General features: G+C 61.0%; 47 protein-coding genes and 1 riboswitch (1 of these 48 running past the window's edge). Of the genes, 20 read left to right on the top strand and 27 right to left on the bottom strand.

Annotated elements, in window-relative coordinates; all coding sequences use genetic code 11:
• The 5 genes in view from HMPREF3175_RS03480 to HMPREF3175_RS03460 are tightly spaced (at most 23 nt apart) and all read right to left on the bottom strand, a layout consistent with a single transcriptional unit that may run on beyond the window.
• A protein-coding gene (locus tag HMPREF3175_RS03480) for a deoxyguanosinetriphosphate triphosphohydrolase (protein WP_370977531.1) crosses the window boundary here: on the bottom strand, positions 1-972 show its 5' portion. Its footprint begins 489 nt before the window's first position; the window shows 972 of its 1461 coding nt (coding positions 1-972); its start codon is at positions 970-972; its stop codon lies beyond the left edge, outside the window.
• On the bottom strand, positions 965-2143 hold the full coding sequence (dusB, locus tag HMPREF3175_RS03475) for a tRNA dihydrouridine synthase DusB (RefSeq protein WP_070490749.1): 1179 nt from the start codon (positions 2141-2143) through the stop codon (positions 965-967). The genes HMPREF3175_RS03480 and dusB overlap by 8 nt, the downstream gene beginning before the upstream one ends.
• A gap of 23 nt (positions 2144-2166) precedes the next feature.
• On the bottom strand, positions 2167-3654 hold the full coding sequence (locus HMPREF3175_RS03470) for a YibE/F family protein (protein ID WP_256174152.1): 1488 nt from the start codon (positions 3652-3654) through the stop codon (positions 2167-2169).
• The gene (locus HMPREF3175_RS03465) at positions 3647-4585 is read right to left on the bottom strand and encodes a GNAT family N-acetyltransferase (RefSeq protein ID WP_070490694.1); all 939 of its coding nucleotides are present in this window, start codon (positions 4583-4585) and stop codon (positions 3647-3649) included. The genes HMPREF3175_RS03470 and HMPREF3175_RS03465 overlap by 8 nt, the downstream gene beginning before the upstream one ends.
• The gene (locus HMPREF3175_RS03460) at positions 4582-5970 is read right to left on the bottom strand and encodes a glycine--tRNA ligase (RefSeq protein WP_070490693.1); all 1389 of its coding nucleotides are present in this window, start codon (positions 5968-5970) and stop codon (positions 4582-4584) included. The genes HMPREF3175_RS03465 and HMPREF3175_RS03460 overlap by 4 nt, the downstream gene beginning before the upstream one ends.
• A 200-nt stretch (positions 5971-6170) precedes the next feature.
• Between HMPREF3175_RS03460 and HMPREF3175_RS03455 the strand changes: the two genes are divergently transcribed.
• Positions 6171-6407: an RNA-binding S4 domain-containing protein gene (locus HMPREF3175_RS03455; RefSeq protein WP_070490692.1), complete on the top strand. Its 237-nt coding sequence runs from the start codon at positions 6171-6173 to the stop codon at positions 6405-6407.
• Positions 6408-6443: 36 nt separating this feature from the next.
• Here the strand turns inward: HMPREF3175_RS03455 and HMPREF3175_RS03450 are convergent, their stop codons facing one another.
• The 3 genes from HMPREF3175_RS03450 to HMPREF3175_RS03440 form a co-directional block, all read right to left on the bottom strand.
• A complete protein-coding gene (locus tag HMPREF3175_RS03450; protein ID WP_070490691.1) occupies positions 6444-7118 on the bottom strand; it encodes an alpha/beta hydrolase in 675 nt (224 codons plus the stop codon).
• A 12-nt stretch (positions 7119-7130) separates the two neighbouring features.
• On the bottom strand, positions 7131-8327 hold the full coding sequence (locus tag HMPREF3175_RS03445) for a homoserine O-acetyltransferase MetX (RefSeq protein WP_070490690.1): 1197 nt from the start codon (positions 8325-8327) through the stop codon (positions 7131-7133).
• Between the two features lie 65 nt (positions 8328-8392).
• Positions 8393-9724 (bottom strand): O-acetylhomoserine aminocarboxypropyltransferase/cysteine synthase family protein, encoded by a 1332-nt coding sequence (locus HMPREF3175_RS03440; protein WP_070490689.1) that lies wholly within the window; start codon positions 9722-9724, stop codon positions 8393-8395.
• Between the two features lie 88 nt (positions 9725-9812).
• Positions 9813-9928, bottom strand: a riboswitch (SAM riboswitch).
• 135 nt (positions 9929-10063) lie between these two features.
• On the opposite strand from HMPREF3175_RS03440, the gene HMPREF3175_RS03435 reads away from it, so the two are divergent.
• A complete protein-coding gene (locus HMPREF3175_RS03435) occupies positions 10064-10705 on the top strand; it encodes a VOC family protein (RefSeq protein ID WP_035756861.1) in 642 nt (213 codons plus the stop codon).
• A 42-nt stretch (positions 10706-10747) separates the two neighbouring features.
• Here the strand turns inward: HMPREF3175_RS03435 and HMPREF3175_RS03430 are convergent, their stop codons facing one another.
• A complete protein-coding gene (locus HMPREF3175_RS03430) occupies positions 10748-11575 on the bottom strand; it encodes a CPBP family intramembrane glutamic endopeptidase (RefSeq protein WP_083285534.1) in 828 nt (275 codons plus the stop codon).
• A 30-nt stretch (positions 11576-11605) separates the two neighbouring features.
• Between HMPREF3175_RS03430 and HMPREF3175_RS03425 the strand changes: the two genes are divergently transcribed.
• Positions 11606-12514, top strand: a complete 909-nt coding sequence (locus HMPREF3175_RS03425) for a phosphotransferase family protein (RefSeq protein WP_070490688.1) — start codon at positions 11606-11608, stop codon at positions 12512-12514.
• 54 nt (positions 12515-12568) lie between these two features.
• On the opposite strand, the gene HMPREF3175_RS03420 is transcribed toward HMPREF3175_RS03425, so the two are convergent.
• From HMPREF3175_RS03420 to HMPREF3175_RS03365, 12 genes are all read right to left on the bottom strand, one after another.
• Positions 12569-12760 carry a hypothetical protein gene (locus HMPREF3175_RS03420; RefSeq protein ID WP_035756855.1) on the bottom strand — a complete coding sequence of 64 codons (192 nt, stop codon included), beginning with the start codon at positions 12758-12760 and terminating at the stop codon, positions 12569-12571.
• Between the two features lie 150 nt (positions 12761-12910).
• A complete protein-coding gene (gene tpx, locus HMPREF3175_RS03415) occupies positions 12911-13405 on the bottom strand; it encodes a thiol peroxidase (protein ID WP_070490687.1) in 495 nt (164 codons plus the stop codon).
• A 153-nt stretch (positions 13406-13558) separates the two neighbouring features.
• Complete coding sequence (locus HMPREF3175_RS03410; RefSeq protein WP_070490686.1) at positions 13559-14452, bottom strand: ribokinase; 894 nt, start codon at positions 14450-14452, stop codon at positions 13559-13561.
• A gap of 210 nt (positions 14453-14662) precedes the next feature.
• Positions 14663-16156 carry an Asp-tRNA(Asn)/Glu-tRNA(Gln) amidotransferase subunit GatB gene (gene gatB / locus HMPREF3175_RS03405; protein ID WP_070490685.1) on the bottom strand — a complete coding sequence of 498 codons (1494 nt, stop codon included), beginning with the start codon at positions 16154-16156 and terminating at the stop codon, positions 14663-14665.
• Between the two features lie 2 nt (positions 16157-16158).
• On the bottom strand, positions 16159-17709 hold the full coding sequence (gene gatA, locus HMPREF3175_RS03400) for an Asp-tRNA(Asn)/Glu-tRNA(Gln) amidotransferase subunit GatA (RefSeq protein WP_070490684.1): 1551 nt from the start codon (positions 17707-17709) through the stop codon (positions 16159-16161).
• 6 nt (positions 17710-17715) lie between these two features.
• Positions 17716-18012 carry an Asp-tRNA(Asn)/Glu-tRNA(Gln) amidotransferase subunit GatC gene (gatC, locus tag HMPREF3175_RS03395; RefSeq protein ID WP_035756845.1) on the bottom strand — a complete coding sequence of 99 codons (297 nt, stop codon included), beginning with the start codon at positions 18010-18012 and terminating at the stop codon, positions 17716-17718.
• A gap of 122 nt (positions 18013-18134) precedes the next feature.
• Entirely contained in the window at positions 18135-19667 is a 1533-nt protein-coding gene (locus HMPREF3175_RS03390) for an inositol monophosphatase family protein (RefSeq protein WP_070490683.1), read from the bottom strand.
• Complete coding sequence (gene ligA, locus HMPREF3175_RS03385; protein WP_370991814.1) at positions 19664-22045, bottom strand: NAD-dependent DNA ligase LigA; 2382 nt, start codon at positions 22043-22045, stop codon at positions 19664-19666. The genes HMPREF3175_RS03390 and ligA overlap by 4 nt, the downstream gene beginning before the upstream one ends.
• A 56-nt stretch (positions 22046-22101) precedes the next feature.
• Complete coding sequence (locus HMPREF3175_RS03380) at positions 22102-23877, bottom strand: adenylate/guanylate cyclase domain-containing protein (protein WP_052048552.1); 1776 nt, start codon at positions 23875-23877, stop codon at positions 22102-22104.
• Positions 23878-24046: 169 nt separating this feature from the next.
• A complete protein-coding gene (locus tag HMPREF3175_RS03375; protein ID WP_141739870.1) occupies positions 24047-24529 on the bottom strand; it encodes a YdbT family protein in 483 nt (160 codons plus the stop codon).
• 152 nt (positions 24530-24681) lie between these two features.
• Positions 24682-25749 (bottom strand): biotin--[acetyl-CoA-carboxylase] ligase, encoded by a 1068-nt coding sequence (locus tag HMPREF3175_RS03370; RefSeq protein WP_035756841.1) that lies wholly within the window; start codon positions 25747-25749, stop codon positions 24682-24684.
• Between the two features lie 120 nt (positions 25750-25869).
• Positions 25870-26709 (bottom strand): SDR family oxidoreductase, encoded by an 840-nt coding sequence (locus tag HMPREF3175_RS03365; protein WP_370977550.1) that lies wholly within the window; start codon positions 26707-26709, stop codon positions 25870-25872.
• Between the two features lie 355 nt (positions 26710-27064).
• Here HMPREF3175_RS03365 and HMPREF3175_RS03360 point away from each other — a divergent pair, with 355 nt between their 5' ends.
• From HMPREF3175_RS03360 to HMPREF3175_RS03335, 6 genes are all read left to right on the top strand, one after another.
• Positions 27065-28678: an acyl-CoA carboxylase subunit beta gene (locus tag HMPREF3175_RS03360; protein WP_035756838.1), complete on the top strand. Its 1614-nt coding sequence runs from the start codon at positions 27065-27067 to the stop codon at positions 28676-28678.
• The gene (locus HMPREF3175_RS03355; RefSeq protein ID WP_035756836.1) at positions 28675-28926 is read left to right on the top strand and encodes an acyl-CoA carboxylase subunit epsilon; all 252 of its coding nucleotides are present in this window, start codon (positions 28675-28677) and stop codon (positions 28924-28926) included. Before HMPREF3175_RS03360 ends, HMPREF3175_RS03355 begins: the two co-directional genes overlap by 4 nt.
• Positions 28927-29071: 145 nt before the next feature.
• Entirely contained in the window at positions 29072-30940 is a 1869-nt protein-coding gene (locus tag HMPREF3175_RS03350; protein ID WP_070490746.1) for an ABC transporter ATP-binding protein, read from the top strand.
• A 360-nt stretch (positions 30941-31300) separates the two neighbouring features.
• Positions 31301-32275: a methionine ABC transporter ATP-binding protein gene (locus tag HMPREF3175_RS03345; protein ID WP_070490681.1), complete on the top strand. Its 975-nt coding sequence runs from the start codon at positions 31301-31303 to the stop codon at positions 32273-32275.
• Positions 32272-33027 carry a methionine ABC transporter permease gene (locus tag HMPREF3175_RS03340; protein WP_239446321.1) on the top strand — a complete coding sequence of 252 codons (756 nt, stop codon included), beginning with the start codon at positions 32272-32274 and terminating at the stop codon, positions 33025-33027. The genes HMPREF3175_RS03345 and HMPREF3175_RS03340 overlap by 4 nt, the downstream gene beginning before the upstream one ends.
• A 57-nt stretch (positions 33028-33084) precedes the next feature.
• On the top strand, positions 33085-33936 hold the full coding sequence (locus tag HMPREF3175_RS03335) for a MetQ/NlpA family ABC transporter substrate-binding protein (RefSeq protein ID WP_070490680.1): 852 nt from the start codon (positions 33085-33087) through the stop codon (positions 33934-33936).
• 117 nt (positions 33937-34053) lie between these two features.
• Here the strand turns inward: HMPREF3175_RS03335 and catC are convergent, their stop codons facing one another.
• Positions 34054-34362 (bottom strand): muconolactone Delta-isomerase, encoded by a 309-nt coding sequence (gene catC / locus HMPREF3175_RS03330; protein ID WP_070490679.1) that lies wholly within the window; start codon positions 34360-34362, stop codon positions 34054-34056.
• Between the two features lie 333 nt (positions 34363-34695).
• Here catC and HMPREF3175_RS03325 point away from each other — a divergent pair, with 333 nt between their 5' ends.
• Together HMPREF3175_RS03325 and HMPREF3175_RS03320 are read left to right on the top strand one after the other, a co-directional pair.
• The gene (locus HMPREF3175_RS03325; protein ID WP_070490678.1) at positions 34696-35652 is read left to right on the top strand and encodes a LysR family transcriptional regulator; all 957 of its coding nucleotides are present in this window, start codon (positions 34696-34698) and stop codon (positions 35650-35652) included.
• Positions 35649-36752 carry a mandelate racemase/muconate lactonizing enzyme family protein gene (locus HMPREF3175_RS03320; protein WP_070490677.1) on the top strand — a complete coding sequence of 368 codons (1104 nt, stop codon included), beginning with the start codon at positions 35649-35651 and terminating at the stop codon, positions 36750-36752. The genes HMPREF3175_RS03325 and HMPREF3175_RS03320 overlap by 4 nt, the downstream gene beginning before the upstream one ends.
• 95 nt (positions 36753-36847) lie before the next feature.
• Here the strand turns inward: HMPREF3175_RS03320 and HMPREF3175_RS03315 are convergent, their stop codons facing one another.
• The 3 genes from HMPREF3175_RS03315 to HMPREF3175_RS03305 form a co-directional block, all read right to left on the bottom strand.
• Positions 36848-38734, bottom strand: coding sequence for an FAD-dependent monooxygenase (locus tag HMPREF3175_RS03315; protein WP_070490676.1), 1887 nt, complete (start codon positions 38732-38734; stop codon positions 36848-36850).
• A gap of 402 nt (positions 38735-39136) precedes the next feature.
• Entirely contained in the window at positions 39137-40006 is an 870-nt protein-coding gene (catA, locus tag HMPREF3175_RS03310) for a catechol 1,2-dioxygenase (RefSeq protein ID WP_070490675.1), read from the bottom strand.
• Positions 40007-40122: 116 nt separating this feature from the next.
• Entirely contained in the window at positions 40123-41697 is a 1575-nt protein-coding gene (locus HMPREF3175_RS03305; protein WP_070490674.1) for an AAA family ATPase, read from the bottom strand.
• 274 nt (positions 41698-41971) lie between these two features.
• Between HMPREF3175_RS03305 and HMPREF3175_RS03300 the strand changes: the two genes are divergently transcribed.
• From HMPREF3175_RS03300 to HMPREF3175_RS03275, 6 genes are all read left to right on the top strand, one after another.
• Complete coding sequence (locus HMPREF3175_RS03300; protein WP_070490673.1) at positions 41972-43921, top strand: heavy metal translocating P-type ATPase; 1950 nt, start codon at positions 41972-41974, stop codon at positions 43919-43921.
• A gap of 25 nt (positions 43922-43946) precedes the next feature.
• Positions 43947-45617: a DUF885 domain-containing protein gene (locus tag HMPREF3175_RS03295; protein ID WP_070490672.1), complete on the top strand. Its 1671-nt coding sequence runs from the start codon at positions 43947-43949 to the stop codon at positions 45615-45617.
• A 99-nt stretch (positions 45618-45716) separates the two neighbouring features.
• Positions 45717-47078 carry a Mur ligase family protein gene (locus HMPREF3175_RS03290; RefSeq protein ID WP_218078872.1) on the top strand — a complete coding sequence of 454 codons (1362 nt, stop codon included), beginning with the start codon at positions 45717-45719 and terminating at the stop codon, positions 47076-47078.
• Positions 47079-47110: 32 nt separating this feature from the next.
• A complete protein-coding gene (locus tag HMPREF3175_RS03285; RefSeq protein ID WP_083285508.1) occupies positions 47111-47884 on the top strand; it encodes a type 1 glutamine amidotransferase in 774 nt (257 codons plus the stop codon).
• Positions 47874-48575 carry a Maf family protein gene (locus HMPREF3175_RS03280; RefSeq protein ID WP_070490671.1) on the top strand — a complete coding sequence of 234 codons (702 nt, stop codon included), beginning with the start codon at positions 47874-47876 and terminating at the stop codon, positions 48573-48575. Before HMPREF3175_RS03285 ends, HMPREF3175_RS03280 begins: the two co-directional genes overlap by 11 nt.
• 217 nt (positions 48576-48792) lie before the next feature.
• Positions 48793-50565 (top strand): acetyl/propionyl/methylcrotonyl-CoA carboxylase subunit alpha, encoded by a 1773-nt coding sequence (locus HMPREF3175_RS03275; RefSeq protein ID WP_070490670.1) that lies wholly within the window; start codon positions 48793-48795, stop codon positions 50563-50565.
• A gap of 148 nt (positions 50566-50713) precedes the next feature.
• Here HMPREF3175_RS03275 and HMPREF3175_RS03270 read toward each other — a convergent pair whose 3' ends face one another.
• Positions 50714-52126: an NAD(P)H-quinone dehydrogenase gene (locus HMPREF3175_RS03270; protein WP_176744711.1), complete on the bottom strand. Its 1413-nt coding sequence runs from the start codon at positions 52124-52126 to the stop codon at positions 50714-50716.
• A 175-nt stretch (positions 52127-52301) separates the two neighbouring features.
• Between HMPREF3175_RS03270 and HMPREF3175_RS03265 the strand changes: the two genes are divergently transcribed.
• On the top strand, positions 52302-52607 hold the full coding sequence (locus HMPREF3175_RS03265) for a hypothetical protein (RefSeq protein ID WP_070490669.1): 306 nt from the start codon (positions 52302-52304) through the stop codon (positions 52605-52607).
• Positions 52608-52747: 140 nt separating this feature from the next.
• On the opposite strand, the gene mfd is transcribed toward HMPREF3175_RS03265, so the two are convergent.
• Positions 52748-56344, bottom strand: a complete 3597-nt coding sequence (gene mfd / locus HMPREF3175_RS03260) for a transcription-repair coupling factor (protein WP_070490668.1) — start codon at positions 56342-56344, stop codon at positions 52748-52750.
• Positions 56345-56497: 153 nt separating this feature from the next.
• Between mfd and HMPREF3175_RS03255 the strand changes: the two genes are divergently transcribed.
• Together HMPREF3175_RS03255 and HMPREF3175_RS03250 are read left to right on the top strand one after the other, a co-directional pair.
• The gene (locus HMPREF3175_RS03255) at positions 56498-56989 is read left to right on the top strand and encodes a DUF2505 domain-containing protein (RefSeq protein WP_052048548.1); all 492 of its coding nucleotides are present in this window, start codon (positions 56498-56500) and stop codon (positions 56987-56989) included.
• Positions 56990-57188: 199 nt separating this feature from the next.
• A partial coding sequence (locus HMPREF3175_RS03250) for a Na+/H+ antiporter NhaA (protein ID WP_176745120.1) occupies positions 57189-57671 on the top strand: 483 nt, incomplete at its 3' end.

The raw sequence follows: 57671 nt of genomic DNA, 5'->3' as shown, positions 1-57671 counted from the left end.
ACAGAAACGGCCAATGAACTGGCTCGTCATATCCTTCAACGCAGCCAGCGAACGGCGGCCGCCATCGACCACCGGAACCCACTCTTCAGAACGCTCCAAACGCTTCAGCGCCTCATCGATCTCATCCTCAGGCGTCTGCGGGAGATACCAACGCCGCGTGTAATCGATCACCCGCGCCCGCCGTGCCTTCTCCTGAACCCACCGCAACTGAAAACGATGCGCGTTCACCGCGTCCTCAACATCGTGCACCGAATACGCGACGTCATCGGCCAAATCCATAACTTGGGCCTCAAGCGGGGTCGCTGAATCCTCGCGGCCATCACGAACCCACCGGTACACCGGCTCATCATCGGCATACACGCCGAACTTACGGGTGGGACGGCCCTCACGCGTCAGCGGAGCCTCTTGCCGCGTCCACGGATACTTGATCGTCGCATCCAGGGTCGCCCGCGTCAGGTTCAAACCAGCCGAGGCGCCATTGGCGCGAAACGTCTTAGTCTCCAACCGGGTCAACAACCGCAAGGTCTGGGCGTTACCTTCAAAACCGCCGCACGCATCAGCCAGTTGGTCCAGGACCTTCTCCCCGTTGTGACCAAACGGCGGATGCCCCAAATCATGCGACAAACACGCGGTATCCACGACGTTGGGGTCACAGCCTAACGCGGCGCCGAGTTCGCGGCCCACCTGCGCGACCTCAAGCGAATGCGTCAAACGGGTACGCACAAAGTCATCAGAAAACGGCGCAACAACCTGGGTTTTGGCACCCAGCCGGCGTAGCGCCGAGGAATGCAGAACACGGGCACGGTCGCGTTCAAACGCCGAACGGTAGGCCTTCTTAGGCGGCTCGGGAACCCAACGCTCCATATCGTGGGTCTCATAACCGGCGATGGAGGCGAGCGCTTCACCTGCAACGCCCACATGCGAACGTGGATGCACCGAATTCTGTTCTTGCTTTGAACGCTGCTCAGCCACCGGAAATATCCAATTCAGCGTGGGAAATCATGGCCTTATGCTCATCGTTGAGGTAGCGGGAATCCAGCCAGTTCTGCGGCAGGTGCGGCCGTTTAGGGCTGCCAGCTCTCCCGCGTGTTCCTTCCGCGGCTCTCCCCGGATAAGGCGCGTCCCAATCCAGCTTGGCGAGTAGATCGTCCAACTCATCGAGTGCCGAAACCCTCGCAAGCCCAGAACGGACTTCCCCTCCGACCTCATAGCCTTTGAAATACCACGCGACATGCTTGCGCAGATCCTGCAAGCCACGGAACTCATCCTCGAAATGCTCGATGAGCAGGTCAGCATGGCGGCGGAACACACCGGCCACATCGCCCAGTGTTGGCCTGTAGCGCACCGGCGAACCGTTCAAAGCGGCCTCAAGATCACCGAAAAGCCACGGCTTGCCCTGAACGCCGCGGCCGATCTGGACGCCGTCAACCCCGGTTTGCTCAACCATCTCCACGGCGTCTTCGGCACTGAAAATATCGCCGTTACCGATCACCGGGATGTCAGGGAGCGCCTCGCGGAAACGCGCAAGCGCCTTCCAGTCCGCGTGCCCCGAATAATGCTGGTTCATGGTGCGGGCATGCAGTGCGATCGCGTCCACACCCACATCGCGGGCCATCTTGCCCGTCTCGATATAGGTCAAGTGATCGTCATCGATGCCTTTGCGCACCTTGACCGTCAGCGGAACGTTGCCCGCGTGCGCTTCCTCTACTGCGCCTGTGAGCAGACGCTGGAACAGATCGATCTTCCACGGCAAGGCAGAACCTCCGCCTTTACGCGTGACTTTGGGTGCCGGGCAACCAAAGTTGAGGTCGATGTGGTCGGCGCGCCCCTCCTCAACCAACATACGGACCGCCGCGCGCACCGTATTAGGCTCCACACCATACAGCTGAACCGAACGGACCCGTTCAGCCGGATGATGCTTGATGATGCGCATCGACTCCCGGGTACGTTCAACCAAGGCGCGCGAGGTCACCATCTCGCACACAAACAAGCCATCACCGTATTCAGCGCACAAACGGCGGAACGCCGAGTTCGTGATCCCCGCCATCGGCGAAAGCACCACTGGCGAGGCGAACCTGAGGTCCCGAAGACGCAACTCAGGCAACGTGAGCTTGACCGGATGATCAGTCTCACCGGTGCTCAACGAGGCGATAGGGCTTGCAATAGTCACGATTCTATGGTGCCACGACCCTCCGTCAGCCGGCCACGCAAACCGCCACCGCGCCGCACATCGGCCCGCCGTGTTGGCTCGGTGCCTTGGAGCGAGGCTTTGACCACGATCACACCGATCAGCGTTGTCACCGGGATCGCGATGACCAGTCCGATTGAAGCCACGAGTGTTCGCACGACCTCTTCGGCGAGGTGACCGGTGGTGAGGAACTTCAGCATCGAATAGTCATACAGGCTCATCATGAGCAGGGTCGCGATCGCCCCGCCCGCGTAGGCGAACACGATTGTGTACACAGTGGATGCGATGTGGTCGCGGCCGATGCGCATCGCGGACCTGAATAGCTCCCGCACTGTGGCATCCGGTTTAGCGTCGGCAAGCTCCCACACGGCCGAAGCCTGGGTGATCGTCACGTCATTGAGCACGCCAAGGCCAGCGATGAACAAGCCGCACAACACGATGCCTGATAAAGAAACGTTTGGAACTACCTGATTCAGCGTATAGGTGGAGTCCTCCCCCTGGCCTAACAGGGATGCGCTGTCGGTGGCCCACACCGCGATGCCGGCGGTCACGAAAAGCCCCACGATAGTACCGAGCAACGCTGTTGTAGTTCGAGCTGAGAGCCCGTGGGCGAAATACAAGACCACGAACATGATCGCGATCGCGCCCACCAGCCCGACCCATAAAGCGGGCTTACCCGCGAGCAGGGCCGGGAACATGAACCAACCGAAAATCAGGAATGAGAACGCGAGCCCGATCAGTGCACGGAAACCACGCCAGCCAGCAACCACGATCACCAACAGCGCGTACACGATCGAGAGCAACGCGACAGGAAAATCACGGTTGTAGTCGATGAACGTCGCAGTCGTTTCCGCACCGGCTTCCGCACCGGATTCAGCGCCCGGCTCCACGCCTGCTTCTCCACCCGGTTCCGCGCCAGCGTTGCCCTCGCCTGCGTTTCCCTCACCAGCGGAGGTGTTGATGAGCATGACCCGCAGCTTGTCCCCGACCTCAGGCGGGTCGTGATTCTCAACCTCTGGTGGGATCTGCACCGGAACCAGCTGATCCGTTTCCGGGTCTGTGACGTATGGGACTCGACACGTCGCATCCGACTCGATCTCGACCTGGCCGGCGTGGGTTTCTGTGGCTGCGCAACTGCCCTCGGAATCGACCTTGTCCACCGGCAACGTCACGATGCTGACGCCTGGAGCCGCAGAATACGGTTGCCCCAAAGACTCAGGGCGGTCATTCGGGCTCGGCCACAACCACACAAGGCCGGCGATCGTGAGCAATGCGAGCGGAATCAGGATCGAGGTCAGAACGATCGTTGCACGGCGCCGCAAACGCGGATCAGCGATCGGCGCATCATGGCTATGCCCGTGCACCTCAAGAGGGGCATGGTTCTCAGCACGATGCGGGCTACCTTCAGCCTGATGCGGGCTGCGGTGACGCCCGCCAGCACCACCCTGGTGACGTGCTCTACGCATCCGTGGCAACGATGTGAGTCGTCGTGACGATCGTGGCCAGACCCTTCGGGCCAAGCTCATCGATCACACGGCCCAACGGGACCATCGCGGTATCCACCTCAAGCTGGACCGGGTACTGATGCACCAGCATCGCCAAGAGGTCGCGGCACGCTTGGGATGCCCGAGCCTCATCAAGCTCAGGGTTCCACCCCAGAAGCACCTCGGTCGGAGCATCCGGGCGGGCCGGCTCATACGAGACCGCGAACGCGAGAATCGGCGCACCCTCACCCATCGCACGGTCACGAACCACAACGGCGCCCTTCGCGCCGGTGTGAGGCCCCAACAACATGGTCTGTGTGAGCCCGACCGTCATCGTTGAAGGATCCCATTCATGTGTGGCGTTATAGAACTCGGCGACAGTGGTTGAAAGCTCAACCGAACCGGTCGCCGCCTCTTCAAGCACAAGCCCGTCTTCAGCGAACTCCGGCAAAGGCAACGCGGACGGCTCAACGACCACCAGCATCGACTTATTGACCAGCCCGAAGCCCTCAGCTGCGAGAAATCCAGCCGCACCATCGGCATCCGGGTTCTCCCCCGCATCGGCCGATGTGTAACGCGACTTCAACTGAGCCCCCGCTGGAAGCTCCGCTTTCAAAAGCGCAAGCAGCTGATGCCCGATCCCCTGCCGACGTTCAGCCGAAGCCACCTCAACATAGAACCAATACCGTTGCGGGTGCAGGCTCGAGGAATACACCACGCCAGCCGCGATCGGGACGCCATCCAGTTCAGCGACAATGCAGCGAGCGAACGGCTCATCGCTCGAGGGCCGCAACATGGCTCGGTCTTCGTGCGCCTGCGGGGTGCGGGGCCCACCCCACACTTCAAGCAGACGCAGATCGTCACCTTCCGCCCACGGGCGAAACGTTAGGCCCTCAAGCTCAGCCGCACTCATACAGCTCCCATCAGTTGGGTTGCCAGGTAGGCAGGCAACTCATCGATCGCGACGCGTTCTTGCTGCATCGTGTCACGCTCGCGCACGGTCACTGCGTTGTCATCAAGCGAATCGAAGTCCACCGTGATGCAGAACGGCGTACCGATCTCGTCCTGGCGGCGGTAACGGCGGCCAATAGCGCCCGCGTCATCGAAGTCAACGTTCCACTGCGCACCGAGCTTGCGAGCCAGCTCACGCGCCAGCGGGGACAGCTTCTCGTTACGTGAAAGCGGTAGAACCGCGGCCTTCACGGGCGCCAGGCGACGGTCAAGTTTCAACACGGTGCGCACATCGGTTCCGCCCTTCGTGTTCGGCGCCTCGTCCTCATGATAGGCATCAACCAGGAACGCCATCATCGAACGGGTCAAACCGAAGGACGGCTCAACTACGTACGGCACGTAACGCTCGCCCTTGGCCTGATCGAAGTATGACAAGTCCGTCTTGGAGTGTTCGATGTGCTGCTTGAGGTCGTAATCGGTGCGGTTGGCGATACCCATAAGCTCGCCCCACTCCGAACCCTGGAAACCGAAACGGTATTCGAGGTCGATCGTGCGCTCAGAATAGTGGGCGCGCTCATCTGCAGGGACATCGAACTTACGCAGGTTATCCGGGTCAACACCGAGCTCAACGAACCAGTTCCAGCAGTCCTCAACCCACTCATCGAACAGTTCAGAAGTCTGCTCAGGCGGGGTGAAGTATTCGATCTCCATCTGTTCGAACTCGCGGGTACGGAAGATGAAGTTACCCGGGGTGATCTCGTTGCGGAACGCCTTACCGATCTGGCCGATACCGAACGGTGGTTTACGGCGCGCCGAGTTCACGACGTTGAGGAAGTTCACGAAAATACCTTGGGCGGTCTCCGGACGCAGGTAGTGCAGGCCCGATTCGTCATCGACGGCGCCAAGGTAGGTCTTCATGAGCCCCGAGAACTGTTGTGGCTCGGTCCACTTGCCGCGGTTACCGCAGTCAGGGCACACGATCTCCGCCAGACCTTCTTCCGGCATGCGGCCCTTCTTAGCCTCGTATGCCTCAAGCAGGTGGTCTTCGCGGTGGCGGCGGTGGCACGAGAGGCATTCCACGAGCGGGTCAGTGAAGGTCTCTACGTGACCGGAAGCCTGCCAGATGGGGGTCGGGATAATGATCGAAGAGTCCAGGCCCACCATGTCCGAACGGGAACGCACAAACGTGTTCCACCACTGGCGTTTGATGTTCTCCTTGAGTTCCACACCTAGCGGACCGTAGTCCCAGGCAGAGCGGGAACCGCCATAGATTTCACCTGCCTGGAAAACGAAACCACGCCGTTTAGCGAGTGAAATGACCTTATCCAGCTTGGACGCTGCTGCCATGTTGAGTGAACTCCATCGGTTGATACGGGCCGCCGGCTGCGGTCCGTTATGGTCTGCCGTCAATCCTAACGGTTGAGCTGATTTTTGGCCCGTTTTGAACCTTGCTAGCCCAAATATGTGCCCACCGCGAAATCCTCGCCCAGCTCAGAAACGCTCCGGGCGCGCGTGCACGGATCCGCGGCGCGTGAGAACCTTGGAGCATGAGTTCGGTAGAGATCATTGACGTGCCCGTACGCACCGCAGGCATCCGTTTGGGCCAGTTTCTGAAACTAGCCAACGTGGTTGAAGACGGTGTGCAGGCACGCGAAGAGATCGCTGAGGGTAGTGCAACCGTCAACGGCGAGGTCGAGACCCGCCGAGGCCGGCAACTAGATTTCGACGACGTGGTCGGCTTCCACGACTACGTGCTGCGTGTGGCGCGCGGAGACGAAGCCTAGCCGCAGCGGCCAGTCTCGGGCGGCCAGGCCTGGCGCCTATACCTGGGCGCCGAGCACTTTAGCGGTCAGGAACTCGCCGATGTGGCGGATCTCTGCTTGCCCCACTCCGTGGCCGATGCCTTGGTAGTTGACCTTGGTGAGGTCCGTGTTCGCTCGCGCCCACGCGTTCGTCGGTTCGATGAACCGCTCCGGGATCACCGGGTCTTCCGGATCGCGTCCCCAGAACATCGGCAGCTTCTCTTCGCGTGCGGCCAGCTCTTGGTCTTTGAAGAAGTCCGCACCGGTTTCATCCTTGAACTGTTCCAGCGTGAAACCGGACAAGCCCACGAGCGCGTCCACCGCGGAAGGATCACGGCGGGCCACCGCGGTCGCCATCGCCATACCTTGAGAGAAACCCAGTAGCGTGACCGATTCGTGGTGCTTCTTCCGTTCAGCGACCCAGTGTGTCAGGTCCTCCACGACTTGGCTGTAATCAGCCGAGTTGAACTCCAGGTCCTGGCTTGAAAGCGGGAACCACGCGTAGCCGCCAAAACCCAGTGCAAGCGGTGCTCGCACTGACATCACAGCGAACTGGCCCGGAAGCATGCTCGCAATAGGTAGAAGGTCGCGTTCATCCGCGCCAAAACCATGCAAGAAAGCCAAGAGCGGCGCAGACTCATTCACGCCCTCCGGCACATGTTCAACTACAAACGGTTCCCACTTTTCACTCATATAACCATCCTGTCACGCACTTGGCGGCACCGGGCCCAAAAACGCACGGAACGGCGCATCCAGCTGGTGCCCATCGGTCAGAAAACCGTCGTGGCCCACCGGGGTCGAAACCATGTGCACAGGAACATCACCCGGCAGCGCATCCGCGATCCGCTGGGACTCTTGCGGATAATACAGACGGTCCGTATCCACGGCCGCGATGAAGAACTCAACGCCCACTACCTCAGCGAGAGCCGCTTCGACTCCCCCGCGGCCCCGACCAACGTCATGGCTCATGAGCGCCTCAGTGAGGGTCAGGTAGGCGTTGGCATCGAAACGATTCACGAGCTTATGCGCCTGATGGTCCAGATACGACTCGACCGCGTAGCGGCCGCGTTCATCACGGCCAGCAGATCCCAGCGGAAGTTCGCTACCTTGCGGCGAGCGCCCAAAACGATGGTCGAGCTCGGCAGCGGAGCGGTAGGAGACGTGGGCGAGGCGGCGAGCTATGCCTAGGCCACGCTGCGGGCCGGCACCGTTGCCGTGGCTGTAATAGTCTCCGCCGTGGAATTGTGGGTCGAGCCGGATCGCCTCAGTTTGGATCTGCGCGAACGCGATCTGTTCGGCCGATGATTCAGCGGTCGCGGCGATCACTGCGCATTTGGTGACGTGTTGCGGATAGCTCACGGCCCATTCGAGCGCACGTGCCCCGCCCATCGAGCCGCCAACAACGGCGTGCCACGCCTCAATGTTGAGTGCGTGCATGAGGCGCAGTTCAAGCTCGACCATGTCGCGGATCGTCACGAATGGGAAACGCGAACCATAGGGTTGCCCGTCCTCGGCCAGCGAGGCCGGGCCGATCGTGCCTGAGCACCCGCCCAAGGCTGCCGGAACCACTGCGCAATACGTGGTGGTGTCCACCGGCTTACCCGGGCCTACGACCTCGCGCCACCAACCAGGTTGCGGTGCGTCCGCATCGGTCACTGCCGCATCGTTAGCCGGCGCATCTTTAGCCGGCGTTCCGTCGGCTGCGTGGGTGTCGCCGGTCAGCGCGTGCAAAACGAGGACCGCATTACTGCGCTCAGCGTTGAGCTCGCCGAAAACCTCGTACGCGATATGGGTTTGGGGAAGGTGCCCGCCTGTCTCTAGATCCAGCGGGCCCAGCGGGAGGATCTTCACATCGCTCTCGGGAGCGTTGTGTTGTGAGTGTTCTCGTACATCCAACGTCATAACGCTGCTTTCGCTTCGTGAGTTTCTATCGCTTCCGTTGCCACATGCCAATGTCCCGGCGCTAGTTAGGCGCGGGCGGCGTGGAAGGCGTCGAAACCCTTCTGCAGGTCGGCGATGATGTCATCCACGTGTTCAAGGCCCACTGAGAGGCGTACTGTGCCTGGGCCCACGCCGGCGGCTCGCTTCTCTTCCGGAGACAGCTGGGAGTGGGTTGTGGATGATGGATGCGCCACGAGCGAGCGGACGTCACCGAGGTTGGCTACAAGCGAGTGCAGCTCGAGCGCGTCCACGAAGGCGCGGGCCGCTTCCTCGTTGTCTTCAGCTCCCTTGATCTCGAAGGAGACGATCGCGCCCACCCCTTCGGGTGCGTAGTGGCGGCCACGCTCATACCACGGGCAGGATTCCAAGCCGGCATAGATGGTCGCGGAGACGTCATCGCGCGCTTCGAGCCATTGAGCGACCTTCTGCGCGTTCTCGATGTGCCTCTCAACACGCAGAGAGAGCGTTTCGAGGCCTTGGGCGATCAGGAAGGAGTTCATTGGGGAGATCGCAGCGCCGGTGTCACGCAACAACTGCACGCGGATCTTCAGGATGTAGGAGAGGTTCGCACCCAGTGGCGAGCCAACACCCATATCGCGGCCGTAAACGATGCCGTGATAGGACTCATCCGGCTGGTTGAAACCCGGGAAACGCTCCGGGTGTTGGGTGTAGTCGAAGTTTCCTGAGTCAATAATGACCCCGCCCATCGCGGTTCCGTGGCCGCACAGGTACTTGGTTGCGGAGTGAACCACGACGTCGGCGCCCCATTCGATCGGGCGCAGCGAGTACGGGGTTGCCAGCGTGTTGTCAATGATGAGCGGTACGCCTGCCTCATCGTGTGCAATCGCGGCGATGTTTTCGATGTCGAACACGTCTTGGCGCGGGTTACCGATGGTCTCGCCGAAGAAGGCCTTGGTGTTCGGCTTGATTGCCCCGCGCCATGCATCCAGGTCGTCTGGATCTTCCACGAACGTGACCTCGACACCGAGCTTAGGCAGAGTGTGCTTGAAGAGGTTCTGCGTCCCGCCATAGAGGGATGGCGATGCGACGATGTGATCGCCGGCTTCCGCAACATTGAGGATCGCATAGCTCGTAGCCGCCATTCCGGAGGCGACGAACAGCGCACCGACGCCGCCTTCGAGGCTTGCCATGCGGTTCTCGATGACTTCGGTGGTCGGGTTACCTAAGCGCGTATAGATAGGCCCCAGCTCGCTCAGCGCAAAGCGGTTGGCAGCAGCCTCGGTGTCAGGGAAAACATACGCGTTGGTCAGGTGGATCGGTAACGCTTGCGAACCCGTGGTCGGGTCTGGAGTCTGGCCGGCGTGGATCTGACGAGTTTCGAACTTTTGTTGCGACATATACAGTGCACCCCTTGATTCATAGGAGGGGCTTGCCCGCATACACCGGTTGATTTGACGTAACGTCCGCCCGGATACGGGCGGGCAGAGCCCGCGCTTGCCACAGCGGCATTCCCGTGTGACCAGGTCCTCACCCGGGGCACCCCGCCGCGGACGGAGGGTTGCCGGCCAGCAAACCGGGGTTTTGCACTGGCACTCATGACCTTGGCAATTAGCCTACAACACGCCAACCCACTGGCACCACATAACGCCCACCACACCCGGTTTGATCCACAGGCCGGACTTCAACTTAGGTAAACCTAAGTAGAGATGTGGCTCACACAGTGTCAGATTTAACCCATGAAGCTCGATCACGTTTCTTACGCTTGCGGGCCAGAAGGCCTCATCACCACCGCAGACCGTATCGCCGATCAGCTCGGGCTCCGGTACGTCAAAGGAGGCGTGCACCCACGCTTCGGAACACGCAACGTGTTCTTCCCCCTCCACAACCACCAGTACCTCGAAGTCGTTGAGGTACTAGACCACCCGGCCACTCTCCAGCAGCCGTTCAGGAAGGCAGTACGCGCCCGAAGCGAGATGGGTGGCGGATGGATGGGCTGGGTCGTCTCAGTAGAGGACCTCACACCTATCGAGGAGCGCCTGCAACGCGGCGCGGTCCCCGGTTCGCGTAAGTTCCCCGACGGGCGAGAGCTCACGTGGCGCCAGATCGGCATCAACGGGCTCATCGCAGACCCTCAGCTTCCCTACTTCCTCCGCTGGGACGAGAGCTTCGAGGACCTGCACCCATCCCGGGCTGAAGAGCCACACGGTGAAATCGTGGAACTCACGATCTCCGGTAACCGCGAACGCATCGACGAATGGCTCGGCCACCCAGGTGAAGACTTCAAGGGCGAGGTCACATTCAACTTCACCTCCCCCTCCGGGATGCCGGGCCTGCAGTCAGTCACGTTGAAGACCCCGAAGGGCCTCGTAACCCTCTAACAGCGTTGGCCCGGCGGGAGCTGACAGGGCCGACGGCGCGGGCTAGCTACCGTACCCGAACCATGCCGCGAGCAGCGGGTAGCCCACAAACGCGACCGCATCGAGTAAGAAGTGCGCCCAGATGAGCGGCATGATGCGGCGTTTGTGCAGGTAGTAGAGCCCAAAGATCACGCCCATCGCTACGTTGCCGATGAACGGCCCGATGCCTTGGTAGAGGTGGTAGGAGCCACGCACTACGGCGCAGAAGATGATGATCGCGGCGGGCGTCCATTTCAGTGTTGCGAGCCGCTCATGCAGGTAGGCGAGCACCACGATCTCTTCAAGCAGCCCGTTCTTGAGTGCGGCCAACAGCAACACGGGTACGCTCCACCACGCGTCCGGAAGGCCCGAGGTCGTGATAGCAGTCGTGACACCGAGCGCCCTGCCCGCTGCATATACCGCGAGGGTTCCTACGCCGATGAGCACGAAGAATGCGAAACCCACTGCGGCGTCGCTACCGCATCGTTGACCGTCGATGCCCCACCTACGCCAAGGCTTATTGCCCGGCCAGCGTGAAACAAGGTAGATCACGAGCGCTACCGGGGCAAGCGCAAAGAAGATGCCGGCAAGCTGATACAGCAGATCAATCCACTCACGCGTGCTAGTTGAGGTGTTGAGGGCCGCGGTCCCGGAGGAGATGGGGCCGCGCGTGATGGTGTCGAGCAAGTCGATGAGCGCATACACCCCGGATTTGCCCAAAGAGAGCGCTAGGACGATGCCGATCTCCCACCCCAGGGCCTTTCGCGAGGGCGCCCCCAGCTCGCCCAGGCCGGGCGTCTTCGCTGAGCCGTCACCGTCTGGGGTGTGTGCGTGTGGGGATTGGGCACTCATGCATCCGATTATGCTCGGTAGGCTGGATGCATGGCCAGGCAACCCACGAGCGAAGAAGTTGAACGCGCCAACGCTTTATACCCTGCCGCGGATTGGGTTTCTGGCCGGGTTGAGGAATCTGGGAAGTCGAACCTGGTTCTCATCCCGGCAGACCCGGTTCCTGAGGTTGTGTTCCGGATGGCCCGGACTCGTGAGGAGGCGCTCGCCCAAGCCCGCCGTGCCGCGTTAGCAGATGCGCTTGCCCCGCATGTTCCGTGGCTCGTCCCTGAATCCCGCTCCCCGATCGATTCCGCCGGCGGGATCATCCAACGTTTCATCCCCGGTGCCGCCCACCCGCTACACCAAGGCGACCCTGCAGCGTTGGGGCGGATTATTACCGACCTGCAGGCGGTTCCGTTGAGCGCCTACGAAGGCCTGGTTGGCGCGCCCTGGGAGGCAGAACCTCAATGGACCCAGGCCCGCGCCGATGCCGCGATCGATGCGCTTGAGCCCGATGTGCGGGCAAGTGCCGCTACCGTGTTAGCTACTCTGGGTGAGATGGAGCAAGCCATGGGATCCGCGGTGGGCCAAGGCGCCGCTCTTCGCGGTTCACTCCGGCGTGGTTTAGTGCATGGGGACTTAGCGGGCCGGAATATGCACTGGCGTGATGGCGAGCTGATCGGGATCCTCGACTGGGACAAAGCATCCTTGTGGGACCCGGCGATCAATCTGGCGCATCTATCGCTGTGGCACGGCCAAGACGTGATCGACCCGTCAGCCCCGGATGAGTTCTTCGCGGCTCGAGCCCACGTGTGGAACGGGTCATTGGCGTTGACTCGCGTGGCTGACGCCGCACTGCGCGGTGGAGTGAAAACCTGGGGCCGGCTTTTGAGGAAAACCCAGCCGCGCATCATGAGGGCCGCTCAAGCCGCACACGTATGCCGCGAGCTGCTCCAGTAATCCCCTGAGGCTCATACTGTGGGGCTCGCTATGGGGCTCATACTGTGGAGCTCGCTAGTTCGAGCGGTAGGTCCGCACGCCCGGTTTCTTTGGCGGTTCAATAGGCCAGAACGCTACAACCGCCCACCAGGATGCGATCATCAACACGACCGTGATACCGATGATGAGGCTCACGTTAGGGACAAAGAAGAGCAGATACGCGACGATCACGGCACCAAACAGTGCGCCGAAAAATTTGTTGTCCATCGTTGTCGGTGTTCACGTTCATCTCCGGAGATTACTTGCCGCATCCGGCTGAGCTGTTGAAGGCCCGCCCAGTTCTGTTAGATGAGCACTGCTGCGTGGATGCGCGAAACGCCCGGGGTCTGTGACCCCGGGCGCCAGCACGTGTGTGGTTTAGAGGACGTTGAGGACCTCGTCGTACGCTGGTTCCTCACCCACGCTTGGAGTCAGGGAGGAGTAGAGCACGGTGCCGTCCGTGTCGATCACGATGACGCCGCGAGCCATGAGGCCCTTCATTGGCCCGTCTGCGAACTTGATGCCGTAGTCCTCGCCGAAGCTCGAACGGAATGCCGAGGTCGCAACAACGTTGTCGATGCCTTCAGCACCGCAGAAGCGGCCGAGCGCGAACGGAAGGTCCATGGACACAGTCACAACAACCGTGTTCTCAAGGCCCGCTGCACGCTTATTGAATTCGCGAACGGACTGGGCGCACACCCCGGTATCGATCGACGGGAACACGTTCAACACAACGCGCTTGCCTGCGTAATCCTTGAGGGTTACGTCTTCAAGGTCGGTGTTGACGGTAGTGAACTCTGGGGCGGCCTTACCTACAGCGGGGAGGTCGCCAACCGTGTTGAGGGTCTTACCTTGGAACTCGATAGTAGCCATAGCCTTATCCTTTCAGAGGTGCCCCAGCATTTGGCAAGGGTTTAGCCTCAGGCTTAGCCAACAGCGGACATCAGCGCCACGCTTCCGGCGCTTGCGGACGGGCAGCGTCTGCGGACGGGCAGCCTTTCCGGATGGGCGAGGTCAGCGGTTCTGTCAGCGTACTGGCAACACGCCGTAGGATGCTTGGGCTCCGGGACGGGTCACGGTGTCGGCGGCGTAACGGCTTGCGTAGGAGGCCGCTTCGGCGAGGCTGTCCCCTGCCGCGAGCCGCGCAGCAAGCGCCCCGACATACGCGTCCCCGGCACCGGTGGTGTCAACGGGTTTCACGGTGTGAGCTGGGATCTTGTGTTCGCCGGTCTCGTCCATCACGTGTGAACCGCTTGCGCCCAGGGTCATGACCACCGAACGCACTCCGGCGGCTTTGAGCTCACGGACGATCTCCTTATCGCTCAGCCCCTCAGGGTCGCCGCCGAGCATCTTCAGCGCCCCTGCGCCCTCGTGTTCGTTGACGACCAACGGGTCAGCCCGCAAGATCAGATCAGCCGGGACGTCGATGACGGGTGCGAGGTTGAAAACCACCCGGTCCTCGGCCGCCGCGAAGGCAGCCTGGATTCCCGTGACCGGGATTTCACCCTGCAACACAACCACACCTTCAACAGCGTGGGCGCGTGCCTGCACGGCCCCTGCATCAAGGTGCTGATTAGCGCCGGCGATCACGATGATCGTGTTTTCTGCCCCGTGGTCGACCGTGATGATCGCGGTTCCTGTTGGTTCGTCTTCACGCACGAGCACGTGGCTCAAGTCAACACCATCCGCTGTGAGCAGTTCGTGGGCCTCCCGCGCGGCATCGTCGCTTCCGATGGCAGTGATGAACCGGACGCGGGCGCCAGCTCGCGAGGCCGCGAGCGCTTGGTTTCCGCCCTTGCCACCAGGGGAATGCACGAGTGTACGCCCTAGGAGGGTCTCACCTGGCCCCGGTAGGCGGTGCACGGTAGCGGTGATGTCCAGGTTGGTGGACCCCACAACGGTGACGGTTGGCTTACTCATGCGCGCTCTCCTTGCGTGATGCGCTCTACGTTGCGTGATGCTCGAAACTGCATCGTGTGTGACACTGACGCGGTGTATGAACGGCGCCATGTAGGAACTGGCGCGGTGTATGAAGTGGCAGGCTGTTTAAAGTGGCAGGGCGTTAACCGCTGGTCCCCGCCTCGTGGTGAGGACCAACGGTCACCATCCCGAGACGGGGAGCAAGCGAGGCTAGTTGATCTTCTCGAGGATGATCTCGCGGACTCGGCCTGGATCAGCCTGACCGCGGGTCGCCTTCATGATCGGGCCCATGAGGGCGCCGATGACCTTCTGGTTGCCAGCCTTGATCTTTTCGACCACGTCCGGGTTACCCGCCATCGCTTGTTCGACGGCTTCGGTCAACGCGCCGTCATCAGATACGACGGCCAGTCCACGCTTCTCAACGATCTCGGCCGGGCTGCCTTCACCGTCAGCGACGTGTGTGAGGACCTGGCGGGCGATCTTGTTGTTGATCTTCTTCTCAGCGATGAGGTTTTCGATCTCCACGACGTGAGCCGGGGTGATACCGGTTTCGGTGACGTCCTTCTCCGCTTCGTTAGCGATGCGGGAGATCTCACCCATCCACCATTTACGTGCAGCTGATGCGCTCGCGCCGGCTTTCTCGGTCTCTTCGATCGTGTCGATGAGGCCCGCGTTGACGATGTCGCGGAACTCTTCATCCGAGAAGCCCCACGCCGCCTTGAGGCGGGAACGTTTAGCGGCTGGGAGTTCCGGCAAACGTTCGCGAAGTTCAGCGACCTGGTCGGCGGTCGTGACGATCGGTACGAGGTCTGGCTCTGGGAAGTAGCGGTAGTCATCGGCATCGGACTTCGGACGGCCCGACGATGTCGTGCGGGTGTCTTCGTGCCAGTGGCGGGTCTCCTGGACCACGGTCTCACCGGCATCGAGGATGCCTGCGTGGCGGCACATCTCGTAGCGCACGGCACGTTCGACGGAGCGCAGCGAGTTCACGTTCTTAGTCTCGGAACGGATACCGAATTTCTCGGAGCCGATCGGCATGAGCGAAACGTTCGCATCGCAGCGGACGTTACCGCGCTCCATGCGGGCATCAGAGATATCGAGGGCCTTGACGATGTCACGGATCGCTTCAACATACTTGCGTGCAAGCTCGGGAGCATCAGCGCCTGCACCCGTGATGGGGCGGGTCACGATCTCAACAAGCGGCACACCTGCGCGGTTGTAGTCAACGAGCGAGCTCGATGCACCCTGGATACGCCCCGAGGAACCGCCGACGTGGGTGAGCTTACCCGCGTCCTCTTCCATATGTGCGCGTTCGATCTCGACCCTGTAGACCTTCCCGGAGTCCAGCTCGATGTCGAGGTAGCCGTCGTAAGCGATCGGCTCGTCGTACTGCGAGGTCTGGAAGTTTTTAGGGGTGTCCGGGTAGAAATAGTTCTTGCGGGCAAAACGGCAGTATTCCGCGATGCTGCAGTTCAGTGCCAAACCCAGCAGGATCGCATACTCGACGCCGGCTTTGTTCACCACCGGAAGCACGCCCGGAAGGCCAAGGTCGACCTCGTTGACATTGGTGTTCGGGTCGTCACCGAATTCGTTGGGTGCTGAGGAGAACATCTTGGTTTTAGTGTTCAGCTCAACGTGGACCTCGAAGCCAAGCACTGGCTCATAGCGCGTCAGGGCTTCGTCGAAATCAACAATCTCTGTCATGTTTAGTTAGCCTCCTGAACGCGGGCTGCTACTTCCTCGTTGAGGTTTGGGGCCTGGGCGAGGATCGGGCCGCCGTTGCTTTCTTCAAGTGCGGCCTCAGCGGCTGCAGCGATGCGGTACATGCGTGCGTCCTCATGTGCTGGGACGAGGAACTGCACCCCCACTGGGAGGCCCTCGGAGAGCCCTGACGGGATCGAGATACCAGGGATCCCTGCGAGGTTCGCTGGGATGGTCGCGATGTCGTTGAGGTACATCGCAACCGGGTTATCGATCTTCTCACCGATCTTGAACGCAACGGTCGGCGCGGTTGGGGTCACAAGCACATCGACCTTTTCGAATGCGGCCGCGAAGTCACGCTGGATGAGCGTACGGATCTTCTGCGCTGAACCGTAGTAGGCGTCATAGTAGCCAGCCGAAAGCGCGTAGGTTCCGAGCATGATGCGGCGCTTGACCTCGTCACCGAAGCCCGCCGCGCGGGAGGCACCCATGACGCGTTCGATGGTCACCGGGCCGTCCTCTGGGAGTACGCGCAGGCCAAAGCGGACGCCGTCGTATTTAGCGAGGTTCGAGGAGACCTCGGACGGCATGATGAGGTAGTACGCACCCACCGCGTAGGTGAAGTTCGGGCATTCGATCTCTACGATCTCGGCACCGCGTGCCTCAAGCGTTTTGAGGGTTTCTTCGAAGGAAGCGGTCACGCCGTCTTCGAAACCGTCGCCGCCACGCAGCTGTGCGATCACGCCGACCTTGACGCCGGTGAGGTCGCCTGCCGCGCCTTCTTCAGCGGCCTTGATGAGGCCTTCGGAGCTGCCTTCGAGCGAGGTCGAGTCCTTCGGGTCGTGGCCGCCGATGAGCTCCTGCAGCGCAGCCGCGTCCCACACGGTACGCGCTACAGGGCCGATCTGGTCGAGCGAGGATGCCATCGCGATCGCACCGTAGCGGGAAACGGCACCATAGGTTGGCTTGACGCCCACGGTTCCGGTGACCGCGGATGGCTGACGGATCGATCCACCCGTGTCGGTTCCGAGTGCCAGTGGTGCGAGGTGGCCTGCGACCGCTGCCGCGGAGCCGCCGCCGGAACCACCCGGAATGCGGTCGAGGTCCCACGGGTTACGGGTCACACCGAACGCGGAGTATTCGGTCGAGGAACCCATCGCGAATTCGTCGAGGTTGGTTTTGCCAAGCATCGGCAACTTAGCTTCGCGGATCTTGGTGATCACGGTCGCATCGTAGGGGCTCATCCAGCCTTCAAGCATGCGGGAGGCCGCGGTGGTTGGTTGCCCCTTGGTGACGATGAGGTCCTTGATCGCGATCGGCACGCCAGCCAGCGGGTGGAGGACTTCAGCCTCGGCACCGCCTGCGGCCCGGATCTGGTCGACTTCGCGTGCGACCTCAAGCGCTTCTTCAGCGTTGACGTGCAGGTATGCGTTGATGACGCCGTCGAGCTTTTCGATGCGCTCGAGGTGGGCTTTCACGGCGTCTTCGCTCGTGACCTCTCCTGCACGCAGTTTCGCTGCGAGTTCGGAGGCGGAAAGTTCGTAGATCTCTGCCATGGTTTATCAGTCCTCGTCCAGAATCGCTGGCACACGGAAGCGGCCGTCTTCGGCATCAGGAGCGTTGGCAAGTGCTTGCGCTTGGGTGAGCGTGTCTCCAACAACGTCCTCACGCATCACGTTGGTCAACGGGATCGGGTGGCTCGTTGCCGGGATGTCATCCGTTGCGGCTTCACTGACTGAGGCGACGGCGTCAACGATCGCGTCAAGCTCCGTGGACATCCTGTCAAGTTCTTCTTCTGTCATGGCAATGTGCGCCAAGGTCGCTAAATGCGCCACTTGGTCACGAGAGATTCCAGACATTTCCCTCCCAATCTTTCAAAGTCCCGAAAGTCTTAAGTGCTTGCACCAGTTTAGGCACAGTCGCCGTCGTTGGCATTTTGAGGTCTGTATGTGAGGTCTGTATGTGAGGTCTGTTGACGAGTTCAGGATGCGTTGGGCTCAGCGGCGGACCCCACTGCTTTACTGAACGCCGCGAGCCGCAGGCCCGGCACCTCTGGGATGTCGACGTCCCGGTGAGCCTCGCGGGTGAAGCCGTAGCGTTCATAGAAACGCATCGCTGGTTCCCAGTCGGGCGTGGTGGTCAAGACAACCCTGCGGATGCCCGGCAGAGTCCCGGCGAATGAGAGGATCGCCTCCACGAGCTTGCCGCCGAGCCCTGTCCGTTGATGTTCCGGGTCCACAACGAACAGCCTCATCTCAAGCTCGCCGTCCTCTGCGAGGTCGGCCCACAGGCTACCTCGTAGCGCGAGCGTCACGGACCCCACGATGTTGTTCTGGTGGTCTTCGGCAACGAGCAAGAGCGCGTGCCGGCGGCGTTCCGCTACCTGCGCGATCTGTTGCATGTAGGGGTCGTCTGCGGAGTCGAAGTAGCCTTCGTGCAGGTACGCTCGCTCGGTGATCTCACCGATCGCTTCATCATCGTGGTAGGTCGCGTAACGGAGCGTGATGCCACCCGCGTTGACCTCACCGTCACCGCTGGCTGCATCTCTAACGCTGGCTGTATCGCCCGTGTTGATGGCGGCAATGGGGCCGAGCCATCGGCCGTGTACGTCACCTACGAGGCACCACCCGTAGCTGTGAGTACTGTTCCAGAGGGGTCGTTGCACAGGGAACCCAGCGGCTTGCGCGATGAATGAGCCGGCGGCCCAGTCCCATTCGTTGATGTCGGTTTCGGCGTAGGCATCGAGTGTCCCGTCCGCTACAAGGCACATATCGATCGCGGCTGAACCGAGCCGCCGGACGTTGTCGAAGTGCGGAATGAGGCGCGTGAGCGCTTGGGTTTGGCGTTGACGCTGCCCAGCGCCGTAGCCGAATCCGTAGGCGAGAATCCGGGCCTGACCAGTTGCCCCGTCGAATGCCTCCGCCGTGAGCCTGCGACTGGCTTCATCGTCGCACCGGCGCGGAGCGTGTTCCGCTTCCCACACAGCGGTGTATGCCTGCGCTGTATCTGCAGACACCGGATCAGCAGATGCGCAGGCCGCCCACATTTTCTGCAGCTCGGGGGCAATCACAACACCGGCAACCCAGCGTTCAACGAATGGGGTGTCTTCGGTTGGGTTGCCGTCTTCATCAAGATTCTCACGGAGGTATTCGCGGCGCGCCACCGCAACGGACACCGCGTAGTGCGGCAGCCCGCGCACGAAGTTCGCGGTCCCGTCGAGTGGGTCGATGCACCAGCGGTATTCGGCGTGGATGTCTCCGCTTGCGTCGTATTCTTCGCCCGTGAGGACATCCTCGGGCCGGCGAGCGTGAATGTATTCGCGGATCGCTTGCTCGGATGCGCGGTCGGCTTGGGTGACCCAGTCCCCTGCCGCGGATTTCGTGTCTGCTTCAGCGACGACCTCGGCCTGGCCCCGCATCGCGGCAAGAACCTTCGCTCCTTCGTGGGCAGCGCCCAGAGCGATGTCGAACACCTCAGCCAGCACAGAGTCTGGTGCAGTTTGTGCGTGGCTCACGCGTCGTCCCTTTCCTCACGTGCTGCGTCGTTTTCAAGCACGGATGGGCCGTGTGCGAGTAATTCTTTGAACCCGTCCTCATCCAGCACTGGGATGCCGAGCTCTTGGGCTTTCGTGAGTTTGGAGCCTGCGGCTTCACCGGCAACCACAACGCTTGTTTTCTTGGAGACGGAGCCGGTTGCTTTGCCTCCGCGGGCGAGGATCGCTTCCTTGGCTTCATCGCGGGAGAAGTCTTCGAGGGATCCGGTCACAACAATCGTGAGGCCTTCGAGGATCGCCGCGATTGCTTCGTCGCGTTCATCGGCCATCTCGTAACCGTTCGCGCGCCAGGCTTGCTGCCACGCGTCCACGATCTCAACGTGCCAGTCTTCTTTGAACCAATCCACTAGGGCCTCGGCGATGATGGTCCCCACGCCGTCGATATCGGAGAGGATCTCGAGCGCGTTCTCGCTCGCCACGGCCTCACGCAGCGCATCCATCGATCCGAAGCGTTGAGCCAAAGCCCGCGATGCGGTCGGGCCTACATGGCGGATCGACAGCGCGACCAAAACCCGCCACAGTTCCTTGCCCATCGCACCTGCGACTTCACGGAACAACTTCTGCGTATTCGCGTTCGGTCCTGCCGGTTTCGCGGATGTTCCCCGCGTATAGAAGTAGGGGCGGAGCTCCCATACGCCAGTGCCTTGGCCTTTGGAACGCTTCTCGCGCCACACTCGAACATCCGCAAGCGACTTCGATAACTCAGACTCCGGGTCAGCCAGATCGAAAAGGTCGCGTTCTGTCGTCAATGGACCAGGTCCGGATGGTGCTGGAACCCCGCTGTTTTCGGTCGGGTCTGGCCCTGGGCCGATCGTCAACGCGATGGCCGCCTCCGCGCCGAGAGCCTCGATGTCCAGCCCGCCGCGAGAGGCCGCGTATTCGACGCGTTGAGCCAACTGCTCGGGGCAGTGCTGGCTGTTCGGGCAACGAAGATCCACGTCGCTTTCCTTCGCGGGACGCAACGGTGTTCCGCACGACGGGCATTCGCTCGGCATGACCCACTCGGATAGCTCGTCCTCGCGGCCTTCACGCAACGGAAGAACCGGCCCAACAATCTCCGGGATCACATCCCCTGCTTTACGCAACACCACAACGTCGCCGATCAGCAGGTTCTTCGCCTTGACCACATCGCGGTTGTGCAAGGTAGCCCGCTCAACCGTCGAGCCAGCCACAGTCACCGGCCGCATCACTCCATACGGTGTCACTCGTCCGGTGCGCCCCACCTGCACGCGAATCTCCAGAAGATCCGTGTGAACTTCCTCCGGCGGATACTTATAGGCAACAGCCCAGCGAGGCGTGCGCGAGGTATAGCCCAGGGCGCGCTGGGCTTGGAAGTCATCGATCTTGATGACCATGCCGTCGATCTCGTGGACCAAGCCGTGGCGGTCCTGACCGATCTGGTCGATATAGCCGAACACTTCTTCCGAGGTATCGAAGAGCTTGTTATACGGGGACACCGGAAGCCCCCACGTTTCAAGCTGCGCATAAATCTCGTGCTGAGATTCAACGTCCATCCCCTCGCGAGCACCCACGCCGTGCACGAACATCCGCAACGGACGCTTAGCAGTCTGGGCTGGGTCTTTTTGCCGCAGCGAGCCCGCCGCCGCGTTACGCGGATTCGCTAGCGGCGCCTTACCTTCCGCGATCAACGAGGCGTTGAATGCCTCGAACTCTTTCGAGGGGATGAATACTTCACCACGGACCTCAAGCTCGGCGGGCCACCCCTCACCCTCGAGCCGGTGCGGGATGTCCGCGATCGTCTTGACGTTATCCGTCACGTCCTCACCCGTGGTCCCGTCCCCGCGAGTTGCCGCGACATCCAACACGCCATCGCGGTAAATCAGGTTGACCGCGAGCCCATCGATCTTGACTTCAGTCAGCCACTTCACCTCAACCCCTGGGGCGAAAGAGGCGCTGTTGGCGCGGGCGCGTTCGAACCAGGTTTCAAGCTCTTCATAGCTGAAAACGTCCTCGAGCGAATACATCTGGCTCGGGTGCTTAACCGGGGAGAACGCCGCGGAAACCTCGCCGCCCACCTCTTGGGTCGGTGAATCGTTGGTCACCAACTCGGGGTGTAGCGCTTCAAGCTCCTCAAGCCGAGCGAAAAGCTCATCGAACTCGGCATCAGATACCAGTTGCGTGTTCTCGTTGTAATACGCGTGCCGATATTTACGGACCTTATCCACCAGCTCCGCGTATTCCTCCCGCAACGCATGCGCAGGAACATCCGCAGAATCTCCAGCCGCGGGCTCAACGGTCGCAGAGTCAATAGCCGCGGGCTCGTTGGGGTCTTCACCGGTTACAGAAGACGATGATGTCGATGCGTTCTCAAATGCCACAAAACAATCATGCCCCAGGGGTCTGACAGTTTGAATAACGCCACGGACCGAACCCGTTAGTCGATCGGCAATACAGCGTCAGGGCCAGGCGAGAGGTCAAACGGGGTCACCGCCCCGAAGCCTTGCAGCTCCACCGGCGACAACTCATCGATCACGAACCGCTCATCGTCATCGAGCACCTGGCTCGTCAACGAATCGATCAAAACCTGGCCCGGCTCCGCCATCGCAGTCAAGCGTGCCGCCATGTTCACGGTCGCACCATAAATATCGCCCAGACGCGACAAAATACGGCCCCACACCAGCCCCACACGGACCTCCGGCATGTCCTCTTCAGGGCTGAAAGCGCGCGCCAACGTCAACGCGATCCTCGCACCGGCCTGCGGGGTTTCAGCGACATAGAGAACCTCGTCGCCGATCGTCTTGACCAGCCGGCCACCACCAGTCGAAATGATCGAGGCGCAACGGGCCTCGAAGTTCTGAACCAGCCGCGCCAAACGCCGCGCATCCATACCGCGCGAAAGCGAGGTGAAAGACACCATGTCAGCGAAACCCACCGCACGCGCCAACGGGAGCGCGGCATCGTCCTCAGTACCAGTGCGGTACTCATTCGAGGAACGCAAACCAGACTCGGCACGCAAAACCTGCCGGTGAATCGCCGCCGCAAGGTTGCGTTGATACGAATAGTTGACCATCTTCAGAAGCGGATCCAACATTTCGTCCAACATCAGCACAACCTGGCGGCGCGCCTCCGGGTCGCTCATCCCGTGAGTCGAAACGAGGTCTTCAACGAGTGCCTCGATCTGCCAGATCGCCATCCGGTCTGTCAGCTGCCCGATCGAACGGGCGATCGAGAGCATCGCGTCCTCAGACAAACGACGCTTGCGCACCTGCTCAACCATCGTGTCCAAGGCGCGCTGATCCCGCATCGTGAACGCGACCTGGTCATCTGAAACCCGAGGAAGCCCCAGGGCCCGCCAGAGTTTGCGGGCCGAGTGCAGCGAGATACCGACGTGTGCCGCGATTTCGCGGCGACGCATGGTCCGTGCCGAGCCCCGTAGCCGCATCTCAAGGCGGTGTGCGGCGGCCCGTACCTCGTCGTCGGTTTCGGTCTTGGTTTCCAAAACCGGCATCGACGTGGTGATTGGCCCGATTTCCGGGACCGCCCCGATCGCGTGGGTATCCAATGCTTCCCACACGGTAGGGTTCGATGCGCTTACCGGCATCGCAGGTTCATTCGGCTTAGTCTGGGTGACGGGAACATGGCCTGAAACAACTGGCATCTCGACTGCCGGCATCTGGGCTGTAACCGCCCGTTCGCCCTGCCCGTCGGACGAGGCGTTGCCCGACCGTCCGCTGCCTGGCTGTTCACTGCCTGACTGCTCACCGGCTGACTGTTCACTCTCGGACTGTTGAGGCGCTGACTGATCGGTGCTGCCCGCCTCATGTGGCTGGGAATCTGATGGTTCTTCCGTCACGGGCTTCAACGACGGCGGCGGGACCGGGCTCAACCCCACATCAGTGAACCCGTCATCGCCGACCCCCGCACCGCCGGTCCCCGCATCGCCAGGCCCTGCATCGCTGCCACCGTCATCGATGAGGTGAGCGCGCCCCTGCTTCCCCGCACCAAAGTCCTGCTCCGTTTCGAAGGCCTTGATCGCATCGAAACCTTGAGTCGCGAATCCGTGCGTGACCGAACCATTTTCTTGCGGGTTCTGTGTCCCCGGGGTATGTGTCTCCGAGTCCTGTGGCTTCGCGTTCCGCGTTTCGGGGTTCTGTGTTTTGGAGTTGTGTTCCGGGTTTTCGGTGCGCTCAGGTGGGTTTCCTTGGCTCACTGCCGGCACCGTCCTTCCCGTTGAAATCGTTCTTCTTTGCGCATGTGTCAGCCGACGTCAAAAATGCCCCTGTCCATTCTTACACCCTCACAGCGAAAAATGTGTCAAAGGTCACGCAGTGTCCACAATATGGGCATTACTTGGGCGGTTCGGGAGCCAACATGTGCCCTCACAGCCCGTACGGCACCATAACCCTGTACTGATGGGCCGCCGCCGCTTCTCGCCTGATGCTGTCAGCAACATGCGCGACGTCGGGGACGTTTCGGAACGTGGCTTCTCGCCCCTCAACCTTCACGACGAGGGTTCCCGGCGCGCGCGGCATCCGGTCGGTCGGCTTGAACCACACGCCGTTGATGTAGAGCAGTGGAATGTGCTGAACGCTGCGGCCGCGCTGTATGAAGAAACGCTGATTCGTGAGCGTGATGTGGGTGTTGACCCATGCGAAGAACGGCCGCAGGACCCAGCGCAACATCGCCCATCCCCAGCCGATCGCTACGAGCGCCAGCAGGGCTTGGGAGACCAAACCCCAGGCACCTCCGAGGTCCGCGGTGCGTGAGGCGAATCCGCCCAGCATCGCGCCGATGATCGTAATAAGCAGGAGAGCCCCAGCGATGGGCACAAGTGCGCGCGGGTGGCGGCGGGTTCTGATCACAGCTTCTTCGCCAGGGTGTAGAAGTTTCCGCGGGACCATTCTTACTCTTCCGTTCAGCTGAGCTTACGCTCTTATCCACTCCACGCTCTCATCCACTCTAGAGCGCCCTCACGCTGTACCTTAGCGGCCCGCGGGTGCCTGGATATACACCTTTAGGCGTAGTGGCCGTCGCTGCGGCGTACGTGGATGACATCCCCTGCTGAAATCTGATGCCGTTTGCCCGTGCCGTCCTCGACGATGAGGTGGCCGTATGCGTCAATGTCGCGTGCCACGCCGGTGATGGTCACCTCGTGGGGCAACTGGACCCGCACGTCCACTCCGATGGTTGCGCAGTGTTTGCGGGTCGCATCGACGAGGCTCATGCACCCGAGCGAACCCAGCGGCTGATCGAGCGGGCCACCCGCTGGTAGCCATTCGGAAAGTACCGCGATGGCGCGGGTCCAGAACGCGGAGATCAGATGATGAACGTCGGTGGTGCAGTTGTGGAGCGCGAGTGAGGTTGCGGTGGGCACCGGCAGGTCCTCTTTGGCCTGGGTCAGGTTGGTGCCGATACCTACGACGAGGTTGAGGCCTCCCGCGCCTGCTCCCTCGGCGTCTCCTTCGCCTGCAACCCCAGTCTTCTCGGCCAGCCCGGTCTTGTCTGCAACGCCGTTCTTGCCGGTGACGCCGGTCTTATCAGTCAGTCCAGTCTTGTCCACACCGGTCTTGCTGTCCCCGACGCTGACGCCACGCGGCCCGGGCAAGGAGGGCGCAACTTGAGCGAGGATGCCTGCTACTTTCTCGCCGTCGATCAGCACGTCGTTGGGCCATTTGAGGCTCACGTCGGAGGCCGTCGCTGCAGCTAACACGTCACGCCACACGAGCCCGACAAGGGTCGAGGCCATCGCTAGCGATTCGGTAGGCACACTCGCGGGGGCTTGAATCACGAGGGACATGGCAAGCCCCGAGCCTGCCGGTGTTTCCCAATCGCGGCCAAGCCGACCCTTGCCCGAGCGTTGGTCGAGCGTCACGATGAGTGTCCCTGACGCATCGGGCATATCGGGGCCGCCCAGTTCACCACTAGCTAGCAAGTTGATGGCGTCCTCGTTCGTCGAGTCCGTGTGGTCCTCGACGATGAGGCGTGGCCACGCGGCGGAACGTTCACTACCGTGCAACGCCGCCCATTCGGCGCTTGCGTTGGCGGTGATGATGTCGGCTTCAAGGCGCTCTGGTGTGTGCATGTCAACCTTCGCTCGTGTTGATCGTCAGTTGCCGGGCCTTGAAAACGGGCCCTAAGAATCGGGTGCCCTAAGAACATACCGCGTTCAACTCGCACGCAAGCCCCGCCCCGCCGCAGCGCGTCACTGTCCTGGGATTGGCGAGATGGAGCCTTCCGGCATGCGGTCTTTGGTGAGGAAGATGTCCGCGGTGAGCGGGTGGTCTGGGTTGATGGCGTAGCCGGTGAGGTCGGTGACGCCGGCGTCGGCGAGCGCTTCTTCGTCGGTGAGGAATTTGCCTGTGAAGGTGTGTGACGGCTGGGTCAGCATGTGGTGGGCGGCGTCGGCGACGATGTCTGGTCTGCGGGCGCCGGCTAGCATCGCTTCGCCGCCGGGGAGGTTCTCGATCGCGGCGGTGTGGATGAGGGATGCCGGCCACAGTGAGTTCGCGGCGATTCGATCGCGTGCGAATTCTTGGGCGAATCCGAGTGTGGTCATGCTCATCCCGTATTTAGCCATCGTGTAGCCCAGGTGTGCGCCTGCCCATACCGGGTCGAGGTTCAGTGGTGGGGAGAGTGTGAGGATGTGTGGGTTCTCTGCCTTTTTGAGGTGCGGGTAGGCGGTTTTGGGTAGTGCGAAGGCTCCGCGCATGTTGATTTGGTGCATGAGGTCAAAGCGCTTCATGTCGAGTGCGGGCGTGGGGTTGAGGTTGATCGCGGAGGCGTTGTTGATGACGATGTCGATGCCGCCGAACTCTTCTACTGTTGTGTCGACGGCGCGTTGGATGTCTTCGTCTTTGCGTACGTCACCGACGATCGCGAGCCCTTTGCCGCCGGCGTCGTTGATGTCTTGGACTGCGGTGTGGACGGTGCCTTCGAGGTGGGCGTGTGGTTCAGCGGTTTTCGCGAGGATCGCGATGTTGGCGCCGTCGCGGGCTGCGCGTAGGGCGATCGCGAGGCCGATTCCTCGGGAGCCTCCGGACATGAGGATGGTTTTGCCGTTGAGGGTTTTGGTTGATGTGCTCACGTGGTCCTCCTGTTGTTGCCGTGCGCGTTGCAGTACCGAGTGCAGGTTGCGCTGAATGCAGTGCTGTATCGAATGCATCGAAAGCGATATGTTGTGATCCAGGTTACATTGCCTAAGTGACTGGGCAGTAACTACCGCGATAACTGTGGCGCGCAGCGCTCATCCAGCCGCGGGTTCCGTGGGAGCAGGCCGGGCTTTATGGCTTGTTTTTGTAGGAGTCCGACAAAAGCTTTAGCGAAGATAGCCCGTAGAATGGCCTGGATGCCTTTCTTTTTGAGAGGTTTCCACCAAAACGAAGGAGAGTTCGCAAGCGATGACCGCCCAGCCGTCAGATCCGCACACCACCCCGGATCTCACTACGACCGCCGGTAAGCTCGAGGACTTCCATCGCCGTATGGCTGAGACCATCAACCCTGGTGGTGAAGCTGCGGTTGAACGGCAGCATAGCCGCGGTAAGAGCACTGCGCGTGAACGCATCGACATGTTCTTGGACCCGGGTTCCTTCGTTGAGTTCGATGCGTTGGCTAAGCACCGCACCACCGCTTTCGGTATGGAGAAGAAGCATCCTCTCGGTGATGGTCTCGTATCCGGTTACGGGACGGTAGATGGCCGTCAGGTTGCGGTGTATTCGCAGGACTTCACGGTCTTTGGTGGCTCACTCTCTAACGTCAACGGCGAGAAGATCGTCAAGGTCCAAGAGTTCGCTTTGCGTAACGGGATGCCGGTGATCGGTCTGCTCGATGGTGGTGGAGCGCGCATCCAGGAGGGCGTGGCCTCCCTTGCGATGTTCGCCGATATTTTCCGCAATAACGTCCACGCTTCGGGTGTGATCCCGCAGATCTCGGTGATCATGGGCCCGTCTGCAGGTGGTGCCGCTTACTCCCCTGCTTTGACGGACTACATCATCATGGTGGATAAGACTTCCCACATGTTCATCACGGGCCCGGACGTGATCAAGGCTGTCACGGGCGAAGACGTGGACATGGAGACCCTCGGTGGCGCCCGCCACCACAACACGGAGACGGGTACGTCCACGTATCTTGCCGAGGATGAGGAGGATGCGCTCGATTTCGTGCGCGAGCTGCTCTCCTATCTGCCGTCCAATAACCTCGCTTCCCCGCCGGTGCTCTACGCGGATGAGGCCGAGCTCGAGGTCACCGAGGATGACGAGGCCCTCGACACCCTGATCCCGGATTCGGCGTCCCAGCCATATGACATGCGTGAAGTCATCGAGTCCGTACTCGATGACGGCGAATTCTTTGAGATGCAGGCGCTGTATGCGCCCAACGTCATGATCGGTTACGGCCGTGTTGAAGGCTCGACCGTCGGAATCGTCGCGAACCAGCCGATGCAGTTCGCTGGCACACTCGACATCGCCGCCTCTGAGAAGGCCGCCCGTTTTGTGCGCCACTGCGACGCTTTCAACATTCCGGTGCTGACGTTCGTCGATGTTCCAGGCTTCTTGCCGGGTAAGGATCAAGAGGATCAGGGCATCATCCGCCGCGGCGCCAAGCTGCTCTACGCGTACGCTGAGGCGACCGTGCCTAAGCTCACGGTCATCACCCGCAAGGCTTTCGGTGGCGCCTATATTGTAATGGGGTCCAAGAAGCTCGGCGCGGACATCAACCTTGCCTGGCCTACCGCTCAGATCGGTGTCATGGGCGCCCAGGGTGCGGTCAATATCCTCTACCGCCGTGACCTGGCAGCTGTTGAGCAGGAAGGTGGCGACGTCGAGGCTCGCCGCACCGAGCTGATCGACGGCTACGAAGCCGAGCTACTCAACCCGTATCAGGCCGCTGAGTTGGGTTATGTCGATGCGGTGATCGCACCGAGCGAGACCCGCGTCCAGATTGTGAAGGGCTTGCGCGCAACCCGCGATAAGCACACGACCAACCCTGACCGTAAGCATGGGAACATTCCGCTGTGAACACCACACAAAACTTTTCCTGGGCACCTCAACAGAAGTCGGCACCTGAGCCGAGCGATCTTCGTGTGGTGCGTGGTGAAGCGACCGATGAGGAGATCGCGGCACTGTTCGCGGTCATCCTCGCCGAAGCTCAATCGCGTCAGGCAGCCGAACAGGCCCCGCCGTCCACGCGTAGCGAGATTCTGCGCCGTGCTGCAACCATCCGCGGCCAGTTGACGAGCCTGCCGGGGCTGTTCCGCCGCAAATAACGCACATACTTCACCAACTAATCAACCAACACCACACCACTGTGTGGCAGGCCGATGCGTACACCTAACGTGCGCATCGGCCTTGCGCGTTAGATACTGCATCTAGGTAGCGCGCCTAAGTTTTTGCGCCCTGAGGAGGATGTTGATGAGTCAGTTCTCACCGCGGATGGTTCTGCACCGCACCGTGGCGGCCCAACGGACCAAGGACCACGGAAAGATCTCCAAAGGGACCCTCAAACGCATTTGGGGTTTCGCGGCTAAACGCAAGGCGATGCTGTTCTTGTTCTTAGGCATTTCGGTGGTGATCTCGGTGATCGGGGTCATCACACCGATCCTCGCCGGCGATGTTGTCAACGCGATCACCTCCGGCGGGCCGGTCGAGGTGATCGTGTGGCTTGCCATCGCGATCGCCGCACTCGCACTCGCCGATGCGGGTTTCAGTCTTCTGAACCGGTACTTCTCCGCGAAGCTCGGCGAAGGCCTCATCTATGACATGCGCACCACGGTGTTTGATCACGTGCAGACCATGCCGATCGCGTTCTTCAACCGGACCCGAACCGGCGCGTTGGTATCGCGGCTGAATAATGATGTTATCGGTGCGCAGCGAGCGTTTTCCAACACGCTCTCCGGTGTTGTTGCCAACATCGTTTCGCTGATCCTCACGGTTGCGGTCATGGTCACGATCTCATGGCAGGTCACGCTGTTTTCGATTTTGCTGTTGCCGGTTTTCTTGATCCCTGCACGCCTGCTGGGCGGGCGGTTGGCTTCGTTACAGCGTGAAGCGGCTGACTATAACGCGGCGATGTCTACCCGCATGACGGAGCGGTTCTCCGCGGGCGGGGCAACGCTGGTCAAGCTCTTCGGCGCTCCAGGGGCTGAGTCCCAGGCGTTTTCCGAGCGCGCGGGCCGGGTGCGGGATATCGGAGTCAAGACCGCGATGCTGCATACCACGTTCGTTCAGGCCCTCACGCTGGTTTCTGCACTGGCTTTGGCGCTCGTCTACGGCGTGGGTGGCGTCCAGGCGGTTCTGGGGCATCTCAACGCAGGCGAGGTTGTGACCCTTGCGATGCTGTTGACCCGTCTGTACGCTCCGCTCACGATGCTTGCGAACGCCCGCATGGACATCATGAGCGCTGTCGTTTCTTTCGAGCGCGTGTTTGAGGTTTTGGATCTTGACCCGCTGATCAAGGAGAAGCCGGACGCGGTCGAGTTGGGTTCCGGTCCGGTCACGGTCGCGTTCAACGACGTACGGTTCGCCTACCCCACAGCCGAACAGGTTTCTCTGGCTTCCCTTGAGGACGTCTCGGTGCTGGATCAGCGTGAGAGTTCCGAGGTTCTGCACGGGATCGATTTCACGATTCAGGCGGGCCAGACTGTCGCGCTGGTGGGTTCCAGTGGTGCCGGTAAGTCGACGATCGCGGCACTTCTTCCGCGGCTGTATGACGCGACGGAGGGCAGCATCACGCTCAATGACGTGGACGTTCGCGATGTGAGTTTCGATTCGCTCAAGCATACGATCGGCGTGGTGACCCAGGATGGTCACCTGTTCCACGAGTCGATCCGCGATAACCTCACGATCGCCGCCCCGAACGCTACGGATGAGCAGTTGTGGTCGGCCTTGGAGTGGGCTCGGCTCAAACCCGTGATTGAAGCACTGCCGGATGGCCTGGACACGGTGATCGGCGAGCGCGGCTATCGCCTCTCTGGCGGTGAGCGGCAGCGGCTGACGATCGCGCGTTTGCTCCTTGCGGCACCTGCCATGGTGGTTTTGGATGAGGCGACATCGGCTTTGGATTCAACGAATGAAGCCGCGGTCCAGACCGCGCTTTCGGAGGCGATGGAAGGCCGTACCGCACTCGTGATTGCGCACCGGCTTTCAACGATCCGGGCAGCGGATGCGATCTTGGTGGTTGAGGGCGGGCGGATCGTCGAACAGGGCAGCCACGATGAGCTGCTGGCTCAAGGCGGGCGCTACGCCGAGCTCTACCGCACCCAGTTCGCTGACCAGGAGTGATTCGCACCCGGCCAGCCCGCGGTTGCCTGTTGGGTTCTGTCTCAGTGTCGCGCTGGTTCTCACAGCGTGCGTGGCTCGGTTTACGCATCGTGCACACTTACCGCGTGATCCTTGACACGAAACCCACGTTTTCAGCCGCTCTAGTGACATCTTGTGTAACACAAGAATCATCCAGTTTATGGATCACGCGTTTCCTATGGAAATGTTTATGTTTCCCGCACACACGCGCGCGCGGCGGTGTCGCGAAGAATAAGTGCCGGGAAGAAGAAGTGTCGCGAAGAATGCCGGGAGTATCCCGAAGAACACAGTGTCGCGGGCAATGGCATTGAGTCAGCAAGAGTATCTAGAAGGGAGGGTCCGATGATTACGTTGAAAGGCTTGCGTAAAGAGTTCGCAGGCACTACCGCTTTAGACGGCATCGATCTGCACGTTGAGTCCGGCCTGATTCACGGAATCGTTGGACGCTCTGGGGCGGGTAAGTCGACGTTGATTCGGTGCCTGACTGGTTTGGAAACCCCAACCTCTGGCACGGTCGAGATCAACGGCGAAGACGTCACCGCTTACACTGGGGCACGTTTGCGGAAGGCCCGCCGTTCGATCGGCATGGTTTTCCAGCACGCGGAGCTTCTGGATTCCAAGACCGCGTTGGAGAACATCGCGCACCCCCTGGTGATCGCTGGGGTCAAGAAGAAGCAGGCGATGCAGCGGGCCCGCGAACTGATCACTCTTGTTGGTCTCGAAGGCCGTGAGGACAACCATCCCGCCCAGCTCTCGGGTGGTCAGCGTCAACGCGTCGGTATCGCGCGTGCTTTGGCAACTGAACCTAAGATTTTGTTGTGCGATGAGCCGACCTCGGCACTCGACTCAACCACGACCGCCCAGATCCTCGCCCTCATCAAGCAGCTACGGGATGACTTGGGTATCACCGTGCTGATCATCACCCACGAAATGTCAGTGGTGCGTGAAATCTGCGACTCGGTGACCTTGCTTGCTGAGGGCCGCAATCAGCACACCGCATCGTTGCGTGAGGTGCTCTCCGACCCTGCTTCGACGCTGGCGCGCGAACTCATCCCACTGCCGTCGGCACCGATCCGTGACGCCGAGGACGCCACCGTAATGCTGGAGATCAGCATCGCAGGCCTCTCCGCAGCGGAGGTTTTCGATGCCGCTCAACGCGCCGGAACCCCGATCGTGGAAGTCGAAGCCGCAACGTTGGAACGCATCGCGGGCCTGGACGTGGGCCGTATGCGCATCCGCAGCACCGACGCGCAAGCCACCCGCGTGCTAGGACGCACACTAACTGAGCGTGGCATCCACGTGGAGGAAGCCGCATGATGACACAACTGAGCACAATTGCCGCACAAGCCCACACCGCGCTACCGCTGAAGGTAGCGCCAACCCAGGTGCTCGCCGCCGAGCGTGAAACGTGGTTCAACAACCCCGTCATCCAGGATTCGCTGTGGCCAGCAACCCAGGAGACACTGCTGATGACCGTGTTCTCCTCGGCGTTTGCGATCATCCTCGGTTTGCCGCTGGGGATCTGGGTGTGGATGACCTCCAAAGGCGGGCTCGCCCCGAACCCTGTGATCCACCGCATCATCAGCTCGATCGTGGACTTGGGGCGTTCGATCCCGTTCATCATCCTGATCATCGCGCTGATCCCGTTCACGCGCTTCATGGTCGGTAAAGCAATCGGGTGGGAAGCCACTGTGGTCCCGCTCGCGGTGGGTGCGATCCCGTTCTTTGCCAGGCTCGCTGAAAGCGCGATGCGGGAGGTCGCAACAGGCAAGATCGAAGCCGTACAGATGATGGGTGCCACCAACGGGCAGATCGTACGGCAAGTCTTGATCCCCGAGGCGCTGCCCGCGCTCGTTTCATCTGCGACCGTCACTGCAGTCACGCTGGTTTCCTATACCGCGATGGCCGGTGCGGTTGGCGGCGGAGGCCTCGGCGCGCTTGCGATGAACTACGGCTACAGCCAGTACCAGACTGACACGATGATCGCGTGCATCATCGTGGTGGTCGCCATCGTTATTGCTATTCAAATGTTCGGTGACTGGCTCGCACGCCGCGTCAACCACCGCTAACCATCACTCCTCAGGTTCAGTTCTGCCTGAGGTTGCTCAACCCTTCGGAGGAGAAGAATGCGCTTCTTTCGTAAGTTCGCGGCAGGAACCGCCGCGCTAGCAGTCACCGTGAGCCTTGCCGGATGCGGCCTGATGGGCGGCAACGACAAAGACAGCGTCGGTAAGAAAGACGGCGACGTCACGGTCCTGACGATCGGCGCGACCCCGGTCCCGCAGGCGAAGATCTTGAAGTTCGTGGACGATAACCTCGCCAAGGACGCAGGCCTCGATCTTGAGATCAAGGAGTTCACCGACTACGCATTGCCTAACCAGGCACTCAATGACGGCGATATCGACGCCAACTATTTCCAGCACGAGCCATACCTGACAGAAGAAATCGACAAGAAGGGCTACGAATTCTCCCACTTCAGGGGCATCCACATCGAGCCGTTGGCCCTCTACTCGTCCAAGGCTAAGAAGGTCGAAGACATCAAGGACGGAGCCAAGATCGCTATCCCTAACGATCCGTCCAACATGGGCCGCTCGCTGAAGCTGCTCGAAGACGCTGGCCTGCTGAAGATCAAGGACGGCGTCGAGGCTGTTTCTGCAACGACCCACGATGTTGCCGAGAACCCTAAGAACATCAAGTTCGTAGAAGCCGATGCCGCTACCCTGCCGCGCGTCATGGAAGACCTCGACGGTGCAGTCATCAACGGTAACTTCGCACTCGAAGGCGGGCTGACCCCGTCCAAGGACGGCTTGTTCCTCGAGAAGCCTGAAGACAACCCGTACGCCAACCTGCTGGTCGTCCGCCAGTCCACCAAGATCGACGAGAACATCCAGAAGCTGAATGACCTGCTGCACTCGGATGAAGTCAAGAAGTTCATCGAGGACAACTGGAAAGACGGAACCGTCATCCCAGCGTTCTAATCAGCTACGTGTCAGACGGAACGTGCTGAGCTAACAACGCACTGAACTAAAACGGGCGGGCCCCAGAGAACGTGTTCTCTGGGGCCCGCCCGTTTAACTCCGGCTCATGCCCGGGCATCAGTTCCCGGTTGCAGGGGCGAAGAAGTCGTCCTTGGTTGCATTCGGGTGGGTTGCCAGCGGGGTCACCTTGACGTCCATGTATTTGAACATTGGGAAGCCCTGGAAGATCGCGTGGAGCTCGTCGTGTCCATCGACCTCATACATCGAGTAGTTGGAGTACTCCCCTACCACGCGCCAGATGCCCTTCATGATGCCGCGGTTCTGCAGGTCAGAGGAGTAGGCCTTCTCTCGTGCCTGAAAATCGGCCATCGTGTCCGGGTCCATATCTTCCGGGAAGTTAACGTCCATGCGGGCGAGGAACAGCATCGTGATCTCCTTCGTATATGTGTACCAAGTCTTCTGCCTAACAAGGCTTGTGCCTAACAAGTCCTGTATCTATCGAAACTTGTGCCTATCGAAACTTGGGGTATCTAGGCTTCACCCTATTCACCCTTTACCGTAGTCTGAAGTACCTAAACCACCGGCATTGATACTTGTGCTATATGAGTAGGGTTCATAAAAGTCTTTCACAAGTCCACCCAGCTGAATCTAAGGTGAGATACGTCACCGGACTCGACGCCCCGGCCTCCGCAGACGCAGCCAGGTGCGCCGACGATGACGCGACCGAGTATCACTGCCTCGACGGAACGGAGAGAACCCATGGAGTTACGCCATTTGCGGTACTTCGTTGCGGTGGCAGAAGAAAAGCACTTCGGACGCGCCGCGCAACGCCTACATATCGCTCAGCCGCCGCTTTCAGCACAGATCAAGCAGCTCGAACAAGAACTCGGAACCCAGCTGTTTGAGCGCACGACGCGTCGGGTTGATCTGACCCCTGCCGGGGAGTTGCTGCTTGAACGCGCAACCGGGATTCTTTCTGCCGTAGAGTCAGCCCAAAGCGATGTGGCCGATGTCGGCGCCGGCTCAGCCGGTGTGTTGCGGGTCGGATTCACAGGCAGCGCGACCCACGAGCTCATGCCGGCTGCGATCCGGCTCTCCCACCACCGCTATCCGTTGGTGCGGCTCAAAGTGTTCGGTGAACTGCTGACCCCTCACATGGAGCAGGCCCTGCTCGATAACCGGATGGACCTGGCGGTGCTGCGGCCGCCTATTTCATCCGATGAACTCAACTACAAGCCCATCATGGATACCCGGCTCGCGTTGGCGATCAGCCGCAACCATCCCCTCGCCGAAGACTCCGGGCCGGTCAGCCCCGAGGACGTCATGAACATCGACGTCGTGAGTTATCCGCGCGCATCCGCTGTTGCATCCCTTGCGCATCAAGCGTGCCGCGAACACGGCTTCCGGCCGCGGGTGGTGCAGACCGCAACCGAAACCAGCACACTCAACGCGCTCGTGGCCGCCAACATCGGGGTCGCGTTCGTACCATATTCAGCGCACTACCCGTTCCAGGAATCCATCATCCTTCGTCCGCTCCAGACCGATATCACGGTCAGCCTCGGCATCGCGTGGAAGGGTGATGCGCTGACCCCTATCGCAGAGAACTTCATCACCACCACTATCGACGCGGCGGCTACATTGCCTCAACCGGAGATTTCCAGCCGCAACCGCAAATACACAAGCCAAAAACCTACAGACCGTGGGAGGACACCGTGAAAATTACTGGCATCGAGGCGATCCCGTACAACATCCCGTACGTCAAGCCGCTCAAGTTCGCCTCCGGCGAGGTGCACAACGCTGAACACGTGCTGGTGCGCATCCACACTGATGCCGGCGTCACGGGTGTCGCGGATGCCCCTCCGCGGCCTTATACCTACGGGGAAACCCAGCATTCGATCAAGACGATCATCGACGAGGTTTTCGCGCCGGAGATCATCGGTTTGAACCCGTTGGATCGTGAGAAGGTGCGCGCGATCATGCACCGCACGATCCACAATCAGGTCGCTAAAGGTGCCGTCGATATTGCGTTGTGGGACATCGCGGGCAAGATCACCGAACAGCCCGTGCACAAGCTTTTGGGCGGCTACACGGACTCGATGCGGGTCTCCCACATGCTCGGTTTCAAACCAGCCGCTGAGCTGGTTGAGGAAGCGCAGATGTTCGGTGAGAAGTACGGCATCACCACGTTCAAGCTCAAGGTGGGCCGGCTGCCTGTCAGTGAGGATGTTGAGGCCTGCCACGCGCTCGTTGAGCACCTTGGCGACGACGTCGAGATCTATTTGGATGCCAACCGCGGTTGGAGCGCGAACCAGGCGATGGATGTCCTGCGGCAGATCGAGGACCTCCCAATCACGCTGTTCGAAGAACCGAATGACGCGAAGGAGGCGATGGGCCGCCGCCGCTTGGTGACCCACTCGCGCATCCCGATTGTGGGCGATGAGTCGGTTCCGACCGCAGGGGACGCATCACGTGAGCTGTTATCCGGCGGCTGCAACGCGATCTGCATCAAGACCGCACGCTCCGGCTTCACCGAGGCGACCGAAATCCTTGGGCTGTGCACGGGCCTCGGCGTGGACGTGACGATGGGCAACCAGATCGACACCCAGATCGGCTCCCTGGCAACGGTGACCTTCGGTGCAGCACACAAGGCGTCATCGGCACGCGCCGGCGAGCTGTCTAACTTCCTCGACATGGCAGATGACCTGCTCGCCGACCCGATCGAGATCATCGACGGGCGCATCGCAGTCCGTGACATCCCTGGCGTGGGCGCTGAGATCGACGAAGACAAACTCACCCGCTACCGCGTCGACCTGTAAAGCGCACACCCTGCGTCTCAGCAGCCTGCGCGTCAGCGAGAGAGGGCGCCGCATCCTTACATGGATGCGGCGCCCTTAGCGTTGGTGGATTGCGGTTACGCCTTCACAGCTGAAGCCTTAGCTTTGACGTCGTTGAAGGTCCGGCCTAAGAACTCTGCGAGTTCATCGGTCTGATCCAGCGGGAAGATACCGGCTACGTACTGGTCTGGGCGGACCACCACTACCGCCCCGTCCCGGGAGATGCCGCGGGTTTCGAAGATGTCGACGTCTTCGAGGGTTCCCCACGCGTTTTCCATGTTGAGCAACTGGAAGTCTCTCACGCGCGGTTTGAATGCCGGGTGCACGTGCCGCATATCGAATGCACGGTAGTGCTGTTGGAAGATCACCTTGACATCGAACAAGCTCGAATCGAGGTGCTCATGCGCCCAGTCCGCCCACGCGTTGAGACGCTCCGATTCGCCGGGCATTTCTGCATCAGCGAAAACATAGATGCGGTAGCGCCCATCAGCTGTGTGTTCATGCCCGATGTGGGTGTGGACCAGATCGCACACCCGCCCACACATCTCGGACCGGAAGCGCCTACCCAGTGGGTATCCGGTAGCCAGGCCCTGATGCTCGTCATTGGTGGTGAGCATGGATGGCTCGTATTCGGTGAGGTAGCCGGCGTTGAACTCCGCGGTCTTGTTATAGAAGCGGCGCACGGTCTGCGGGTCCGGCAGCTGGTCTGCCGGGGTCGCCATGAGGGTGGACCACTCTTTATCGAATTCGATGAGCCGGTGGGCGATGTCCTTGCGTTCCTCGGCGTAGGTGCGCAGCAGCTCATCTGGGCTGTTACCGGAAACCACGTGGCCGAGCTTCCAACCGAGGTTGAAGCCGTCCTGCATCGAGACGTTCATGCCCTGCCCCGCTTTAGCGGAGTGGGTGTGGCATGCGTCGCCTGCGATGAACACGCGGGGGTGATCTCCGTCAGTGTAGGTGGAGTCGCGGTCATCGAAGTGATCGGATACACGGTGGCCGACTTCGTAGATCGTGTTCCACACAACGTTTTTGACGTCGATGCTGTAGGGGTGCATGATCTCGTTCGCGGTATCGATCACGGTCTGCAGCGGGGTCTCACGCACTGCGTGGTTATCGTCTTCTGCAACCTCACCGAGGTCGACGTAGTAGCGCACCAGGAAGCCGCCCTCACGCGGGATGAGCAGGATCGAACGGCCCGAGTTGCCCTTGATGGTGCACTTCTTACGCACATCCGGGAAGTCGGTGTCAGCGAAGACATCCATGACACCCCACGCGTGGTTAGCCTGGTTACCGCGAAGACGATAGCCGAGCGATTTACGCACCTTGCTCTTCGCCCCGTCGGCGCCCACAACGTACTTGGCTTTAACCTGGCGTTCCTTGCCGTCCTCTGGCCCACCGTTGCGCCGCAAGGTGACCGTGACCGGGTATTCCTCTTTAGCAGACTCGGGCGCGACCTCGAGGTCAACGAACTCCCAACCGTAGTCAGGCTTCATGCGGGTTGGGGAGTTGCGCATGAACCGGTTGAAGTGATCGATGATGCGCACCTGCGTGATGAGCATCATCGGCCATTCACTGTATTCAGGGCCAAGTTCGGCGGTGCTGACTTCACGCATGATGTTCTCTGGGTTCTGCGGGTCCGGAACCCAGAACGCCATGTCGGTAATCTCGTGGGCCTCAGCGAAGATCTCGTGAGCGAAGCCGAAGGCTTGGAAGGTCTCCATGGTGCGGGAGTGCACGCCGTCCGCGTTGGCGAGCTCGAGGCGGTGTGGACGCTGGTCGATCAGGCGAGTGTTCACGTTCGGAAACTGCGAGAGCTGTGCTGCCGCGATCGAGCCTGCCGGTCCGCACCCTACAACCAGAACATCCATCGTGTCTGGGAGCTCCTCGGGCCTATCCACGCCATAGCCCGCCGCTGGCTGTTCGAGCGGATCGCCTGTTGAATATCCGGAAATATGAAACTGCACGGTTTTGCCTCCTGGTGTAACGCACATCACAGAACGTGCGATTGAGACCAAGCTAACAGTTAATCAACCGGCATGAATCTGCACAGAATACACATTCTTTTATTCAAAAATAGTGGGGATCGCTTTACATGGACTAAAGATTGAAGCAATTAGACGCGCATGTTCCAAAGGTTTCTCAAGCTACAAAACTGCCCCAAGCGACACGTCAAATAGATTGCATAATGGATAAATATAGAAACTAAAGCGACTTTGAAACACAGCGTGTATCAACCAGCGAGCAAACAGTATGAAAGCCTTTGATTTTAAATACGAGTGGCCCCGACCTCCACGGTCGGAGCCACTCTCCCACCTCACCCGCAAGGCGTCGCCCAACGCCTTAGCTAGGTCAGCGGTCTGTACGGATCAGCGCTCTGGGTCGAGAACGAAGTCGTACTGGACCTCTTCACCTTCGCCGTCACTCGATGGCTTCGGATCGAGCATGAGCTCCGGCTTGACTGCCGATGCGATGTCGTCGTCGTTGTGCTCATCGCCTGGGAAGTACAGCTGCGCGGTGAGCAGCTCATATCCCGGTGCGGAGACCTTGACGTGGATGTGCGCTGGACGCCATGCGTGCCAGCCGGCGGCCTCAATCAGCTGACCGCATGCCCCCTCGGTTGGGATCTGATAAGGCGCAGGGCGGATGGTCTTGATGTCGAATTCGCCGTCCTCGTTAGCGAGGAAGCTTGCGCGCAGGTTCCACTCCGGGATACCTGGCGCAAACTGCGAGTACAGACCGTACTCGTCCGCGTGCCACATCTCGATCTTCGCATTCGACAGCGGGGTGCCATCAACCGCGGTGACCTTGGACTTGAAGCGGAATGGGGTGCCCGGCTCGTCCTCGCGCATCGGGATCTTGGCGTCCCATTCGTACTCTGGGGAGTCCTCGACGTAGTACGGGCCTTCGATAGTGCCCTTGGAGCCTTCGCGGTGCTCGGTTGCTACGTCCTCGACTGCGTGCTCGATCCACACATCGAGGAACAGTGGCCATTCGCCGTCTTCGCCGACCTTGATGAGCCAAGACTTCAGGGCGTTGTATTCCTCGTAGGAGACCTTGTCTTCGTAGACGATGTCGGTCAGCGCCTTGATCGCCTTACCGGCAAGTAGGTTGACGCGTTCGTGGTCAACTGGCTGATCGCCACGATGTGCGGCAGCGCGGTCCTTGAAGCGGGCTGATGCCTGTGCACCGGAGTCTGCGGCGCGGGCTTCAGATGCTTGGGTGTGCTGAGTAGCCATGTTTGCTCCTTTTAGTGGTTGAAACTTATTCAACTGAATACAGGGTTTCAGTTGAAGCGGTTTGGGTTGGTCTTGCTGATCCGTTGCGGCACCCGGTTTGATGCCGTGACGGTGGCTTATGCGGGGTGGATGCCGCGGTATTTCGCGGCGGTGATGAACGCTTCGAGGTTCGCCTCGTCCTTACGGAAGGCCGCGATGCGTAGCGCGAGGCGCAGGATCATTTTGATATCTCGCGGGGTGATGTTCGGGAAGGTCTCCACGAGGGTGTCGAGTAGACCATCCCCGAGGTTGGCTCCGTGGCCTTCAGCGAGCATGCCCCAAATAGTGCGGGCATCTTCGCGGCTTGGCAGGTCGTAGTCGATCACGACCGCGCAACGGGCCAGGATCGCTTCGTCAACCCCGTCCACCCGGTTGGTGGTCAGGAAGAGTAGCCCGTCGTAGTACTCGAGGGTGCGCAGGAACTCAGCGACGATCGCGTTCTGTTCAAGCTCCAGCCCGCGCTGCAACACGAACACGTCTGCTTCGTCGAGCAACAACACTGCATCCCAGCGTTTGGCGCGCTCGAATGCGGTTTCGAGGTTTTTACGGATCGATTCCGGGTTGATCCCAAGCGTTCCGGTGTGGATCGAGTACAACGGACGGTGCGAAACCTCGGCATAGACCTCCGCGGTCAGGGTTTTACCCACGCCTGGCCGGCCGCGGGCGAGGATCACGTTGCCTGCGGATTTACCTTCGATGATGTCGCCGGTGAACACCGAAATATCTGAGGTCAGGATGTCGAGTAGCTCAACCTGTTCTTGTGGCAACACGAGTTTCTCGCGCAGGTTTTCGTCGTATTCGTACGGGGTGAGGTCGCCAACGTTGACGTCGATGTAGTCTTGCGCTGCGAGGTCGAAGACAGCGACAGCGGTGACGACGGGCACTTCACCCATGCCCTGCCCGTCGGTGTTATCAGCCAGGACGGACGGGGACCCGGTGCGCAGCGGGGCGATCGAGCCTGGCTTCACATCCTGGACGACCTTGCGGTTGGTGCGGTTCTTAGGCGACTTGTGGTCTTCGGTGCGGATCGCGGTCCCTGTGAACATGAACTGCTGGGCAAAACCGTTATCGATGATGTCCTGATAGACATCCCGGCGCTTCTGATATGCAGTCTTGAGCTCTTCAGTTTCATGGAAGGCACCCTGGGCGGTCAGCGCCTGCTCGGGAGTTTTACCCACGATCGCGGAGTCTTCCAGCAACAGCAACCGCGGCGTCTTGGATGGGCGCTGCACGGTGGGGCTGTCCGCTTCCATCGTGATCTTGACGCGTGCATCCCGGGAGATGTCCGCGTGCTCAAACTTGATATCAGCTACAAGGTAGGGGTGCAGGTAGCCGTCTTCTTCTTGCACATAGACCCAGCCGTCGATCTTGTCATCGGCGAGGAACTGCTTGAAGAGGGCTTCAGCTGATTCGATGCTCGGGATGGTCCCGTAGTCGCCTTTGCGTGCGGCTTGCACCGCGGCGATGGTGCGCACGAAGGTTTCGTTACCGAGGGATTCGGCCGTGGCGGCGAGATCCGCAAGCGCGGCATCCGTGAGGAAGCGGTCCGGGATCCCCATGCCTTCGGAGCGCCAGGTCTTGGCTTGCTCGCGGGATACAGCCATGTCTTCTGATGTTGTGGCTCGAACCACTGCGGCTGGCGCAATGAACATCAGGTCCACTCCTCACGTTAGTTGGGGCTTTCCTCTCGGTGGGCAGTGGCGCTGACCAAGCTCCTGTGCGGCCGTAACCAGCCTCACATTCCCGCGTCAGCGCGTGACCTACATCACCGTATCTGACCATCACCTTAGCTAAGAATTTCAGACACGAGAATTACTTAGTCCATATGAACCTAGACGCTCCGCGTATAGATGAAGTGAGCCTGCGTTCACTATGGTTAGCCTTTCTTCGCTAGAAACCGTCAGGGTTTTAGCGAACTATTGACTCATGGGCAGATTCATAGGTTTTGCACAGAAATATTTTCTTGCGTGCACGGCATTGATCGCGCTTGCGGTGGTTGTCACCTTGAGGGTCTTGGGCAGTCCTGCCGCCCAGTGGGTCGCGACCGTCTATGTTTCGATCATCATCCTCGTGACCGCCATCGACATGATCCGGGACGTACTGCGCGGCAACTTCGGCCTCGATATCCTCGCGGTTGTCGCAATGATCTCCTCGCTACTGGTCGGCGAATACGTCGCTGCCACGATCATCGCGCTCATGCTTACCGGCGGTGAAGCGCTCGAAGACTACGCGGCTTCCAGGGCTCAACGCGAACTCACAGCACTCGTGGACCGCGCGCCCGATACCGCCCACCGCATCACCGCGGAAAGCACAGTCGATGCGGAGCACAGCATCGACAGCGCAGGGCCTGACCAAACAGGCCAAGAACATGCGGGGCTGGGTCTTGAAGACGTTCCGGTCACAGAGGTCAAGGTGGGCGATACCCTCATGGTTCGTCCGTCTGAGGTGGTTCCGGTGGATGCGCAACTGCTCGATGAGCACGCCTTGGTCGATGAAGCGAGCCTCACAGGCGAGCCTTTGCCCGTGACGAAGACCCGCGGCGAGCGCCTCATGTCTGGTTCCGTGAACGGACACACAGCGATCCGCATTCGCGCGAGCGCGACCGCTGAGGATTCGCAGTACCAGCGGATTGTTCAGCTGGTGCGCGAGGCCGAACAGCAGCAAGCACCAACGGTCCGGGTTGCAGACCGTTTCGCTGTCCCGTTCACGATCGTGTCCCTCATCGTCGCGGGTATTGCGTGGTCGCTCTCAGGCGATCCTGTGCGTTTCGCTGAAGTTCTGGTTTTGGCGACCCCATGCCCGCTACTGATCGGTGCGCCGGTCTCGTTCATGGGTGGGATGTCGCGCGCCTCGCGCTTGGGCGTGATCGTGAAGGGAGGCGCCACCCTCGAGGCGTTATCGCGTGCGGAATCGGCCGCGTTCGATAAGACGGGCACCGTTACGTTCGGCCGCCCCCGCATCGACCGGATCATTCCCGCTGACGGAATCGATGAGGCTCGCCTGCTACAACTCACGGCAACCGCGGAGCAGTTCTCTTCCCACGTTCTGGCTGATGGCATCATCGAAGCCGCTGAAGAACGCGGGATCGCGATGTTGGAAGCCCACGATGCCAGCGAGATCGCCACCAACGGCGTGAGCGCCATCGTTGACGGGCAGAACGTTCGCGTAGGCAAGAAGTCCTTTATCGAGGAAGTCGCCGGTGAGGTTGCACAGCCTGACCTGCACGCTTCGCAAACCGCTGTATACATCAGCGTTGATGCCAGACTAGGCGGCATTATCCTCATGGCCGATGAGGTCCGCGAAGAGGCAGCCGGCACCATCACGGCCCTGAGGGAACTGGGAATCAGCGATATCGCGTTGCTGACCGGCGATAACCAGGCCACTGCAGATTCAGTCGGGCAACACATCGGCGTCAGTGCCATCGCCGGCAATCTTCTGCCCGAAGATAAGGTCCGCCGCATCACCCAGATGCAGCAACCGGCCCTCATGGTGGGTGACGGCATCAACGACGCCCCCGTCCTTGCCGCCGCTGGGGTGGGTGTTGCGATGGGTGCCCGCGGCGCATCTGCCGCTAGTGAATCCGCCGATGCCGTCATCACCCGCGAAGACATCTCGCTGGTGGCCCGCGCAGTCGACGTCGGTAAATGGACTTACCAGGTTGCGATCACCGCGATCCTCATCGGTATCGGCCTCTCGCTGGGCCTGATGGGTTTCGCGGCGTTCGGGTTCATCCCGGCAACCATCGGCGCACTTTTGCAGGAAGTCGTGGACCTCGCGTGCATCCTCTACGCGCTGCGTGCCCTGGGCGGGCCGGACCGTGTGAGCCGGTTCCTCCCTCAGCGGAACGCGACCAACCGTGACCGAGCTCTCATTTAGAGCGATAACGTTTTAGGCTAGTTTCATGACTACACCTACACCACCACGTACCCCTTCGGCGATCGATGCCGTTGCCGAGGAATTTATGACCGCGTTCGGCAAGCTCGTACCTGAACATCTCGTGAGCATCGGGAGCCCGGACGCCCCCGACCACTACGCGGACTATTCCCCTGCCGGTACAGCGCAGGAGCGCGAGCTGTACGTATCGACGCTCGAGAAGCTCAAGACCCTCGAGCCAACCGATGATGCCGACGCCGTCACGCTCGACATCATGAACGAACGCCTCACCGTCAAGCTCGAGCTGTTGGATACCGGTGTTCCGTCGTTCAACAACATCGCATCCCCGGCCCAAGGCATCCGAGCGATCCTCGACCTCATGCCGCAAAAGACCGCTGAAAACTGGGCCGCGATCACGCGCCGTGTAACCCACATCCCGGAGGCGCTGGCTGGTTATCGTGCAACCCTCGAGGAGGCGCGCACCAACGGCAAGGTGCCAGCGGTTCGCCAGGTGGATATCGTCGCTGAGCAGTGTGCGGCATACGCAGCCGAGGACGGCTACTTCGCTAAACTCACCGAGATCGCAGCACCGGCGTCCCTCGATGATTCCGCCCGCGAGGCACTCGCAACGGCAGCAGCTGATGCGGGGAAGGCTTATGCCGAGTTCGCTGACTACCTCACCACCGTTCTGCGCCCATCGGCCCGCCAAGAAGACGCGTGCGGCCGCGAATACTACGCACTCGCATCGCGTGACTTCCTTGGCGCTGAAGTCAATCTGGAAGAGGCGTATAAGTGGGGCGTTGAAGAGCTCGACCGGATCATCGCAGAGCAAGAGGAAGTCGCCGAGCAGATCAAGCCGGGCGCCTCCATCGAAGAAGCGATGGAGGCTCTCAACGCGGACCCTCAACGCCAGCTGCACGGCACGGATGCGTTGCGCGAATGGATGCAGGGGCTTTCGGATAAGGCTGTCCGGGAGCTTGCCGGAACCCACTTTGATATTGAACCGCCTATGGATCGCCTCGAGTGCATGATCGCCCCTACCAATGAGGGCGGCATTTACTACACGGGCCCATCCGATGATTTCTCCCGCCCAGGCCGCATGTGGTGGTCCGTGCCAGCGGGTGAGGACACGTTCACGACGTGGTCGGAAACCTCGACCGTCTACCACGAGGGCGTCCCAGGCCACCACCTGCAGATCGCTACCTCAACCATGAACTCGGATGAGCTCAACAGCTTCCGCCGCGAATTCTCCTGGACTTCCGGGCACGGTGAGGGCTGGGCCCTCTACGCTGAGCGCCTCATGGAAGAGCTCGGCTACCTCGAAGATCCAGGCGACCGCCTCGGGATGCTCATGGGCCAGCGTCTGCGTGCCGCCCGCGTCGTCTTCGATATCGGTCTGCATTGCGGCTTCGAGGTCCCGCAGCGTTGGGGCGCAGGGGTCTGGACCGCTGAGAAGGGCCTTGAGTTCTTGAAGAAGAACGTGTTCGAGTCCGAAGGCCGCATCGAATTTGAGTGGCTGCGCTACATGGGCTGGCCAGGCCAGGCTCCGGCCTACAAGATCGGTGAGCAGATCTGGATGCAGATCCGCGCGGAGGTCGAAGAACGCGAAGGTGATGAGTTCAGCGCTAAAGACTTCCACACCCGCGCCCTGAAGCTCGGCGGCATGGGCCTGGATTCGCTGCGGCGGGCGCTGAGCTAACGGCTCCGCCGGTCGCAAGCGCAATTGTGACCGAGCCAACCTGTCATTCCATGTGGGGAAGTGCTTTGTAGCACTTCCCCACATGGGAAGATAGAGCCTATGGTTTCTCAGCATCTACCCGAACCTCCCGCATCCAATCCCCGTGCGAGGGCCGGCATGCCGGTCTTGGACCGTGCGCGTTTGTCTTTCGCTACGTTCGCAGGCCGCGCCGCGCGGCTCGGTTCCCGGTTGGTGGGTCGCGGCTCAGGTCAATCGATTCAGGGCGCGATCCTCACCCGCTTGGCTCCGCGCGCGTTTGAGCAGTTGCTCGCCGGCCGCACCATCGTTACGGTCACCGGTACTAACGGCAAGACAACAACCACGCACTTTGTCGCTTCCGCTGTGCGTGAGGCGTTGGGTGAGGATGCCGCCCGGTTGGTCACGAACGCTGATGGCGCGAATCTGCATCGCGGTATCGCCTCTGCGTTGTCTGAGGCACCGAAGGCGGACCTCGCTGTGTTGGAGGTCGATGAGCGTGTTGTGGCTGACCTGGTGAGGGTTGGTAAGCCGAAGATTCTGGTGATGTTGAACTTCTCGCGCGATCAGCTGGACCGCAACCACGAGATCAAGGGGCTGGCCCGTGCGTGGCGTAACGCGCTCGAGGAAGCCGGTGAGGACGGCCCGCTCGTGATCGCCAACGCCGAGGAGCCGTTGGTTGCGTGGGCCGCTGAGACCGCGCGCAATACGGTCTGGGTCAACCCTGGCTCGGTGTGGAACGATGACGCGGTGTTGTGCCCGGGATGTGACACGGTTTTGGATCGTGAAAACCCGGAGGTCGATGATTCCGGGACCGTCACGTTCGCTGGTACGTGGCGCTGCCCTGGCTGTGGCCGCCACCAGCAGGACTCCACGATTGTGGTCCGCGGTGAAACTGTGCGCGATGCTGACGGTAGCGAGCTGGATTTTCAGTTGAATGTCCCAGGCCGTTTCAACGTGGGTAACGCCGCTGTTGCGTTGGCTACCGTGCGTGAGCTGGGTGTGGATACTCAGACCGCGTTGGTGGGGATGCGTAAGGTCCAGGCTCCTGCTGGGCGTTTCGGGATCAACGAGATTCACGGCGTGAAGTGCCGGTTGATGCTTTCGAAGAACCCTGCCGGCTGGGCTGAGTCTTTGCCGCTGGGTGTGAGTGACCCGCTGGTCTTGGCGATCGATTCGGTGCTTGCTGACGGCCGGGATGTTTCGTGGCTGTGGGATGTTGAGTTCGAGTCCCTGCGGGGCCGGAAAGTGATCGCGACCGGCCGGAACACGTTTGATCTTGCCGTCCGCCTCGATTATGCGGGCGTTGAGTGTCAAACCATCAAGGACCTCGGTACAGCCATCGAGACCGCGGGCTCGATGCTTGAGGATCCGGATGCGACCCTCGATGTTATTGCTACCTACACTCCGTTTCAGGTTTTGCGTCGTATGGGAGGCGCCAAGTGAGCACGAAAAACAACCCAAACACGACGGGCGGCATGAGTTCGACAAGCAGCGCGGCCCCAACAAACAGCGCGGCCGCATCGCTGGAATTGGCTGGCCGCACACTCAGCATCGTGAACGTGTATCAGTCGTTGCTGGGGATCTATGGTGACCGCGGTAATGCGATGGTTTTGGCCGAGCGTGCCCGCCGCCGCGGCGCCGAAGTGACCGAGCATGTTGCCGAGCCAGGCGCCCCGGTCCCGGATGACGCTGACATCTATGTTTTGGGTGGCGGTGAAGACGGCGCGCAGACCGCCGCGGTGCGTGCCCTTGCCGCCGATGGCGTGCTGAGCCGCGCTGTTGAGCGCGGCGCGGTCGTGTTCGGTGTGTGTGCGGGCTACCAGATTCTGGGTGAGACGTTCACGGTCGGCCACGATAATGACGAGCGTGAAGGTTTAGGGCTGTTGAATGCCCACACGGTGCGCCGGGATCCGCGTGCAGTGGGTGAGATTGTGACCCGCCGCCGTGGCGTGAGCGGCAACGACGCGTTGATCACCGGTTTTGAGAACCATGGCGGCCAGACGCGACTCTCGGCTGGTACAGAGCCGTTGGCTGATGTGATCGAGGGTGTTGGCAACGGCGACGGCACGGAAGGCGCTGTCAAGGGCACCGTGTACGGGACGTATCCGCACGGGCCGGTTTTGGCTCGTAACCCGGCTTTGGCTGATGAGCTGATCACGGTCGCGACCGGCGTTGAGCTCGCTCCCCTGCTGATCCCTTCGATTGTCACGCTGCGTGCCGAACGCTTGGAGGGCCACCTTGGCCGCTGATGCTTCCGGCACTGTACCTGCCTCCGCCGCAAGTGCTTCGCTTTCCGCAAGCGATGCGCCTGCGGCACTCGTATTGGGTTCAGCCTCCCCTGGGCGTGCCGCAGTGCTGAAAGCTGCGGGCATCGCTTTTTCTCAGCAAGGCTCTCACGTGGATGAGGATGCTGTGGTCGCCGCGGCCGCCGCGGAGGCTCAAGCGCGCCTGACGCCTGCTGCTCAAGCGCAGCTGCTCGCTGAAGCGAAAGCCGCCGATGTAGCCCAAACCTTACGCAGCAACCCGACCGGTTCGCGGCTTGTTTTGGGGTGTGATTCGGTCTTTGAATTCGAAGGGGTAGCGTACGGGAAGCCCCACACACCTCAAGCGGCCCGTAAGCGCTGGCTTTCCCAGCGCGGCCGTGAAGGCGTGCTGCATTCAGGGCATTGCCTGATCGACCTGCAGACCGGGCAGAAAGCTACCGAGTGCGTCTCGTCCACGGTCCGGTTCGCTTCCGTCACCGATGAGGAACTTGAGGCCTACATCGCTACCGGGGAACCTTTGCCGTGCGCCGGCGCTTTCACGGTCGATGGCCGGGCCGCAGCCCTCATCGACGGTATCGAGGGCGACTTCCACGCTGTGGTAGGCCTCTCCCCTGCCGCGCTGCGGCGCATGCTCAACCAGCTGGGGCTACCACTCACGCTCGTGTGGCCGCGCTGAACACAAGACTGCGCACAAGGCTGTGCATAAGATTGCGCACGAGTGAGGGCACTGACCACGGCGCGTGGGTCGTCGTAGGCTTAAGGCAATGCAACGGCCTGTAGGGTTCCCACAAAATACAGGCCAATTGGGGCGGGAATTCCTGGAGAATTCAGGAGGTTCCCCACATATCGGATAGGCTCACAGAGTCTATGCAACGTAAGGAGCAGCCAGGCTCATGCCAGAACTGACGAAGGTTTTGATCGCCAACCGTGGCGAGATCGCTGTCCGCATTATTCGCGCGGCGGCCGATGAGGGCATCAAGTCCGTCGCCGTGTACGCCGACTCTGACCGTAACGCTATGCACGCACGCATGGCTGATGAGTCGTTCGCGCTGGGCGGGGCTTCCGCTACCGAATCGTATTTGAACATCGAGAAGATCATCTCGGTCGCTCAGCGCGCGAAAGCTGATGCTGTGCACCCGGGCTACGGTTTCCTCGCCGAGAACGCTGACTTCGCCCAGGCTGTGCTCGATGCCGGTTTGATCTGGATCGGTCCGTCCCCTGAAGCGATCCGTGCGTTGGGTGACAAGGTCCAGGCCCGCCACATCGCGCAGAAGGTGGGCGCTCCGCTGGTTCCTGGCACGAAAGACCCGGTCTCCTCGACCCAGGAGGTCCTCGACTTCGCTGACGAGCACGGTCTCCCGATCGCCATCAAGGCGGCCCACGGTGGTGGTGGCCGCGGCATCAAGGTTGTGCGTGACCGCTCCGACATCCCCGAGCTGTACGATTCCGCCGTGCGTGAGGCGACCGCGGCTTTCGGCCGCGGTGAATGCTTCATCGAACGTTTCCTGGATGCCCCACGCCACGTCGAAACCCAGTGCCTTGCGGACAAGGACGGCAACGTGGTTGTTGTTTCGACCCGTGACTGCTCGCTGCAGCGCCGCAACCAGAAGCTCGTTGAGGAAGCCCCTGCACCGTTCCTGACTGATGAACAGAACCAGCGCCTGTACGAATCCTCGAAGGCGATCTTGCGGGAAGCCGGCTACGTCGGCGCAGGAACGTGTGAATTCCTCGTAGGCCAGGACGGCGTGATCTCCTTCCTCGAGGTCAACACTCGCCTCCAGGTTGAGCACACCGTCTCCGAAGAGATCAGCGGGATCGACCTGGTGCGTGAACAGTTCCGCATCGCACGCGGCGAAACCTTAGGCTACGAAGACCCTGAGTTGCGCGGGCACTCCTTCGAGTTCCGCATCAACGGTGAAGACCCGGGCCGTAACTTCATGCCGACCCCGGGCACCCTCACAACCTTGACGTTCCCTACCGGCCCGGGCGTGCGCGTGGATACCGGTGTTGAGCAGGGCGAGACCGTGACCGGTAACTTCGATTCGATGATCGCTAAGCTCATCGTGACCGGCCGCACCCGCCTGGAAGCCGCTGAACGCTCCCGCCGCGCGTTGAAGGAACTTCAGATCGAAGGCATGGCGACCGTGGTCGCGTTCCACCGCGCCGTGATGGAAGACCCAGCGTTCATCCCGGAGGATGAGAACAAGCCGTTCGAGGTTCACACCCGCTGGATCGAAACCGAGTTCAAGAACACCATCAAGCCATACACCAAAGCCACCCCGGCTGAGGAAGAAGACGAGGACATCCAGCACTACACGGTCGAGGTTGGTGGGCGCCGGCTTGAGATCGCTCTGCCGGCCTCGCTCGGCTCCGGTTCGGGTGCCCGCGCCCAGCACAAGCCGAAGCGCCCTAAGCGTGCACGTGGCGGCGCAGCTGCCGCTGCGTCCGGCAATGACCTGACCTCACCGATGCAGGGCACGATCGTCAAGGTTGCCGTCAAGGAAGGCGCTAAGGTCTCCGAAGGGGATCTGGTCGTGGTGCTTGAAGCGATGAAGATGGAACAACCGATCACCGCGCACCGCGACGGTGTGGTCAAGAAACTCAAGGCCAACGTTGGCGGGACAGTCTCCGCCTCCGAGGTGCTGTGCACCATCGACGACGAATAAGCGATGACGAAAAGGAATCGCGCCGCCTAAGAATCGCGCCGATTCGAAAGTCATAAACGTAGGGCCGGGAAACGTGGAAGTTTCCCGGCCCTACGTTGCGCTGATGCAGCCTCAGATGTCAGATGTGGCGGTGCCCCCGTAAGCAACGTCAGATGTGGTGGTGGAGGCGGCGTGCGGCCTCGGCGATCGAGCCGGACAGCGACGGGTAGATCGTCACGGTATCTGCCAGGTCATCGACGTTGAGGTGTTTGCGCACCGCGGTCGCGATCGGATAGATCAACTCGGAGGCACGCGGAGCCACAACAACCCCGCCCAGCACGGTACCACTACCCTTACGGGCGAAAATCTTGATGAAGCCACGCTTGATGCCCATCATCTTCGCGCGCGGATTCGTCGCCAAGTCCAGCATGAACGAGTCCGCCGCGACAGCCCCCTGATCAACGAGCGCCTGCGTAATACCGACCGTTGCAATCTCTGGGGAGGTGAACACGTTGGAGGCGACCTCATCCACCTTCAACGGGGTCAGGGCATCGCCCATCATGTGAGCCACCGCGATACGCCCCTGCATCGCCGCTACCGAGGCGAGCGGGAACACACCCGTGCAGTCACCGGCAGCGTAAATGTGCGGGACAGTTGTGCGGGAGACCCCATCGACCGTGATGTGCCCAGACTCAGCAACAGCAACACCGGCCTCTTCAAGACCCATCTCAGCCGTGTTCGGGATCGCACCCACCGCAACCAAGCAGTGGGAACCTTCAACCGTGGTCCCGTCAGAGAGCGCAACCGTGACGCGGTCACCATCACGAACTACAGAATTAGCGCGGACCTCGGAACGGACCTCAACACCGTTCTCCTGGAACACGTCCTCAAGCAAACGTGCCGCGTCCTCATCCTCGCCGGGAAGAACACGGTCACGCGAAGACACCAGCGTCACGCGAGTACCCAACAGGTTATAAGCAGACGCGAACTCGGCACCCGTAACACCTGAACCAATCACGATCAGGTGTTCGGGGTTCTCCTTCATCTCATAGACCTGCTTCCAGGTCATGATCCGCTCACCATCAGGAACAGCGGTCGGCAATTCACGCGGATGCGCACCCACCGCAACAATCACATAGTCGGCATCGAAACGGGCCGTGGAGCCATCCTTAGACTCAACTTCAACGGTGTGCGTACCCACCAAACGGCCGCGGCCATCGACCACCTCAACGCCGGCTTTGACAAGACCAGAACGGATGTCGGCCGACTGCTCGGCAGCCAACGCCAGCAGACGTTCATTGATATAGCCGAGATCGGCATCGACCTCATGTTCGTCCGTACCGCGGATCGTCAAATCGTTCGCAACGGAAACCCGGCGGATAGCGTCAGCGGAACCGATCAGGGTCTTCGAAGGCACAACGTCAGTCAGAACGGCCGAACCGCCCGTCCCCTGCTCTTCAATCAGGGTCACCTGTGCACCCAACTGTGCACCGACCATCGCCGCTTCATAACCGCCTGGGCCGCCACCAATAATGACAAGACGTGGAGAAGTAAAATCAACTTGAGCGCTCACAGCCTCCATTGTGTCATCTCCAGCACACAAGGGCTGGCTAACGCACAAGCCGACCGGCACGGCGTAAAGGCGCGCGCACCGCTCAAACTTGATACGATGGACACGAATGCGCGCGAGCGCTGTCATCATCGCTTTGGACTGAACCAATGCATTGACCTAATGCTTTGCCCCTAGGAGGCCATCCGTGTACTCGGCCGATGGAAAGAACAAGAACCACTCAGGTGAAGGCCACGCAGTCAGCAACATCATCCTGTTCCTGGTGCTGTTCGGAATTCTCCTCGCAGGTATTTACGCACTCAGTTTCGCTGACCTGCATGACCCAGCTAAGGCCTGGTTCCCATTCATTGCCTGTGTAGTGGGCGGCACGCTCGCATTCGGCATCGGTAAACACGTGACCGGCCGCTCCAACAAGAACCCGGACGTCACCGCTAACGAAGCCGGTGCATTGGACTCTGTGGACGACGAGTACCGTAAAGCCGTCTCCAAGTAAGCACGACTTATAAGCAACACGGCCTATAAACCTCAAGGTGGGGCGCATCCGTAGCGGATGCGCCCCACCTTTCTGCTTGTAGCTTTTTCGGCTACCGGCCGCTCTCCTCGGCCGCTGAACGGCCTAGGACTCCCCACGGCCTAGGATTCCCCGAACACGGACGTCAGGAACGTCTCGACCCAGTCGAGTAGCTCTTGGTCGGCGAGCCGTTGCGCACCGATCCCTTTCCCCTTGGGGAACGGAACCAGGATCGCCTTCAACGCAGGCTTATGCATCGCCCCCGGATAGAGGCGCTTCATCCGCATCACACGCGATTCAGCGATGTTATCCGGAGCGAACCGGATGTAGTTACCTTGAGCCTGGATCTCGTTGATGTTCACCGAACGCGCCACAATACGCACCCGCGCAACCGAAACCAGCAGCTGCGCGGCCTCCGGGAGTTCACCGTAACGGTCCTGCAGCTCCTCAACCACCGCATCGACCGTTGCAGGCTTAGTTGCCTGCGCCAGCTTCCGGTACGCCTCCAAGCGCAAGCGTTCACTCGGAACGTAGGTTTCCGGGAAGTGAGCGTTCAACGGAAGCTCGATCTTCATTTCCTTGGCCGTAGCGTCCGTATCGCCCTTGAACGCGGCCACGGCCTCACCCACCAGGCGGATATACAAGTCAAAACCGACACCTTGGATGTGGCCGGACTGCTCGCCACCCAGAAGGTTGCCTGCGCCGCGCAACTCGAGGTCCTTCATCGCCAACTGGTGCCCCGAACCCAGCTCGTTATGGGCTGCAACCGCTTTGAGGCGCTCAAGCGCAACCTCGCCCAAAGGACGCTCCGGATCCCACAAGAAATACGCGTACGCACGGTCACGGCCACGGCCCACACGCCCACGCAACTGATGCAGCTGGGACAGGCCATAGATGTTCGCGCGATCCACAATCAGAGTGTTCGCGTTCGCGATATCCAGGCCGGTTTCGATGATGGTCGTGGACACGAGCACGTCATAACGGCCCTCCCAGAAATCCACCATGATCTGCTCAAGCCGGCTCTCCGACATCCGGCCGTGCGCCACAGCGATCCGCGCTTCCGGGACCAGCTCGGCGAGCTGACCGGCAACCTTATCGATCGAGGACACCCGGTTATGCACATAGAAAACCTGGCCCTCACGCATCAGCTCACGCCGAATCGCTGCCACCACCTGCTTATCCGTGTACGGGCCCACATACGTCAAAACCGGGTGCCGCTCCTCCGGCGGGGTCGCCAGGGTCGAGGTCTCACGGATCCCGGACAGCGACATCTCCAGCGTGCGTGGAATCGGGGTTGCAGACATCGCCAAGACATCCACGTTGGTGCGCAGCTTCTTCAACTGCTCCTTATGTTCGACGCCGAAACGCTGTTCCTCGTCCACCACAATGAGGCCCAGATCCTTGAACTGAACCTGGTTCGAGAGCAACCGGTGCGTGCCGATCACCACATCGACCGTGCCATCGGCAAGCCCGGCAATCGTCTCTTTCGACTCCTTAGCGGTCTGGAAACGCGAGAGCGCCCGCACAGCAACCGGGAAGCCCGCGAAACGCTCGGTGAACGTCTCAAAATGCTGGCGGGCAAGCAGCGTGGTCGGAACCAGAACCGCAACCTGCTTGCCGTCCTGGATCGCCTTGAACGCGGCCCGCACAGCAACCTCGGTCTTACCGAAACCCACATCACCTGAGATCAGACGGTCCATCGGGACCTCGGACTCCATGTCTTTTTTGACCTCATCGATCGTGGTCAACTGATCCGGAGTCTCAACGTACGGAAACGCTGCCTCAAGTTCGGCCTGCCACGGAGTGTCCGGGGCGAACGCGTGCCCGCGGGAAGCCATCCGCGCCGAATACAGTTTCACCAGCTCACCGGCGATCTCCCGGACCGCGCGCCGCGCCTTCGACTTCGTCTGCGACCAGTCCGAACCACCCATCTTCGACAGCGTCGGCTGATCCCCACCCACATAACGGGTGATCTGATCCAGCTGATCCGTCGGGACAAACAACCGGTCCCCCGGCGCCCCGCGCTTAGACGGCGCGTACTCGATCACCAAATATTCACGCACCGCGCCTGCGGTCTTACGCTGCTGCATTTCCTTGAAGCGCCCGATGCCGTGCTGGTCGTGGACAACATAGTCGCCTTCTTCAAGGGTCAACGGGTCAACAGCATGCCGCCGACGCGAGGCAAGCTTTTTCGTGGAGCGTGCCACTGCCGAGCTTGCCCGGCCCAAGACATCGGCTTCGGTGAGGAACGCGAGCTTGAGGCCATCGAGAACGAAACCGTTGCCGGCGAGCGCTTGAGTCACCTGAATCACCCCGGCCCGGGGTTCTTCATCGATCGATTCGACGCGGTTGACGGCGATATCGGCGTCTGCGAACAACTCAACCAGACGGTTGGCAGGCCCGGCACCGTCGGTGACCACCACAACTGACCATTCGTCACGGATCCGGCCGCCCACGTATTGAAGCATCTGGGCGACATCCCCCCGCCACGCGGCAGGCTCGCGGGCCGGGATCCGAACTGTCAGCCCCTCCTGGACCAGCTCCTCATCTGCGCCGAGCGAAGTCATAGTCCACCACGCAAGCCCTGCGTCTAAGACCTCGGACCGGACTTGAGCGAGCGTCTGGAAACCGGCGGCCGCCGCATCGTGGGTTGATCCACCCGTGACCTGCGATATATCAACCGGTGCTTCGGCACCCATCGCGGCAGAAGACCACGAGGCTTCCAAGAACTCTGCGTTCGTGGCCAGCAGATCCGCCGCACGCCCAGAAACCCGCTCCGGATCGGCAACAATCACCACCGAGCCTGGCCCGAAGACTGAAGACAACGGAACCATCTTCTCGGCAAGCAAAGGCGCCAAAGACTCCATGCCCTCAACGCTGAGCCCGGCAGCGATCTTCTCAAGCATGTCCCGGGCACCCGGCATCGAATCCGCAAGCCCCCGGGCACGCTCACGCACCCCGGAATCCACCAACATTTCACGGCACGGAGGGCACTCAACCCGCTCCAGGGATGCGTCCTCTCCCATCATGGAACGCTGATCAGCAACCGAGAAATACGTGATCTCCTCGATCTCGTCACCAAAGAAATCCACACGCACCGGATGCTCTTGAGTTGGCGGGAACACGTCAATAATCCCGCCACGCACCGCGAACTCACCGCGGTTGGCCACCATATCCACGCGCGAATACGCGGCGGCCGCGAGCGCCTCAACCACCGCATCGAAATCCTGTTCAGCTCCGCGCACCAGCTCAACCGGCTCCAACGCGCCCAGCCCATCCACGATCGGCTGGATCAGCGAGCGCACCGGCATCACAACAACTTTGAGAGCTTCATCACGAACATGAAGCCGCCGCAAAACATTCAAACGGCGGCCCACCGTATCCGACTTCGGGGAAAGCCGCTCGTGCGGCAGCGTCTCCCACGCCGGGAACTCCTCAACCGCACCGTGAGGCATATAGCTACCCAACGCATCGACCAGGTCCCCCGCCGCACGGCCTGTGGCCGTCACCACGACCGTCACAGCGCGAGCCGCCCCTTCTGCGGCATCGGCTGGCTGCGGCAAAGCCTGGGCGATCTGCGCGACCAACGGCGGCCGCATGCCTTCAGGTGCCGCGATCTCTTTTTCGTCTCCAGCATCCGGTCCACGCTCGGCAGAAACCCGAATCCGCTCAAAGGCAGAATCCCTCGATAGCGCGGTGAGCAGACCGTTCAGGGACATGCAACGCCTTCCTCTTCCCTTGTCAAGTTCATGCGTCAAGGGACCAACCGGGTCCGTCACACGTCAGCGCGACAGGCCATACTATTAGATGCACACATCATCCTATCGGTGCCTACCGGCCCGAAATTAACAGCAGAAAGCGAGTGCATACCCATGGCTTTGTCCTCCTCCACAAACATCAACGCTTCGATCCCAGAGGTTATCGAGGCAACCGCGGCCCGCGAAGTAGCCGAATCCTTGGCAGCGCGCGCCCAGGGCGAGCTCGTTGATCACAGCGTCAGCGGTGACGCCGCATCCCCAACCGTGACCATGACCGTGTCCATCTCGGGCGAGCGCCTGCCAAGCTTCCTCTCGAGCATCATCAAGAACGGCTTGAAGGTCACCATCACCGAAGACTGGAAGTACACGTCCGGCGCTGATCAGGCTGAAGCTGAGCTCTCCGCACAGGTCGGTGGCGTCCCGGTTTCCTTCTCCGGCACCGAAACCCTCAAGGCCCAGGGCGATGCCACCGAGATGAGCTTCACCGGTGATGTCAAGAGCGGCATCCCACTGCTCGGCTCGAAGATCGCTAAGCACGCTGAACCAATGGTCGAGCGCATCCTCTCGGCCCGCGCCGAGGCCATCAGCGCACAGATCGCAAAATAAGCAGCTCTCGAAGTAAGTAGCTTCGACAAGCAGCCACCAGTTATTCGCGCCCGAGACCCTCGGGCGCGAATTATTTGGCCCGAAACATACGGGCACATAGCCGCGCGCCAGCACCTCAGCGGTAAATCTTCGTTAGGATATTGCTTTGGTGCGCCGGGAAGTCTGGTCGGCAATGGAAACACGTACGCAGGAGAGTTCCTTGAAGCAACCAGAAAACAACGATGCCGCAGCTGATGCGCTAGAGGCTACAGAGAACCTGGAAACAGGTAGCGCCCAGGACGACAGCCAGGACATTGACGGCCAGCAGCACAACGACGAGGAGAATAAGCCTCGTTTGCTGTCTAAGCCGCGCGAAGACACGGTTGCTATCCAGCATCCCGAGGACGGCCACGTCTATCACGTCCCCTTCGATGACCTGACGCACTTCCAGACTCCCCCGGCTCGTGCTGGTCAATCCAAGTTCAGCCACCGGATCGGCAACATCCTCCGTTCGGATTCGATCGGCGGCATTTTGCTCATCATCGCCGCCATCGCGGCAGTCACGGTGGCTAACACCCCGCTACAGGACTGGTACTACGGTGTACGCGATTCCCATTTCGTGTTGCCGCTAGGTTTCACCACGATCGACATGTCGATCGGCCATTGGGCCTCCGCTGGTGTGGTTGGGGTGGTTAGCATCATC

Source organism: Arthrobacter sp. HMSC08H08, assembly GCF_001807575.1.
Taxonomy (GTDB): Bacteria; Actinomycetota; Actinomycetes; order Actinomycetales; family Micrococcaceae; genus Pseudoglutamicibacter; species Pseudoglutamicibacter albus.
This window is presented reverse-complemented; position numbering and strand designations above follow the sequence as displayed.

Bases quoted from the DNA above. Each gene is read 5' to 3' on its own strand.
- HMPREF3175_RS03470 (WP_256174152.1), bottom strand. From the start codon at position 3,654: ATGCGTAGAGCACGTCACCAGGGTGGTGCTGGCGGGCGTCACCGCAGC.
- HMPREF3175_RS03465 (WP_070490694.1), bottom strand. From the start codon at position 4,585: ATGAGTGCGGCTGAGCTTGAGGGCCTAACGTTTCGCCCGTGGGCGGAA.
- HMPREF3175_RS03460 (WP_070490693.1), bottom strand. From the start codon at position 5,970: ATGGCAGCAGCGTCCAAGCTGGATAAGGTCATTTCACTCGCTAAACGG.
- HMPREF3175_RS03455 (WP_070490692.1), top strand. From the start codon at position 6,171: ATGAGTTCGGTAGAGATCATTGACGTGCCCGTACGCACCGCAGGCATC.
- HMPREF3175_RS03450 (WP_070490691.1), bottom strand. From the start codon at position 7,118: ATGAGTGAAAAGTGGGAACCGTTTGTAGTTGAACATGTGCCGGAGGGC.
- HMPREF3175_RS03445 (WP_070490690.1), bottom strand. From the start codon at position 8,327: ATGACGTTGGATGTACGAGAACACTCACAACACAACGCTCCCGAGAGC.
- HMPREF3175_RS03440 (WP_070490689.1), bottom strand. From the start codon at position 9,724: ATGTCGCAACAAAAGTTCGAAACTCGTCAGATCCACGCCGGCCAGACT.
- HMPREF3175_RS03435 (WP_035756861.1), top strand. From the start codon at position 10,064: ATGAAGCTCGATCACGTTTCTTACGCTTGCGGGCCAGAAGGCCTCATC.
- HMPREF3175_RS03430 (WP_083285534.1), bottom strand. From the start codon at position 11,575: ATGAGTGCCCAATCCCCACACGCACACACCCCAGACGGTGACGGCTCA.
- HMPREF3175_RS03425 (WP_070490688.1), top strand. From the start codon at position 11,606: ATGGCCAGGCAACCCACGAGCGAAGAAGTTGAACGCGCCAACGCTTTA.
- HMPREF3175_RS03420 (WP_035756855.1), bottom strand. From the start codon at position 12,760: ATGGACAACAAATTTTTCGGCGCACTGTTTGGTGCCGTGATCGTCGCG.
- tpx (WP_070490687.1), bottom strand. From the start codon at position 13,405: ATGGCTACTATCGAGTTCCAAGGTAAGACCCTCAACACGGTTGGCGAC.
- HMPREF3175_RS03410 (WP_070490686.1), bottom strand. From the start codon at position 14,452: ATGAGTAAGCCAACCGTCACCGTTGTGGGGTCCACCAACCTGGACATC.
- gatB (WP_070490685.1), bottom strand. From the start codon at position 16,156: ATGACAGAGATTGTTGATTTCGACGAAGCCCTGACGCGCTATGAGCCA.
- gatA (WP_070490684.1), bottom strand. From the start codon at position 17,709: ATGGCAGAGATCTACGAACTTTCCGCCTCCGAACTCGCAGCGAAACTG.
- gatC (WP_035756845.1), bottom strand. From the start codon at position 18,012: ATGTCTGGAATCTCTCGTGACCAAGTGGCGCATTTAGCGACCTTGGCG.
- HMPREF3175_RS03370 (WP_035756841.1), bottom strand. From the start codon at position 25,749: ATGCACACACCAGAGCGCCTTGAAGCCGACATCATCACCGCCAACGCA.
- HMPREF3175_RS03365 (WP_370977550.1), bottom strand. From the start codon at position 26,709: ATGTCCGGAGGCTCCCGAGGAATCGGCCTCGCGATCGCCCTACGCGCA.
- HMPREF3175_RS03360 (WP_035756838.1), top strand. From the start codon at position 27,065: ATGACCGCCCAGCCGTCAGATCCGCACACCACCCCGGATCTCACTACG.
- HMPREF3175_RS03350 (WP_070490746.1), top strand. From the start codon at position 29,072: ATGAGTCAGTTCTCACCGCGGATGGTTCTGCACCGCACCGTGGCGGCC.
- HMPREF3175_RS03345 (WP_070490681.1), top strand. From the start codon at position 31,301: ATGATTACGTTGAAAGGCTTGCGTAAAGAGTTCGCAGGCACTACCGCT.
- HMPREF3175_RS03340 (WP_239446321.1), top strand. From the start codon at position 32,272: ATGATGACACAACTGAGCACAATTGCCGCACAAGCCCACACCGCGCTA.
- HMPREF3175_RS03335 (WP_070490680.1), top strand. From the start codon at position 33,085: ATGCGCTTCTTTCGTAAGTTCGCGGCAGGAACCGCCGCGCTAGCAGTC.
- catC (WP_070490679.1), bottom strand. From the start codon at position 34,362: ATGCTGTTCCTCGCCCGCATGGACGTTAACTTCCCGGAAGATATGGAC.
- HMPREF3175_RS03325 (WP_070490678.1), top strand. From the start codon at position 34,696: ATGGAGTTACGCCATTTGCGGTACTTCGTTGCGGTGGCAGAAGAAAAG.
- catA (WP_070490675.1), bottom strand. From the start codon at position 40,006: ATGGCTACTCAGCACACCCAAGCATCTGAAGCCCGCGCCGCAGACTCC.
- HMPREF3175_RS03305 (WP_070490674.1), bottom strand. From the start codon at position 41,697: ATGTTCATTGCGCCAGCCGCAGTGGTTCGAGCCACAACATCAGAAGAC.
- HMPREF3175_RS03300 (WP_070490673.1), top strand. From the start codon at position 41,972: ATGGGCAGATTCATAGGTTTTGCACAGAAATATTTTCTTGCGTGCACG.
- HMPREF3175_RS03295 (WP_070490672.1), top strand. From the start codon at position 43,947: ATGACTACACCTACACCACCACGTACCCCTTCGGCGATCGATGCCGTT.
- HMPREF3175_RS03290 (WP_218078872.1), top strand. From the start codon at position 45,717: ATGGTTTCTCAGCATCTACCCGAACCTCCCGCATCCAATCCCCGTGCG.
- HMPREF3175_RS03285 (WP_083285508.1), top strand. From the start codon at position 47,111: ATGAGTTCGACAAGCAGCGCGGCCCCAACAAACAGCGCGGCCGCATCG.
- HMPREF3175_RS03275 (WP_070490670.1), top strand. From the start codon at position 48,793: ATGCCAGAACTGACGAAGGTTTTGATCGCCAACCGTGGCGAGATCGCT.
- HMPREF3175_RS03270 (WP_176744711.1), bottom strand. From the start codon at position 52,126: ATGGAGGCTGTGAGCGCTCAAGTTGATTTTACTTCTCCACGTCTTGTC.
- mfd (WP_070490668.1), bottom strand. From the start codon at position 56,344: ATGTCCCTGAACGGTCTGCTCACCGCGCTATCGAGGGATTCTGCCTTT.
- HMPREF3175_RS03255 (WP_052048548.1), top strand. From the start codon at position 56,498: ATGGCTTTGTCCTCCTCCACAAACATCAACGCTTCGATCCCAGAGGTT.